The sequence below is a fragment of the Clostridium nigeriense genome, assembly GCF_900086595.1.
GTDB lineage: Bacteria > Bacillota > Clostridia > Clostridiales > Clostridiaceae > Clostridium > Clostridium nigeriense.
Genome location: NZ_LT575472.1, coordinates 117068 through 171827, shown reverse-complemented (window position 1 = coordinate 171827; position 54760 = coordinate 117068). Strand labels below are relative to the sequence as shown.

52 protein-coding genes and 64 tRNA genes (1 of these 116 only partly in view) are annotated in these 54760 nt (G+C 29.8%); 104 read left to right on the top strand and 12 right to left on the bottom strand.

The features are described 5' to 3' along the window. From BN6774_RS01125 to BN6774_RS01105, 5 genes are all read left to right on the top strand, one after another. Window positions 1-158 carry the final stretch of a MazG-like family protein gene (locus BN6774_RS01125; RefSeq protein ID WP_066889288.1) on the top strand. Its footprint begins 160 nt before the window's first position, so the window shows 158 of its 318 coding nt (coding positions 161-318); its start codon lies off the left edge, out of view; its stop codon occupies window positions 156-158. Between the two features lie 3 nt (window positions 159-161). Beyond that, entirely contained in the window at window positions 162-2129 is a 1968-nt protein-coding gene (locus tag BN6774_RS01120; RefSeq protein ID WP_066889286.1) for a DHH family phosphoesterase, read from the top strand. Window position 2130: 1 nt separating this feature from the next. Beyond that, window positions 2131-2574 (top strand): 50S ribosomal protein L9, encoded by a 444-nt coding sequence (gene rplI / locus BN6774_RS01115; RefSeq protein ID WP_066889284.1) that lies wholly within the window; start codon window positions 2131-2133, stop codon window positions 2572-2574. A gap of 36 nt (window positions 2575-2610) precedes the next feature. Beyond that, window positions 2611-4476, top strand: a complete 1866-nt coding sequence (lonC, locus tag BN6774_RS01110; protein WP_407922095.1) for a Lon family ATP-dependent protease — start codon at window positions 2611-2613, stop codon at window positions 4474-4476. Between the two features lie 167 nt (window positions 4477-4643). Then, window positions 4644-5981: a replicative DNA helicase gene (locus tag BN6774_RS01105; RefSeq protein ID WP_066889280.1), complete on the top strand. Its 1338-nt coding sequence runs from the start codon at window positions 4644-4646 to the stop codon at window positions 5979-5981. Between the two features lie 150 nt (window positions 5982-6131). On the opposite strand, the gene BN6774_RS01100 is transcribed toward BN6774_RS01105, so the two are convergent. After that, entirely contained in the window at window positions 6132-6434 is a 303-nt protein-coding gene (locus BN6774_RS01100; RefSeq protein WP_066889278.1) for an NUDIX hydrolase, read from the bottom strand. Between the two features lie 130 nt (window positions 6435-6564). Here BN6774_RS01100 and proC point away from each other — a divergent pair, with 130 nt between their 5' ends. Next, window positions 6565-7365: a pyrroline-5-carboxylate reductase gene (proC, locus tag BN6774_RS01095; RefSeq protein WP_066889276.1), complete on the top strand. Its 801-nt coding sequence runs from the start codon at window positions 6565-6567 to the stop codon at window positions 7363-7365. A gap of 162 nt (window positions 7366-7527) precedes the next feature. On the opposite strand, the gene BN6774_RS01090 is transcribed toward proC, so the two are convergent. Beyond that, window positions 7528-8709 carry an NAD(P)-dependent malic enzyme gene (locus BN6774_RS01090; RefSeq protein ID WP_066889274.1) on the bottom strand — a complete coding sequence of 394 codons (1182 nt, stop codon included), beginning with the start codon at window positions 8707-8709 and terminating at the stop codon, window positions 7528-7530. Window positions 8710-8885: 176 nt separating this feature from the next. On the opposite strand from BN6774_RS01090, the gene BN6774_RS01085 reads away from it, so the two are divergent. The 5 genes from BN6774_RS01085 to BN6774_RS01070 all read left to right on the top strand — a co-directional run bounded on the left by BN6774_RS01085 (window position 8886) and on the right by BN6774_RS01070 (window position 13037). Continuing rightward, window positions 8886-10175 (top strand): adenylosuccinate synthase, encoded by a 1290-nt coding sequence (locus BN6774_RS01085; protein WP_066889272.1) that lies wholly within the window; start codon window positions 8886-8888, stop codon window positions 10173-10175. 263 nt (window positions 10176-10438) lie between these two features. Further along, a complete protein-coding gene (locus tag BN6774_RS18255; RefSeq protein WP_066889270.1) occupies window positions 10439-10912 on the top strand; it encodes a hypothetical protein in 474 nt (157 codons plus the stop codon). Between the two features lie 12 nt (window positions 10913-10924). Further along, on the top strand, window positions 10925-11074 hold the full coding sequence (locus BN6774_RS18250; protein WP_106404253.1) for a lmo0937 family membrane protein: 150 nt from the start codon (window positions 10925-10927) through the stop codon (window positions 11072-11074). Window positions 11075-11307: 233 nt separating this feature from the next. Then, complete coding sequence (locus BN6774_RS01075) at window positions 11308-12204, top strand: hypothetical protein (RefSeq protein WP_066889269.1); 897 nt, start codon at window positions 11308-11310, stop codon at window positions 12202-12204. Between the two features lie 86 nt (window positions 12205-12290). Further along, window positions 12291-13037: an acyl-[acyl-carrier-protein] thioesterase gene (locus tag BN6774_RS01070; protein ID WP_066889267.1), complete on the top strand. Its 747-nt coding sequence runs from the start codon at window positions 12291-12293 to the stop codon at window positions 13035-13037. 76 nt (window positions 13038-13113) lie between these two features. Here the strand turns inward: BN6774_RS01070 and BN6774_RS01065 are convergent, their stop codons facing one another. Then, on the bottom strand, window positions 13114-14361 hold the full coding sequence (locus BN6774_RS01065; RefSeq protein WP_066889265.1) for a BaiN/RdsA family NAD(P)/FAD-dependent oxidoreductase: 1248 nt from the start codon (window positions 14359-14361) through the stop codon (window positions 13114-13116). A gap of 255 nt (window positions 14362-14616) precedes the next feature. On the opposite strand from BN6774_RS01065, the gene BN6774_RS01060 reads away from it, so the two are divergent. The 64 genes from BN6774_RS01060 (at window position 14617) to BN6774_RS00765 (ending at window position 20085) form a co-directional block, all read left to right on the top strand. Continuing rightward, window positions 14617-14691: transfer RNA gene (locus BN6774_RS01060), tRNA-Glu, on the top strand. Between the two features lie 5 nt (window positions 14692-14696). Further along, window positions 14697-14772, top strand: a tRNA-Val gene (locus BN6774_RS01055). A gap of 4 nt (window positions 14773-14776) precedes the next feature. Continuing rightward, a tRNA-Asp gene (locus BN6774_RS01050) sits at window positions 14777-14853 on the top strand. 18 nt (window positions 14854-14871) lie between these two features. Next, a tRNA-Thr gene (locus tag BN6774_RS01045) sits at window positions 14872-14946 on the top strand. Between the two features lie 9 nt (window positions 14947-14955). Then, a tRNA-Glu gene (locus BN6774_RS01040) sits at window positions 14956-15030 on the top strand. A 4-nt stretch (window positions 15031-15034) separates the two neighbouring features. Next, a tRNA-Val gene (locus BN6774_RS01035) sits at window positions 15035-15110 on the top strand. 5 nt (window positions 15111-15115) lie between these two features. Beyond that, window positions 15116-15192 (top strand) — tRNA-Asp (locus BN6774_RS01030). Window positions 15193-15216: 24 nt separating this feature from the next. Continuing rightward, window positions 15217-15291, top strand: a tRNA-Glu gene (locus BN6774_RS01025). Between the two features lie 5 nt (window positions 15292-15296). Then, window positions 15297-15372 (top strand) — tRNA-Val (locus tag BN6774_RS18375). 4 nt (window positions 15373-15376) lie between these two features. Then, window positions 15377-15453: transfer RNA gene (locus BN6774_RS01015), tRNA-Asp, on the top strand. 18 nt (window positions 15454-15471) lie between these two features. Beyond that, a tRNA-Thr gene (locus BN6774_RS01010) sits at window positions 15472-15546 on the top strand. A 9-nt stretch (window positions 15547-15555) separates the two neighbouring features. Next, window positions 15556-15630, top strand: a tRNA-Glu gene (locus tag BN6774_RS01005). Window positions 15631-15634: 4 nt separating this feature from the next. Continuing rightward, a tRNA-Val gene (locus BN6774_RS18370) sits at window positions 15635-15710 on the top strand. A 5-nt stretch (window positions 15711-15715) separates the two neighbouring features. Further along, window positions 15716-15792: transfer RNA gene (locus BN6774_RS00995), tRNA-Asp, on the top strand. 24 nt (window positions 15793-15816) lie between these two features. Continuing rightward, a tRNA-Glu gene (locus BN6774_RS00990) sits at window positions 15817-15891 on the top strand. Between the two features lie 5 nt (window positions 15892-15896). Beyond that, a tRNA-Val gene (locus BN6774_RS18035) sits at window positions 15897-15972 on the top strand. 4 nt (window positions 15973-15976) lie between these two features. After that, window positions 15977-16053, top strand: a tRNA-Asp gene (locus tag BN6774_RS00985). An 18-nt stretch (window positions 16054-16071) separates the two neighbouring features. Beyond that, window positions 16072-16146, top strand: a tRNA-Thr gene (locus BN6774_RS00980). Between the two features lie 9 nt (window positions 16147-16155). Next, window positions 16156-16230: transfer RNA gene (locus BN6774_RS00975), tRNA-Glu, on the top strand. A gap of 4 nt (window positions 16231-16234) precedes the next feature. Continuing rightward, window positions 16235-16310, top strand: a tRNA-Val gene (locus BN6774_RS00970). Between the two features lie 5 nt (window positions 16311-16315). Further along, window positions 16316-16392, top strand: a tRNA-Asp gene (locus BN6774_RS00965). A 24-nt stretch (window positions 16393-16416) separates the two neighbouring features. Next, window positions 16417-16491, top strand: a tRNA-Glu gene (locus tag BN6774_RS00960). Between the two features lie 5 nt (window positions 16492-16496). Further along, window positions 16497-16572: transfer RNA gene (locus BN6774_RS18365), tRNA-Val, on the top strand. A 4-nt stretch (window positions 16573-16576) separates the two neighbouring features. Next, window positions 16577-16653: transfer RNA gene (locus tag BN6774_RS00950), tRNA-Asp, on the top strand. Between the two features lie 18 nt (window positions 16654-16671). Beyond that, window positions 16672-16746: transfer RNA gene (locus BN6774_RS00945), tRNA-Thr, on the top strand. Window positions 16747-16755: 9 nt separating this feature from the next. Beyond that, window positions 16756-16830: transfer RNA gene (locus BN6774_RS00940), tRNA-Glu, on the top strand. 4 nt (window positions 16831-16834) lie between these two features. Next, window positions 16835-16910: transfer RNA gene (locus BN6774_RS00935), tRNA-Val, on the top strand. Window positions 16911-16915: 5 nt separating this feature from the next. Beyond that, window positions 16916-16992 (top strand) — tRNA-Asp (locus tag BN6774_RS00930). Window positions 16993-17016: 24 nt separating this feature from the next. Further along, window positions 17017-17091: transfer RNA gene (locus BN6774_RS00925), tRNA-Glu, on the top strand. A gap of 5 nt (window positions 17092-17096) precedes the next feature. Next, window positions 17097-17172 (top strand) — tRNA-Val (locus BN6774_RS18245). 4 nt (window positions 17173-17176) lie between these two features. After that, window positions 17177-17253 (top strand) — tRNA-Asp (locus tag BN6774_RS00915). An 18-nt stretch (window positions 17254-17271) separates the two neighbouring features. Then, window positions 17272-17346: transfer RNA gene (locus tag BN6774_RS00910), tRNA-Thr, on the top strand. Between the two features lie 9 nt (window positions 17347-17355). Next, window positions 17356-17430, top strand: a tRNA-Glu gene (locus BN6774_RS00905). 4 nt (window positions 17431-17434) lie between these two features. Beyond that, a tRNA-Val gene (locus BN6774_RS00900) sits at window positions 17435-17510 on the top strand. 5 nt (window positions 17511-17515) lie between these two features. Beyond that, window positions 17516-17592 (top strand) — tRNA-Asp (locus BN6774_RS00895). 24 nt (window positions 17593-17616) lie between these two features. Further along, window positions 17617-17691 (top strand) — tRNA-Glu (locus tag BN6774_RS00890). 5 nt (window positions 17692-17696) lie between these two features. After that, window positions 17697-17772, top strand: a tRNA-Val gene (locus BN6774_RS18360). A gap of 4 nt (window positions 17773-17776) precedes the next feature. Further along, a tRNA-Asp gene (locus tag BN6774_RS00880) sits at window positions 17777-17853 on the top strand. Between the two features lie 18 nt (window positions 17854-17871). Next, window positions 17872-17946: transfer RNA gene (locus tag BN6774_RS00875), tRNA-Thr, on the top strand. Between the two features lie 9 nt (window positions 17947-17955). Continuing rightward, a tRNA-Glu gene (locus tag BN6774_RS00870) sits at window positions 17956-18030 on the top strand. Window positions 18031-18034: 4 nt separating this feature from the next. Beyond that, a tRNA-Val gene (locus BN6774_RS18240) sits at window positions 18035-18110 on the top strand. Between the two features lie 5 nt (window positions 18111-18115). Continuing rightward, window positions 18116-18192, top strand: a tRNA-Asp gene (locus BN6774_RS00865). A 24-nt stretch (window positions 18193-18216) separates the two neighbouring features. After that, window positions 18217-18291: transfer RNA gene (locus tag BN6774_RS00860), tRNA-Glu, on the top strand. A 5-nt stretch (window positions 18292-18296) separates the two neighbouring features. Further along, window positions 18297-18372: transfer RNA gene (locus BN6774_RS18355), tRNA-Val, on the top strand. Window positions 18373-18376: 4 nt separating this feature from the next. Continuing rightward, window positions 18377-18453 (top strand) — tRNA-Asp (locus BN6774_RS00850). 18 nt (window positions 18454-18471) lie between these two features. Further along, window positions 18472-18546: transfer RNA gene (locus tag BN6774_RS00845), tRNA-Thr, on the top strand. Between the two features lie 9 nt (window positions 18547-18555). Next, a tRNA-Glu gene (locus BN6774_RS00840) sits at window positions 18556-18630 on the top strand. A gap of 4 nt (window positions 18631-18634) precedes the next feature. Next, window positions 18635-18710: transfer RNA gene (locus BN6774_RS00835), tRNA-Val, on the top strand. A gap of 5 nt (window positions 18711-18715) precedes the next feature. Next, a tRNA-Asp gene (locus BN6774_RS00830) sits at window positions 18716-18792 on the top strand. Window positions 18793-18816: 24 nt separating this feature from the next. Continuing rightward, window positions 18817-18891 (top strand) — tRNA-Glu (locus BN6774_RS00825). A 5-nt stretch (window positions 18892-18896) separates the two neighbouring features. Further along, window positions 18897-18972 (top strand) — tRNA-Val (locus BN6774_RS18410). Window positions 18973-18976: 4 nt separating this feature from the next. Further along, a tRNA-Asp gene (locus tag BN6774_RS00820) sits at window positions 18977-19053 on the top strand. 18 nt (window positions 19054-19071) lie between these two features. Next, window positions 19072-19146 (top strand) — tRNA-Thr (locus BN6774_RS00815). Between the two features lie 9 nt (window positions 19147-19155). After that, window positions 19156-19230: transfer RNA gene (locus tag BN6774_RS00810), tRNA-Glu, on the top strand. A gap of 4 nt (window positions 19231-19234) precedes the next feature. Beyond that, window positions 19235-19310: transfer RNA gene (locus tag BN6774_RS18405), tRNA-Val, on the top strand. Window positions 19311-19315: 5 nt separating this feature from the next. Beyond that, window positions 19316-19392 (top strand) — tRNA-Asp (locus BN6774_RS00800). Between the two features lie 24 nt (window positions 19393-19416). Further along, window positions 19417-19491, top strand: a tRNA-Glu gene (locus tag BN6774_RS00795). A gap of 5 nt (window positions 19492-19496) precedes the next feature. Continuing rightward, window positions 19497-19572, top strand: a tRNA-Val gene (locus BN6774_RS18400). 4 nt (window positions 19573-19576) lie between these two features. Then, window positions 19577-19653, top strand: a tRNA-Asp gene (locus BN6774_RS00790). An 18-nt stretch (window positions 19654-19671) separates the two neighbouring features. Next, window positions 19672-19746, top strand: a tRNA-Thr gene (locus BN6774_RS00785). A 9-nt stretch (window positions 19747-19755) separates the two neighbouring features. Next, window positions 19756-19830: transfer RNA gene (locus tag BN6774_RS00780), tRNA-Glu, on the top strand. 4 nt (window positions 19831-19834) lie between these two features. After that, a tRNA-Val gene (locus tag BN6774_RS00775) sits at window positions 19835-19910 on the top strand. Window positions 19911-19915: 5 nt separating this feature from the next. Beyond that, window positions 19916-19992 (top strand) — tRNA-Asp (locus BN6774_RS00770). Between the two features lie 18 nt (window positions 19993-20010). Continuing rightward, window positions 20011-20085: transfer RNA gene (locus BN6774_RS00765), tRNA-Thr, on the top strand. Window positions 20086-20291: 206 nt separating this feature from the next. Here the strand turns inward: BN6774_RS00765 and BN6774_RS00760 are convergent. After that, a complete protein-coding gene (locus tag BN6774_RS00760; RefSeq protein WP_066889263.1) occupies window positions 20292-21269 on the bottom strand; it encodes an ATP-binding protein in 978 nt (325 codons plus the stop codon). Continuing rightward, window positions 21262-22260, bottom strand: a complete 999-nt coding sequence (locus BN6774_RS00755; RefSeq protein ID WP_066889255.1) for a DnaD domain protein — start codon at window positions 22258-22260, stop codon at window positions 21262-21264. Before BN6774_RS00755 ends, BN6774_RS00760 begins: the two co-directional genes overlap by 8 nt. 161 nt (window positions 22261-22421) lie before the next feature. Between BN6774_RS00755 and BN6774_RS00750 the strand changes: the two genes are divergently transcribed. Next, window positions 22422-23528 carry a M23 family metallopeptidase gene (locus BN6774_RS00750; protein WP_066889253.1) on the top strand — a complete coding sequence of 369 codons (1107 nt, stop codon included), beginning with the start codon at window positions 22422-22424 and terminating at the stop codon, window positions 23526-23528. Between the two features lie 61 nt (window positions 23529-23589). Here BN6774_RS00750 and BN6774_RS00745 read toward each other — a convergent pair whose 3' ends face one another. The 4 genes from BN6774_RS00745 to BN6774_RS00730 form a co-directional block, all read right to left on the bottom strand. Further along, window positions 23590-24786 (bottom strand): S8 family serine peptidase, encoded by a 1197-nt coding sequence (locus BN6774_RS00745; RefSeq protein WP_066889251.1) that lies wholly within the window; start codon window positions 24784-24786, stop codon window positions 23590-23592. Window positions 24787-24954: 168 nt separating this feature from the next. Next, window positions 24955-25386, bottom strand: a complete 432-nt coding sequence (locus BN6774_RS00740; protein WP_066889249.1) for a DMT family transporter — start codon at window positions 25384-25386, stop codon at window positions 24955-24957. A gap of 83 nt (window positions 25387-25469) precedes the next feature. Then, entirely contained in the window at window positions 25470-25925 is a 456-nt protein-coding gene (locus BN6774_RS00735; RefSeq protein WP_066889247.1) for a dUTP diphosphatase, read from the bottom strand. Window positions 25926-26113: 188 nt separating this feature from the next. Next, window positions 26114-26656 carry a hypothetical protein gene (locus tag BN6774_RS00730; protein ID WP_066889245.1) on the bottom strand — a complete coding sequence of 181 codons (543 nt, stop codon included), beginning with the start codon at window positions 26654-26656 and terminating at the stop codon, window positions 26114-26116. A gap of 292 nt (window positions 26657-26948) precedes the next feature. On the opposite strand from BN6774_RS00730, the gene BN6774_RS00725 reads away from it, so the two are divergent. The 8 genes from BN6774_RS00725 (at window position 26949) to BN6774_RS00690 (ending at window position 33482) form a co-directional block, all read left to right on the top strand. After that, a complete protein-coding gene (locus tag BN6774_RS00725) occupies window positions 26949-28211 on the top strand; it encodes a UDP-N-acetylglucosamine 1-carboxyvinyltransferase (protein ID WP_066889243.1) in 1263 nt (420 codons plus the stop codon). Between the two features lie 21 nt (window positions 28212-28232). Further along, window positions 28233-29024, top strand: coding sequence for an MBL fold metallo-hydrolase (locus BN6774_RS00720; RefSeq protein ID WP_066889241.1), 792 nt, complete (start codon window positions 28233-28235; stop codon window positions 29022-29024). Window positions 29025-29075: 51 nt separating this feature from the next. Beyond that, window positions 29076-29573 (top strand): SEC-C metal-binding domain-containing protein, encoded by a 498-nt coding sequence (locus BN6774_RS00715; protein WP_066889239.1) that lies wholly within the window; start codon window positions 29076-29078, stop codon window positions 29571-29573. 121 nt (window positions 29574-29694) lie between these two features. Further along, window positions 29695-30336, top strand: a complete 642-nt coding sequence (locus BN6774_RS00710) for a lactate utilization protein (RefSeq protein ID WP_066889236.1) — start codon at window positions 29695-29697, stop codon at window positions 30334-30336. 151 nt (window positions 30337-30487) lie between these two features. Then, window positions 30488-31135, top strand: coding sequence for an Hsp20 family protein (locus tag BN6774_RS00705; protein WP_066889235.1), 648 nt, complete (start codon window positions 30488-30490; stop codon window positions 31133-31135). 36 nt (window positions 31136-31171) lie between these two features. Then, window positions 31172-31651 (top strand): 23S rRNA (pseudouridine(1915)-N(3))-methyltransferase RlmH, encoded by a 480-nt coding sequence (gene rlmH, locus BN6774_RS00700; RefSeq protein WP_066889234.1) that lies wholly within the window; start codon window positions 31172-31174, stop codon window positions 31649-31651. A gap of 206 nt (window positions 31652-31857) precedes the next feature. Beyond that, the gene (locus BN6774_RS00695; protein WP_066889232.1) at window positions 31858-32475 is read left to right on the top strand and encodes a DUF47 domain-containing protein; all 618 of its coding nucleotides are present in this window, start codon (window positions 31858-31860) and stop codon (window positions 32473-32475) included. An 11-nt stretch (window positions 32476-32486) separates the two neighbouring features. Then, a complete protein-coding gene (locus BN6774_RS00690) occupies window positions 32487-33482 on the top strand; it encodes an inorganic phosphate transporter (RefSeq protein ID WP_066889230.1) in 996 nt (331 codons plus the stop codon). A 131-nt stretch (window positions 33483-33613) separates the two neighbouring features. Here the strand turns inward: BN6774_RS00690 and nfsB are convergent, their stop codons facing one another. Next, complete coding sequence (gene nfsB, locus BN6774_RS00685) at window positions 33614-34267, bottom strand: oxygen-insensitive NAD(P)H nitroreductase (protein WP_066889228.1); 654 nt, start codon at window positions 34265-34267, stop codon at window positions 33614-33616. Between the two features lie 156 nt (window positions 34268-34423). Here nfsB and BN6774_RS00680 point away from each other — a divergent pair, with 156 nt between their 5' ends. The 8 genes from BN6774_RS00680 to hisS all read left to right on the top strand — a co-directional run bounded on the left by BN6774_RS00680 (window position 34424) and on the right by hisS (window position 42358). Continuing rightward, window positions 34424-34786 carry a winged helix-turn-helix transcriptional regulator gene (locus BN6774_RS00680; protein WP_066889226.1) on the top strand — a complete coding sequence of 121 codons (363 nt, stop codon included), beginning with the start codon at window positions 34424-34426 and terminating at the stop codon, window positions 34784-34786. A gap of 125 nt (window positions 34787-34911) precedes the next feature. Then, window positions 34912-35922, top strand: coding sequence for a sensor domain-containing diguanylate cyclase (locus tag BN6774_RS00675; protein ID WP_066889224.1), 1011 nt, complete (start codon window positions 34912-34914; stop codon window positions 35920-35922). A 94-nt stretch (window positions 35923-36016) separates the two neighbouring features. Beyond that, window positions 36017-36940, top strand: coding sequence for a MerR family transcriptional regulator (locus tag BN6774_RS00670; protein WP_066889223.1), 924 nt, complete (start codon window positions 36017-36019; stop codon window positions 36938-36940). Window positions 36941-37146: 206 nt separating this feature from the next. Further along, a complete protein-coding gene (locus BN6774_RS00665; RefSeq protein ID WP_066889221.1) occupies window positions 37147-37959 on the top strand; it encodes an ABC transporter permease in 813 nt (270 codons plus the stop codon). Between the two features lie 9 nt (window positions 37960-37968). After that, the gene (locus BN6774_RS00660; RefSeq protein WP_066889219.1) at window positions 37969-38952 is read left to right on the top strand and encodes an ABC transporter ATP-binding protein; all 984 of its coding nucleotides are present in this window, start codon (window positions 37969-37971) and stop codon (window positions 38950-38952) included. Between the two features lie 23 nt (window positions 38953-38975). After that, window positions 38976-39785 (top strand): ABC transporter permease, encoded by an 810-nt coding sequence (locus tag BN6774_RS00655; RefSeq protein WP_066889217.1) that lies wholly within the window; start codon window positions 38976-38978, stop codon window positions 39783-39785. 21 nt (window positions 39786-39806) lie between these two features. Then, window positions 39807-40763, top strand: a complete 957-nt coding sequence (locus BN6774_RS00650; protein ID WP_066889216.1) for an ArsR/SmtB family transcription factor — start codon at window positions 39807-39809, stop codon at window positions 40761-40763. Window positions 40764-41071: 308 nt separating this feature from the next. Further along, window positions 41072-42358: a histidine--tRNA ligase gene (hisS, locus tag BN6774_RS00645; RefSeq protein WP_066889214.1), complete on the top strand. Its 1287-nt coding sequence runs from the start codon at window positions 41072-41074 to the stop codon at window positions 42356-42358. A gap of 161 nt (window positions 42359-42519) precedes the next feature. On the opposite strand, the gene BN6774_RS00640 is transcribed toward hisS, so the two are convergent. Then, on the bottom strand, window positions 42520-43077 hold the full coding sequence (locus BN6774_RS00640; RefSeq protein WP_066889212.1) for a hypothetical protein: 558 nt from the start codon (window positions 43075-43077) through the stop codon (window positions 42520-42522). Window positions 43078-43473: 396 nt separating this feature from the next. On the opposite strand from BN6774_RS00640, the gene BN6774_RS00635 reads away from it, so the two are divergent. Both BN6774_RS00635 and BN6774_RS00630 read left to right on the top strand, forming a co-directional pair. Beyond that, window positions 43474-43998, top strand: coding sequence for a DUF308 domain-containing protein (locus tag BN6774_RS00635; RefSeq protein WP_159426798.1), 525 nt, complete (start codon window positions 43474-43476; stop codon window positions 43996-43998). A gap of 133 nt (window positions 43999-44131) precedes the next feature. Further along, window positions 44132-44467, top strand: coding sequence for a rubredoxin-like domain-containing protein (locus BN6774_RS00630; protein WP_066889208.1), 336 nt, complete (start codon window positions 44132-44134; stop codon window positions 44465-44467). 48 nt (window positions 44468-44515) lie between these two features. Here BN6774_RS00630 and BN6774_RS00625 read toward each other — a convergent pair whose 3' ends face one another. Further along, a complete protein-coding gene (locus tag BN6774_RS00625) occupies window positions 44516-46462 on the bottom strand; it encodes an FUSC family protein (protein WP_159426797.1) in 1947 nt (648 codons plus the stop codon). 232 nt (window positions 46463-46694) lie between these two features. Here BN6774_RS00625 and asrA point away from each other — a divergent pair, with 232 nt between their 5' ends. The 10 genes from asrA (at window position 46695) to BN6774_RS00570 (ending at window position 54731) form a co-directional block, all read left to right on the top strand. After that, window positions 46695-47747, top strand: coding sequence for an anaerobic sulfite reductase subunit AsrA (asrA, locus tag BN6774_RS00620; protein WP_066889204.1), 1053 nt, complete (start codon window positions 46695-46697; stop codon window positions 47745-47747). Next, entirely contained in the window at window positions 47737-48552 is an 816-nt protein-coding gene (gene asrB / locus BN6774_RS00615; protein WP_066889202.1) for an anaerobic sulfite reductase subunit AsrB, read from the top strand. The genes asrA and asrB overlap by 11 nt, the downstream gene beginning before the upstream one ends. A 13-nt stretch (window positions 48553-48565) precedes the next feature. After that, window positions 48566-49603, top strand: coding sequence for a sulfite reductase subunit C (gene asrC / locus BN6774_RS00610; RefSeq protein ID WP_066889197.1), 1038 nt, complete (start codon window positions 48566-48568; stop codon window positions 49601-49603). A gap of 847 nt (window positions 49604-50450) precedes the next feature. After that, entirely contained in the window at window positions 50451-50603 is a 153-nt protein-coding gene (locus tag BN6774_RS00600) for a zinc-ribbon domain-containing protein (protein ID WP_008677353.1), read from the top strand. 177 nt (window positions 50604-50780) lie between these two features. Then, complete coding sequence (locus tag BN6774_RS00595) at window positions 50781-51602, top strand: hypothetical protein (RefSeq protein ID WP_066889199.1); 822 nt, start codon at window positions 50781-50783, stop codon at window positions 51600-51602. 224 nt (window positions 51603-51826) lie between these two features. Further along, a complete protein-coding gene (locus BN6774_RS00590; protein WP_008677353.1) occupies window positions 51827-51979 on the top strand; it encodes a zinc-ribbon domain-containing protein in 153 nt (50 codons plus the stop codon). Between the two features lie 177 nt (window positions 51980-52156). After that, complete coding sequence (locus BN6774_RS00585) at window positions 52157-52978, top strand: hypothetical protein (RefSeq protein WP_066889199.1); 822 nt, start codon at window positions 52157-52159, stop codon at window positions 52976-52978. Window positions 52979-53202: 224 nt separating this feature from the next. Further along, window positions 53203-53355: a zinc-ribbon domain-containing protein gene (locus BN6774_RS00580; RefSeq protein ID WP_008677353.1), complete on the top strand. Its 153-nt coding sequence runs from the start codon at window positions 53203-53205 to the stop codon at window positions 53353-53355. 177 nt (window positions 53356-53532) lie between these two features. Next, window positions 53533-54354, top strand: coding sequence for a hypothetical protein (locus BN6774_RS00575; protein ID WP_066889199.1), 822 nt, complete (start codon window positions 53533-53535; stop codon window positions 54352-54354). 224 nt (window positions 54355-54578) lie between these two features. Further along, window positions 54579-54731 (top strand): zinc-ribbon domain-containing protein, encoded by a 153-nt coding sequence (locus BN6774_RS00570; RefSeq protein ID WP_008677353.1) that lies wholly within the window; start codon window positions 54579-54581, stop codon window positions 54729-54731. Window positions 54732-54760 lie beyond the last annotated feature (29 nt).

Sequence of the window (54760 nt, the reverse complement as noted above, 5' to 3'; positions counted from 1 at the left end):
TTTTATACGTATTAGCCCAAAAACTTGGATATTCGTGTGAAGATGTAGATGACGATATGAAAAAAAAGCTACAAGTAGGAATTTCTGAAGGACATGAATATGAAAATGATGGAAGGAGTTTAAGTAAACTTCAATTACATTTAAAGGAGCGCCATTAGCTTATGAAATGGAAAGAATTATTTGAAAAAAGGCATGAACTCATTAAACCTATAATTACACCAATTATTTTTGTATTAGCTTGTATAGGATTTTACTTTTTAAAAAGTGCTATTTTAGGAACCTTCTTATTAGTAATCTTTATAATATTCACTATTAGTGAATATAGAAGTAAAGAAAATGAAGAGGATAATATTGAAAGAGTTAGAGAAATAATTAATAATGATATTTCTAATAATATATTTAATTTAATATTTCCACTAGCAATAATAAAGGAATCAGGGGGAATTTTTTGGGCCAATAAAGAGTTTAAAAAGTTCATTCCAAATGAAGAACCCATAGGATTAAATGTAGTAAGTATTGCAAGAGGATTAAATTTATCTAGATTATTAACTTGTGATAGAGATTTACATCAAAAAATAAAAATAGCAGATCTATTTTATAAAATATATGCAAGTAAAATTGAAAATTCTAAATTAGATGAAGATTTGTATGTAGTTTATTTTAATGATATAAGTAGTAATAAAAATATGGAAAATACTAAGGAAAGTATTATGCTAATTGAAGTAGATAACTTATCTGAAGTATTAGAAACTACAATGGAAAGTGATAGACCAATGTTAGTTGCAGAAGTAGAAAAAACAATAAATGCATATGCACAAAGACTTAAGGCTATGATAACTAGATATGATTCTAATAAATATGTACTATCAGTACAAGATAGATATATAGATGATGAAATAAATAATAAATTTTCTATATTAGAAGAAATTTCTAATATAGATAGAGGAAATAAAGTAGAAGTTACATTAAGTATAGGTGTAGGTAGAGGAGGAACTTGTCCTTTAGAGAATAATGCCTTTGCAACTACAGCAAAGGAACTAGCCCTAGGAAGGGGTGGAGATCAGGTTGCTATTAAAAATAATGAAAAAATTAAGTTCTTTGGAGGAAATACTAGAGAAGTAGAAAAAAGAACTAGAGTTAGAGCTAGAGTTATTTCTCATACTTTAAAAGAATTAATATATGAAAGTAGTAACGTATTTATAATTGGTCATAAAAATCCAGATATGGATTGCTTTGGATCATCCATAGGTTTATCTTCTGTTGTAAGACAATTAGGGAAACCTTGTAACATAATATTAGGAAATGAAACTGTAGCAATAGATTATTTTTTACAAAAACTAAAAAAAGATTCAAGGTATGATAATCTTTTTGTGTCAATTGAAGAAGCTTATGAGCAAATTAATGAAAAAACTTTACTTATAATAGTAGATGTTCATAACTCAGGATATATTTTGGATCAAGCAATAATTGAAAAGGCTCAAAGAAAAATAATAATAGATCATCATAGAAGAAGTCCAGATATAGTTGAAGGAGCAATATTAAATTATATAGAAGTATATGCATCATCAACATCAGAGATGGTTACAGAGGTAATTCAATACATGGTACAAAAGCCAAACTTAACAACATTAGAAGCAGAGGGATTACTTGCTGGAATATTTATGGATACTAAAGGTTTTTCTTTCAAGGCAGGAGTAAGAACCTTTGATGCAGCATCTTTTTTAAGATCATTAGGAGCAGATACTATAGAAGTTAAAAAGATGTTTATGGATAATCTAGAAGACTTTTTAGTTATAGCTGAAACTATAAAAACAGCAGAAGTAAAAGATAATTTAGCTATAGCTGTAGCTCCAAAAGGATTAAAAAAATCCTTTATGGCAGCCAGAGCAGCAGATGAGTTACTTAATATAGCAGGAATTAATGTGTGTTTTGTATTAATACAAATAAAAGATGATATAGTAATTAGTGGTAGATCTATTGGAGAGGCTAATGTTCAAGTGATTCTTGAAGAATTAGGTGGTGGAGGTCATATGAATATGGCTGGAGCACAACTAAGTAATACTTCAATAGTAGAAGCTAAAAAAGCACTTAAAAAATCAATAGAAAAACATTTAAAGGTTGGTGAATAACATGAAGGTAATATTATTACAAGATGTTAAGAAATTAGGTAAAAAAGGTGATGTTATAGAAGCATCAGATGGATATGCAAGAAATTTTTTATTTCCTAGGAAATTAGCAGAAGAAGCAACAACTGCTAGTATGCATATATTAAATGCTAAAAAGGAAAATGAAAGAAAGAAGAAGTTAGCTGAAGTTGAAGCAGCTCAAAAATTAGCTTCAGAATTAAAAGGAAAAGAAGTTAAAATTGCAGCTAAAGGAAATAATGGAAGATTATTTGGTGCTATAACTAGTAAGGATGTAGCAGAATTAATAAATAAGGAATTTAAATTATCAATAGATAAGAAGAAAATTGTTATGGATACAATAAAGGTTGCAGGTAGCTATGATATAGAAATAAAACTATATCCAGAAGTATCTACTAAGATGAAAGTAACCATTGTAGAGCAATCATAAGGAGGACTAAGTTTGAAGACTTACGACGAAACAAATATAGAGAGTTTATTAGACAGTGAGTTATCTTTAGATGCACAAGCAAATGTAATAAATCAAATATTAAACAATGTATTAGATGAGGGCGCAGTAAGGGCTAGAATCGTAAGATTTAAACTACAAAAATATATAAACTCTCCTAATATATTAGAAAGAATATATGCTTTAAATGTAATAGCTTCAGATGGAAAGGGAGTTAAAACTGTTCCAAGTGAAGATGAATTACGTGGTGTACTAGAAGATACAATTTATTATATATCAGAAAATATAGCAAGAAAATATGTACAAAATAAAGTAGAAACCCAAGTTGAAAAAGCTCTTCAAGAAAGACAAGATAAATTTATGGATGATATTAAATTATCTATAATAAGAAAACAAAAGGGACCAGAAAGTTCAAAAACAACTAAGAAGCTAGAAAGACTTGAGGAACTAGATGCTAAAAAGATAAATAAAAATGTTATGAGTCTTTTAAGACCAGAAACTTTTGATGAAATTGTTGGTCAAGAAAGAGCAATTAAATCTTTAATTTCTAAAATGTCATCACCATATCCTCAGCATATAATTTTATATGGACCACCTGGAGTTGGTAAGACTTCAGCAGCAAGGCTTGCTTTAGAAGAAGCTAAAAATTTAAAATTTACACCTTTTGATGAAGATTCAAAATTTGTTGAAGTAGATGGAACTACACTAAGATGGGATCCAAGAGAAATTACAAATCCATTATTAGGATCAGTACATGATCCTATTTATCAAGGAAGCAAGAAAGATTTAGCAGAAGTTGGTGTTCCAGAGCCAAAGACTGGACTTGTAACAGAGGCTCATGGGGGAGTTTTATTTATAGATGAAATAGGAGAACTAGATGATATTCTTCAAAATAAATTATTAAAGGTTTTAGAAGATAAGAGAGTTGAGTATTCATCTTCATATTATGATCCAGATGATGAAAACACTCCAGAATATATAAAGTATCTTTTCGAAAAGGGTGCTCCAGCAGATTTTGTTTTAATAGGAGCTACAACTAGGGAGCCAGGAAAGATAAACCCAGCCTTAAGATCAAGATGTACTGAGGTTTACTTTGAACCTTTATCGGCAAATGATATTGTTGGAATAATAGAAAATGCTGCTAAGAAGTTAAATGTAACTTTAGAAGAAGGAGTTGCAGAATTAATTAGTAGATATACTATAGAAGGTAGAAAGGCTGTAAACATATTAGCTGATGCTTATGGGTATGCTTTATATAACTCAAAAGAAGAAAGTAAAGAAGTTACTTTAAAGGATGTAGAAGAGGTTATATCTATAGGTAGATATGTACCTTATGAAACTTTTGATGAAGTTGAAAAATATGAAGTAGGTCATACTTATGGATTAGGTGTAAGTGGATTTTTAGGTTCTACTTTAGAAATAGAAGCTGTTGCCTTTGAGTCAAAGAAACCTGGAATGGGAGTTATAAAATTCAATGACACAGCAGGTTCTATGGCAAAGGATTCAGTATTTAACGCAGCTTCAGTTATTAGAAAAATAACAGATAAAGATATAAAAGACTATGATATTCATGTAAATGTTGTTGGTGGTGGAAGAATTGATGGACCATCAGCAGGTGCAGCTATTACTATTGCTATAATAAGTGCTTTATTAGAAAAGCCTATAAGACAAGATGTAGCTATAACTGGTGAAATATCATTAAGAGGAAATATAAAGCCTGTAGGTGGAATATTTGAAAAGATATATGGAGCAAGAAGAAAGGGAATAAAACTTGTAGTTGTTCCTAAGGCAAATGAAAAAGAAGTTCCATTAGAGTTAAATGATATAGAAGTTAAATCTATTAATAGAATTGAAGAGTTAATGGATATAGTTTTTGAAAAGTAATTTAAATTAGGGCTGTCTTAGACAGCCCTTTAATTCCTTTAAACTACCTTTAGGAGTTTTTTACTTTAATTATAATATTTTTAATTGTATGGCAGTACCAATTTTATTCTATACAATAGAAATTTTTGATATAATATATTTATTATGAAAAGGAAGGAGGTTACAAATTGGATACACCAATAATGAGAAGTTTACCTCAAAGTTTAGAAGCAGAACAATCTGTTATTGGAGCTATGATAATAGATAAGAGTGCAATAGCAAAGGCTTTAGAAAAACTAAATGAGGAAGATTTTTATAGAGATGGTCATAAGGTTATATTTAAGGCTATTAGAGAAATGTTTTCTAAGGATATGGCTGTTGACCTTGTAACCTTGTTAGAATACTTAAAATCAACAGATATGCTAGAAAAATCAGGGGGAGTTACATATATATCAGAGGTAAGTTCAAATGTAATTACTACTGCAAATTTAGAGGCATATATTAAAATAGTAGAAGAAAAGTCAACTTTAAGGAAGTTAATTAAATCAGCTACTAGTATAATAGAAGAAAGTTATAATAAGCAAGATAAGGTAGAAGAAGTATTAGATTTAGCACAAAAGAAAATTTTTGATTTAGCAGAGAAGCAAGGATCTAATGATTATGAACCTTTAGCTAATGTTCTAGAAAGAGGATTCTTGGAAATAGAAAGATTATTTAATAATAAAGGATCTATAACTGGAGTTGGTTCTGGAATAAGGGATTTAGATGCAAAAACATCAGGATTCCAAAAGGGTGATATGGTACTTATTGCTGCAAGACCTTCCATGGGAAAAACAACTTTTTCATTAAATATTGCAGAACATGCAGCCTTAAGAGAAGGAAAGAGTGTAGTTATATTCTCTCTGGAAATGTCTAAAGAACAATTAGCATATAAGCTTCTATGTTCAGAGGCTAATGTAGATATGTTAAAGCTTAGAACAGGTAACTTAGATGATGATGATTGGGAAAGAATTGCAAGAGCTACGGGACCTTTATCTAAGGCTAGAATATACATAGATGATACTGCAGGTCTTAGTGTAATGGAAATGAGATCTAAGTGTAGAAAAATTAAGATGGAGCATGGCATAGATATGATTCTTATTGACTACCTTCAATTAATGAGTGGTAGTTCAGGTAGTGAGAGTAGACAACAAGAAGTTTCTGAAATATCTAGATCTATAAAGGCTTTAGCAAAAGAAATGGAGTGCCCTGTAATAGCTTTATCACAGTTATCACGTGCTCCAGAGCAAAGAGCAGACCATAGACCAATGCTATCAGACTTAAGAGAATCTGGGTCTATTGAGCAGGATGCAGACGTTGTTATGTTTTTATATAGAGATGAGTACTATAATAAAGAAACAGAAGATAAAAATATAGGTGAGTGTATAATAGCAAAACAAAGAAATGGTCCTGTTGGAACTGTTAAAATGGCTTGGATTGGAGCTCACAGTAAGTTTGCAAATTTAGAGCTTGTATATAAGGAATAAAGAGTAGGGCTGTTTTTAACAGCCCTTTAATGTAAAGTTTATATTTATAGTAGTATTTCTTACTGAAATACTTTATTTTTTATTTTTTTAAAACTACTTTAAGTAGGTGTAAAATTATTATAAATTCTTCATTTTCAAACTTTCGACAGTTTAACTATTTTTAATTTTAAAAATTTTTAAATAAATAAAATTAGCTTGTACCGAATTTTGGATAGTATCTATGTTTATTTTATTTAAGTAAAGAATTCTTTTAAATTTTAATAAATCATTTTTATTATTTTTTAAGGAGAGGTTTAAAATAAGAAAGTTATTTATGTATTTTAAAATTATTTCTTCTTTAGTAAGATCCTGAAGATATATGTATATATCATAAAAACTATCTTTATTTATAACTTTTACAATAGGGTTTATATTTTCTTTATTTTTATCAATTTCTATTATATTATTTTTCATAACTATCCCTCCTTATAAATAGTTTGCAACTTAAAAATAAAGATATTCTATGAGGATAATGGTCAAGTTCATAAATTATAAAAAAACAAGAAATTTATTTACAAAAAATATTATTTAGGAAGTGAAGATAATGAATAAAAAAATCGGATTTATAGGCTGTGGAAACATGGGAAAAGCAATTCTTGGAGGAATTTTAGCTTCAAATAAAATAAGTAAAGATGATATATTTGTGTCTACTAAAAGTGAAAATTCTAAAAGGCATATAGAAAAGGAATTTGAAGTTAAGACTACATTAAATAGTAAAGAAGTAGCAAAATTTTCAAATATATTATTTCTAGCAATTAAGCCTAATATTTTTAAAGAAGTATTACTAGGGATAAAAGAAGATATTAATAAAGATACTATAATTATTTCTATAGCAGCTGGAATAACAATGAATGATATGGAAGAGTGGCTTGGGGATGATTATAAGATAGTTAGAACTATGCCAAATACTCCAGCATTAGTAGGAGAAGCAATATCCGCTATTTGCCCAAATAAAAACATAAAAGAAAATGAATTAGAAGAAGTTTGTAATATATTTAATATGTTTGGTAAATTTGAAATATTAGAGGAAAAATATTTTCATGGATTTATAGCTCTATGTGGGTCTTCACCAGCATATGTATTTATGTTTATAGAAGCAATGGCTGATGCAGGAGTAAAGCTTGGAATTCCTAGAAATAAGGCATACAAAATGGCTGAGCAAGCTATCTTAGGTTCAGCAAAACTTGCACTAGAAACAGGAAAGCATCCAGGAGAATTAAAGGATATGGTTTGCTCACCTGCAGGTACAACGATAGAAGCTGTAACAGAACTTGAAAATGGTGGATTTAGAAGTACAATAATCAAAGCTCTAGAAAAATGTGCTGAAAAGTCTAAAAATATGTAATAGTAATAAATATCAGAGTGATTTCCACCTCGTTTCGCTCCAAGTGGATGCACTCTGATATTTATTAATTAAGAACTAATAGAAATAATACTTCATACTTCGGTATTATATAGATGATTAGTATATTACTTAGTTTAGATTTGTTATAAGTTATAACCTTAGCTATTTATTATAAATTTTAGATACACCTGTTTTGATGGCTGCTTCTTTAACTGCATTTGCAACGGATTTTTGAACATTTAAATCAAAAGCTTTTGGTAAGATATAATCGTAATCTAAGTCTTCTTTTTTTACAGAGTTTGCAATGGCATAAGCTGCAGAAATTTTCATTTCCTCATTAATCTCACTTGCTCTTACATCTAAAGCGCCTCTAAATATTCCAGGAAAGGCTAAAACGTTATTAACTTGGTTTGGAAAATCAGATCGTCCTGTACCAATAACTTTTATACCTGCTTCCTTTGCAGTTTCAGGGAAGATTTCAGGTGTTGGATTTGCCATAGCAAATACTATTGCATCCTTATTCATAGTTATAGCCATTTCTTTAGTTACTAAATTAGGCGCAGATACACCAATAAATACATCTGAATTAATAAGAGCATCTTTTAAACTTCCTTTTACATTATCTTTATTAGTTATTAAAGCTAATTCTTTCATAGAATCGTTTAAATAAGGCATATCTTTATTAATTATTCCTGTTTTATCACAAACAAGTATATTTTTGGCTCCAAAGGATATAAGTAATTTACAAATTGCAGTACCAGCAGACCCAGCACCATTTATAACTATTTTAATATTTTTGATTTCTTTTTTAACAAGTTTTAAAGCGTTTATTAAGCCAGCTAAGACAACTATAGCAGTGCCATGTTGGTCATCATGGAAAACTGGAATATCTAATTTTTCTTTTAATTTTTTTTCAATTTCAAAACAGCGAGGAGCAGATATATCTTCAAGATTAATTCCACCTAAAGATGGAGATACTCTAATTATAGTATCAACTATTTCATCAACATTTTTAGTATCTAACACTAAAGGGAATGCATCTACATCAGCAAATTCCTTAAATAGTATAGACTTACCCTCCATAACAGGAAGAGATGCTAATGGGCCAATATCTCCTAAACCTAAAACTGCTGTACCATCAGATATAACTGCTACAGTATTCCATTTTCTTGTATAGGTATAAGCTAAATCAGGGTTTTTATGTATTTTCCTACAAGGTTCAGCAACTCCTGGGGTATAGGCTAAGCTTAAATCTTTTGAGTTAGTTATTTTACAATTAGATTTAATTTGATACTTACCTTTTAACTCTTCGTGATATTTTAAAGACTCTTCGTAAATATTCATATATAAACTCCTCCTATAAATTATTTATATATTAATTATACGAACTATTTATATGTAATGCAAAATAATATTCGATAAATGCATTGAAAGTTTTTTTTCACTTTGCTAATATGTATTAGGATATTAATTTTTATTAAAAAAGGCTTGTAAAGTCTTGAAATAAGGAGGCAATTTTAATGTCAGCATTTGTTGTTTTAGGAGCTCAATGGGGCGATGAAGGAAAAGGAAAAATGACAGATTATCTTGCAGAAGAAGCTGAGGTAATAGTTAGATTCCAAGGAGGTAATAATGCAGGTCATACTGTTGAAGTAGGCGATAAGCAATATAAACTTCACTTAATCCCATCAGGAATACTACATGATAATAAATTAAATATCATTGGTAATGGAGTAGTTGTTGATCCAAAAGCTTTATTCACAGAAATAGATTACTTAGAAGAAGAAGGTGTTAAAGTTACGCCAAGCAAACTTATAGTAAGTGATAGAGCTCACGTTATAATGCCTTATCATAAAATTTTAGATAAGTTAAAGGAAAAAGCAAGAGGAAAGAATGACATAGGTACAACTGGAAAAGGAATAGGACCTTGTTATACTGATAAATTTGAAAGATGTGGAATTAGAGTTTGTGATCTTATAGATGAAGAAACTTTTAAAGATAAATTAAAGCAAAATATAGAAGCTAAAAATAAATATATAGTCAATGTTTTAGATGGAGAAAAATTAAACTATGATGAAATTCTTAATGAATATTTAGAGCTAGCTGAAAGATTAAGACCTTATGTTCAAGATACATCTGTAAGATTATATAATGAAATAAAGGAAGATAAAACTGTACTGTTTGAAGGAGCACAAGGAATGCTTCTTGATATAGATTATGGTACATATCCATATGTAACATCATCTAATACTACAGCTTGTGGAGTGGCAAGTGGTTCTGGAATTGGACCAAATATGATTACTAATGCTGTAGGTATAGCTAAAGCTTATACAACAAGAGTTGGAAAAGGACCATTCCCAACAGAATTAGATAATGAAATAGGAGAATGGATAAGAGAAAAAGGTCATGAGTATGGAGTAACTACAGGTAGATCAAGAAGATGTGGATGGCTTGATGCAGTTATATTAAAAACAACTGTTAGAGTCTCTGGATTAACATCTTTATGTGTTACTAAAATAGATACTTTAGCTGGACTTGATAAATTAAAAATTTGTATAGGATATAAATTTGATGGAAAAGTTATAGACTATTTTCCAGCAAGTTTAAAAGACTTAGAAAAATGTGAGCCTATATATGAAGAATTTGAAGGTTGGGGAGAAGAAGTAGCAGAAGCTAGAAGCTATGATGAACTACCTGAAAATGCAAAAAAATATTTAAAGAGAATAGAAGAAATTACTGGAACTAAGATTTCTATTGTTGGTGTTGGCCCAAGAAGAGATCAAACTATAAGAGTAACAAAGGATTTATAAAAATAAAATATAAAACTGTATTAAGTATACAAAAAAAGTATATTTAATACAGTTTTTTTATTATATATTAAATTATCCAATAAAAATATTTATAAATTTTTTATTGGATATATATAATATTAATAATCAATTAATAATTATTATTGACAAATAACTATAATATGGTAAAATTAGGTCAATATAAATTTTACAATATTAAAAATATTCTTTAAATTACATGGTGTAAAATAAATTTTAAATTTATTAAAGGAGGGATTAGGTTTATGACTACATTAAAGAAAGTATTAAATAATAAATTAGCGGAGCAAAAGAGACAAAGAAATAAGGAATTGAGATTATCAATGGCTTTGGGTGCTGCAGTTGGTGTTTTAACTGGGGTAGCCATAAGCTCTAAATCAGATAAGATCAATCATATTTTTAAGAAAGTAAAAGAAAGGAATTTAGAAGTTATGAGAATGGGTAAAGATAAATTAGAAAATTTTATAGATGAAAAGAAGATTGAAGCAAAGGATTTACAAAATGAAATAAAAAGAGATTTCAATGAAAAAAAGGACAAGGCAGAAGATTTTATAAATGAAAAAAAAGTTGAAACAAAGGCTTTTATAAATGAAAAAAAGGAAGATGCTGAAGAACTTAAGAATACTGTTAAAGAAAAATTCCATGAAGGAAAAGATGAAGTAAAAGAAAAAACAGAAGAAGCCAAAAATGAAATAAAAGAAAAACTAAATCATAAGTAGGAGGTAAGTATTATGGGATTTTTAAGATGGTTAGGTGGTATAGTTGTATTATTTTGGCTACTAGGATTACTACTAAGAATAGGTGGAGGTTTTATACATATATTATTAGTAGTTGCAGCTATTGTATTTATAGTTGACTTTATAACAGGTAGAGCTAATTAAGTATAATCAATATAAATATTAAGATTAAGGCTATGAAGAGGTATTTTATAACTTCATAGCCTTTTTTATTTAGGAAATTATAAATTAAATAATACTTGGAAAACATATTATTATAAACTTTAAGTAGGTTATTTATATAAAAATAGTAAAGTTTTTCATGAATAATTATAAAATAGTAAAATATTGTGATAAAATGAGTATATATAGAAAGAGAAGATTTGAGGGGTGATATTTTGGAAGAAAGAAGAAAACAATTATTTATAACAGAAATTTTATCTAGAGCCTTTAATTTATGTAAGGATAATGCTTTAGAAATTTTAAAGGTTATAGGAATATTTATTGCGCCAGCAATGATATTCCCAGTAATAATATTTACTACATTAATTACTACTGCTTTTTTAGGCGCTTCTATGTATTCTTATTCATATCCATATTACTATTTAGATGGAATATCAGCTGCATTAGGGGCAGGAACTATATTATTAGTTATAATAATAGCTATTTTATCAGCAATTCTTTCCTTATTTGGAATGTCAGTTATTACTAAGATTTTAGATGATTCAAATAAGGGAAATGAAGTTAGTTGGAGAAGTGCTACCAAATATGTTTGGGAAAGAAAATGGAGAATATTAGGGTTAAATATTTTAGTTGGTATTATGATTGTTGCAGCAATGATAGTACTATTTTTCCTAGGGCTATTATTATCATTAATAACTTTAGGTATAGGAGCAATTATAGTTATTCCTGTTATTCTAGCATTAATATTTATTTGTATTCCAATTACTAATTTATTTAATTCAGTTCTTATAGTAATGGATCTTGGAGTAATTGATGCAATGAGAGAGACATTCCTTTTATTTAAAAAAGGATATTTTTGGTCAACTATAGGAAGGCTAGCAGTTATTTCTGCAATTTATATAGTGTTAGCAATATTGTTAGGACTATTTGAAGTTTTACCTATTATAGGATTTATAATTACACTTTTAGGTCAATTTGTATTAACTTCATATATTTCTGCATATTTAAACGTATTTGTTTTAGATAGGGTTAATCCAAAGAGTGATGACATTTTTGGAAACAGTGGAAATGATAATAATTCAGGAGATAGCTTTATAGATCCAATTATCTAAAATATGGGAGTTGTTTAATTTATATTTTATATATTAAAGCTCTGTAGTGATACAGAGTTTTAATATTTATTGTTAGGAGGTATTTTATGGGGAAGGCTTATGAAAAAGAATATGAGTTACATTATTACGATGTAGATAAAAATTTAAAAGCTAATATGTCCATGATAATAAACATATTATCAGACATTGGAACCAAACAATCAGAGGAATTAGGATCTGGTATGGAAGACCTTGTTGAAAGTAATATGACTTGGGTATTTTATAATTATCATGTTAAGATATTTAGAAATCCAACATATAAGGAAAAACTTACTGTTAAAACTGAGCCAGTAGGATTTAAAAAGTTTTATGCCTTAAGAAATTATGAAATTAAAGATAGCAATGGTAATGTTATAGTTACAGCTAATGCCATATTTTTATTAATTAATTTAGAAAAAAGAAGAATGATGAGAATACCTAAGGAACAGTATGAAGTATATGGAGTGGAAAGTGATATTAAAGAAGAGTTTAAAATTCCAAGACTTGAAGCTATTACTAAATATAAGTACGAAGATACATTTAAGGTTAGATATTCTGATATAGACTCAAATCAACACGTAAATAATACTAAGTATGTAGATTGGGCTATAGAAACTTTACCAGAAGAAATAGTTAATAATTATACTTTAGATGAGATAAAAGTAACATTTGAAAAAGAATGTAAATATGGTGAAACTGTTAGAGTTCTTACAGATGTAAGGGAAGAAGAAGAGGCAATAGTAACTATACATAAAATTGAAACATTAGATAATAAAGAACTAACAAGATTAATAGCGTGCTGGAAGAAAATATAGAGTAAATGTATTGTTACAAAATAAAAAACGAAGAATGCAAAAAGTAAGGGGGATATTGTAAATAGCCCCCTTACTTTTATTTTCTTTCAGCTATATTTTTTGCAACAAAGTGACCAGAACTCCAAGCCCATTGAAGATTAAAACCACCACAGTCTCCATCTACATCTAAGATTTCTCCACAAAAATATAAATCTTTAACTACCTTTGATTCTAGAGTAGAAGGATTAACCTCCTTAGTATTAATACCACCAATAGTAACTTGAGCTTGATTAAATCCATTTGTATCTATGCAGTTAAATCTCCAAGATTTTAATGTATTTATTATGGATTTTTTGTGCTGCCACTCTAAATCATAACAAGGCATATGTAAATCTGGAATATTTGAAATTTTTAATACAGTAGGAATTAGTTTTTTATTAATAACACCAATTAATGAATCTATAACTGGTCTATGAGAAAACATAGCGAAATGTCCTTCAAGGAAGTTTTCTATTTCATTAATATCTTCATTAGGTAACATATCTACAAGTATTTCAACTTTTTTATTATTAAGTAAAGCCTTTGAGGCATACCCTGAAATTTGAAGGATAGGTGGTCCTGATATTCCGTAATCAGTAAATAATATTTCTCCAAGTTCTTTTCTTATGGCCTCACCATTTACTAATAAAGTTGCATATCCATCAAATTTTACACCTGATATTGATTTTAAATAAGGACTATCTAGCTTTAGTTGAACTATTCCAGGAATAGTTTTTATTATTGTGTGCCCTAAAGATTTTGCTAAATTATATCCCGAACCATCAGAACCAGTTTTAACAGCAGATTTTCCTCCACAGGCTAAAATTAATTTATTACATGTGAATAACTTTTTATCATCATTACTTGTGGATAACTTAAAAACTTTTCCCTTGTGGATATCTTTTACTTTACATTCTGTGTATAAAGGAATTTCTCTATCCTCAATAGCAAATCTTAATATATCTACAACTGAAGAAGCTTGAAGGGATTTGGGATACATTTTTCCGTTTTTTAGTTCTACAATAGGAAGGCCCAAAGATAGAAAAAAGTTTTCTGTATCTTCAACACTAAAAGTTGATAATACTTTTGAAAAAAATCCTGTATTTTCACTATGATAAGAAAAGAAAGGAAATGAAATAGTTCTATTAGAAATATTACATCTACCATTTCCAGTAGTTAAAATTTTTTTCCCTATTCGGTCAGTACCTTCAATTAGGGCAACATCTAAACCAAAATCCTTAGCAGTTATTGCAGCCATAAGTCCAGATGCTCCACCGCCAACTATAATTAAATCATGATGAATCATAATAAAACTCCTTAAAAAATAATATAATATTTGAAAGTATTTTTTGATATAATAAGATTATAATATAAATCTTATAAATAATTAAGAAGTTTAATTTAGCTAAAAGCCAATATTTTTCTAGGTTTTAATAGGTTTTATTAATATAAAAAGAAAAATAAAAAAAAAGTTGTGAAAAAGTGTTGACACTATATTAAAATTTATGTATTATAGTTAATGTGCTCGCCGGGAGAAAGGCAAGCATGAGAAATGAAATATGGCTCCTTGGTCAAGCGGTTAAGACACCACCCTTTCACGGTGGTAACAGGGGTTCGATTCCCCTAGGAGTCACCAAGTATGGAAGCATAGCTCAGCTGGGAGAGCATCTGCCTTACAAGCAGAGGGTCACAGGTTCGATCCCTGTTGTTTCCACCATATTGGCTCAGTAGCTCAGTTGGTTAGAGTGCCGGCCTGTCACGCCGGAGGTCGAGGGTTCGAGCCCCTTCTGAGTCGCCAATTAAACTTTAAAAATATGCTGGCATGGCTCAACGGTAGAGCAGCTGACTTGTAATCAGCAGGTTGTAGGTTCGATTCCTATTGCCAGCTCCAAAATTTCATGGCTCCTTGGTCAAGCGGTTAAGACACCACCCTTTCACGGTGGTAACAGGGGTTCGATTCCCCTAGGAGTCACCATTATGGAAGCATAGCTCAGCTGGGAGAGCATCTGCCTTACAAGCAGAGGGTCACAGGTTCGATCCCTGTTGTTTCCACCAATATTGGCTCAGTAGCTCAGTTGGTTAGAGTGCCGGCCTGTCACGCCGGAGGTCGAGGGTTCGAGCCCCTTCTGAGTCGCCACTTTTAAAGGTTAAAAATGCATATGGCTCCTTGGTCAAGCGGTTAAGACACCACCCTTTCACGGTGGTAACAGGGGTTCGATTCCCCTAGGAGTCACCAAGTATGGAAGCATAGCTCAGCTGGGAGAGCATCTGCCTTACAAGCAGAGGGTCACAGGTTCGATCCCTGTTGTTTCCACCATATTGGCTCAGTAGCTCAGTTGGTTAGAGTGCCGGCCTGTCACGCCGGAGGTCGAGGGTTCGAGCCCCTTCTGAGTCGCCAATTAAACTTTAAAAATATGCTGGCATGGCTCAACGGTAGAGCAGCTGACTTGTAATCAGCAGGTTGTAGGTTCGATTCCTATTGCCAGCTCCAAAATTTCATGGCTCCTTGGTCAAGCGGTTAAGACACCACCCTTTCACGGTGGTAACAGGGGTTCGATTCCCCTAGGAGTCACCATTATGGAAGCATAGCTCAGCTGGGAGAGCATCTGCCTTACAAGCAGAGGGTCACAGGTTCGATCCCTGTTGTTTCCACCAATATTGGCTCAGTAGCTCAGTTGGTTAGAGTGCCGGCCTGTCACGCCGGAGGTCGAGGGTTCGAGCCCCTTCTGAGTCGCCACTTTTAAAGGTTAAAAATGCATATGGCTCCTTGGTCAAGCGGTTAAGACACCACCCTTTCACGGTGGTAACAGGGGTTCGATTCCCCTAGGAGTCACCAAGTATGGAAGCATAGCTCAGCTGGGAGAGCATCTGCCTTACAAGCAGAGGGTCACAGGTTCGATCCCTGTTGTTTCCACCATATTGGCTCAGTAGCTCAGTTGGTTAGAGTGCCGGCCTGTCACGCCGGAGGTCGAGGGTTCGAGCCCCTTCTGAGTCGCCAATTAAACTTTAAAAATATGCTGGCATGGCTCAACGGTAGAGCAGCTGACTTGTAATCAGCAGGTTGTAGGTTCGATTCCTATTGCCAGCTCCAAAATTTCATGGCTCCTTGGTCAAGCGGTTAAGACACCACCCTTTCACGGTGGTAACAGGGGTTCGATTCCCCTAGGAGTCACCATTATGGAAGCATAGCTCAGCTGGGAGAGCATCTGCCTTACAAGCAGAGGGTCACAGGTTCGATCCCTGTTGTTTCCACCAATATTGGCTCAGTAGCTCAGTTGGTTAGAGTGCCGGCCTGTCACGCCGGAGGTCGAGGGTTCGAGCCCCTTCTGAGTCGCCACTTTTAAAGGTTAAAAATGCATATGGCTCCTTGGTCAAGCGGTTAAGACACCACCCTTTCACGGTGGTAACAGGGGTTCGATTCCCCTAGGAGTCACCAAGTATGGAAGCATAGCTCAGCTGGGAGAGCATCTGCCTTACAAGCAGAGGGTCACAGGTTCGATCCCTGTTGTTTCCACCATATTGGCTCAGTAGCTCAGTTGGTTAGAGTGCCGGCCTGTCACGCCGGAGGTCGAGGGTTCGAGCCCCTTCTGAGTCGCCAATTAAACTTTAAAAATATGCTGGCATGGCTCAACGGTAGAGCAGCTGACTTGTAATCAGCAGGTTGTAGGTTCGATTCCTATTGCCAGCTCCAAAATTTCATGGCTCCTTGGTCAAGCGGTTAAGACACCACCCTTTCACGGTGGTAACAGGGGTTCGATTCCCCTAGGAGTCACCATTATGGAAGCATAGCTCAGCTGGGAGAGCATCTGCCTTACAAGCAGAGGGTCACAGGTTCGATCCCTGTTGTTTCCACCAATATTGGCTCAGTAGCTCAGTTGGTTAGAGTGCCGGCCTGTCACGCCGGAGGTCGAGGGTTCGAGCCCCTTCTGAGTCGCCACTTTTAAAGGTTAAAAATGCATATGGCTCCTTGGTCAAGCGGTTAAGACACCACCCTTTCACGGTGGTAACAGGGGTTCGATTCCCCTAGGAGTCACCAAGTATGGAAGCATAGCTCAGCTGGGAGAGCATCTGCCTTACAAGCAGAGGGTCACAGGTTCGATCCCTGTTGTTTCCACCATATTGGCTCAGTAGCTCAGTTGGTTAGAGTGCCGGCCTGTCACGCCGGAGGTCGAGGGTTCGAGCCCCTTCTGAGTCGCCAATTAAACTTTAAAAATATGCTGGCATGGCTCAACGGTAGAGCAGCTGACTTGTAATCAGCAGGTTGTAGGTTCGATTCCTATTGCCAGCTCCAAAATTTCATGGCTCCTTGGTCAAGCGGTTAAGACACCACCCTTTCACGGTGGTAACAGGGGTTCGATTCCCCTAGGAGTCACCATTATGGAAGCATAGCTCAGCTGGGAGAGCATCTGCCTTACAAGCAGAGGGTCACAGGTTCGATCCCTGTTGTTTCCACCAATATTGGCTCAGTAGCTCAGTTGGTTAGAGTGCCGGCCTGTCACGCCGGAGGTCGAGGGTTCGAGCCCCTTCTGAGTCGCCACTTTTAAAGGTTAAAAATGCATATGGCTCCTTGGTCAAGCGGTTAAGACACCACCCTTTCACGGTGGTAACAGGGGTTCGATTCCCCTAGGAGTCACCAAGTATGGAAGCATAGCTCAGCTGGGAGAGCATCTGCCTTACAAGCAGAGGGTCACAGGTTCGATCCCTGTTGTTTCCACCATATTGGCTCAGTAGCTCAGTTGGTTAGAGTGCCGGCCTGTCACGCCGGAGGTCGAGGGTTCGAGCCCCTTCTGAGTCGCCAATTAAACTTTAAAAATATGCTGGCATGGCTCAACGGTAGAGCAGCTGACTTGTAATCAGCAGGTTGTAGGTTCGATTCCTATTGCCAGCTCCAAAATTTCATGGCTCCTTGGTCAAGCGGTTAAGACACCACCCTTTCACGGTGGTAACAGGGGTTCGATTCCCCTAGGAGTCACCATTATGGAAGCATAGCTCAGCTGGGAGAGCATCTGCCTTACAAGCAGAGGGTCACAGGTTCGATCCCTGTTGTTTCCACCAATATTGGCTCAGTAGCTCAGTTGGTTAGAGTGCCGGCCTGTCACGCCGGAGGTCGAGGGTTCGAGCCCCTTCTGAGTCGCCACTTTTAAAGGTTAAAAATGCATATGGCTCCTTGGTCAAGCGGTTAAGACACCACCCTTTCACGGTGGTAACAGGGGTTCGATTCCCCTAGGAGTCACCAAGTATGGAAGCATAGCTCAGCTGGGAGAGCATCTGCCTTACAAGCAGAGGGTCACAGGTTCGATCCCTGTTGTTTCCACCATATTGGCTCAGTAGCTCAGTTGGTTAGAGTGCCGGCCTGTCACGCCGGAGGTCGAGGGTTCGAGCCCCTTCTGAGTCGCCAATTAAACTTTAAAAATATGCTGGCATGGCTCAACGGTAGAGCAGCTGACTTGTAATCAGCAGGTTGTAGGTTCGATTCCTATTGCCAGCTCCAAAATTTCATGGCTCCTTGGTCAAGCGGTTAAGACACCACCCTTTCACGGTGGTAACAGGGGTTCGATTCCCCTAGGAGTCACCATTATGGAAGCATAGCTCAGCTGGGAGAGCATCTGCCTTACAAGCAGAGGGTCACAGGTTCGATCCCTGTTGTTTCCACCAATATTGGCTCAGTAGCTCAGTTGGTTAGAGTGCCGGCCTGTCACGCCGGAGGTCGAGGGTTCGAGCCCCTTCTGAGTCGCCACTTTTAAAGGTTAAAAATGCATATGGCTCCTTGGTCAAGCGGTTAAGACACCACCCTTTCACGGTGGTAACAGGGGTTCGATTCCCCTAGGAGTCACCAAGTATGGAAGCATAGCTCAGCTGGGAGAGCATCTGCCTTACAAGCAGAGGGTCACAGGTTCGATCCCTGTTGTTTCCACCATATTGGCTCAGTAGCTCAGTTGGTTAGAGTGCCGGCCTGTCACGCCGGAGGTCGAGGGTTCGAGCCCCTTCTGAGTCGCCAATTAAACTTTAAAAATATGCTGGCATGGCTCAACGGTAGAGCAGCTGACTTGTAATCAGCAGGTTGTAGGTTCGATTCCTATTGCCAGCTCCAAAATTTCATGGCTCCTTGGTCAAGCGGTTAAGACACCACCCTTTCACGGTGGTAACAGGGGTTCGATTCCCCTAGGAGTCACCATTATGGAAGCATAGCTCAGCTGGGAGAGCATCTGCCTTACAAGCAGAGGGTCACAGGTTCGATCCCTGTTGTTTCCACCAATATTGGCTCAGTAGCTCAGTTGGTTAGAGTGCCGGCCTGTCACGCCGGAGGTCGAGGGTTCGAGCCCCTTCTGAGTCGCCACTTTTAAAGGTTAAAAATGCATATGGCTCCTTGGTCAAGCGGTTAAGACACCACCCTTTCACGGTGGTAACAGGGGTTCGATTCCCCTAGGAGTCACCAAGTATGGAAGCATAGCTCAGCTGGGAGAGCATCTGCCTTACAAGCAGAGGGTCACAGGTTCGATCCCTGTTGTTTCCACCATATTGGCTCAGTAGCTCAGTTGGTTAGAGTGCCGGCCTGTCACGCCGGAGGTCGAGGGTTCGAGCCCCTTCTGAGTCGCCAATTAAACTTTAAAAATATGCTGGCATGGCTCAACGGTAGAGCAGCTGACTTGTAATCAGCAGGTTGTAGGTTCGATTCCTATTGCCAGCTCCAAAATTTCATGGCTCCTTGGTCAAGCGGTTAAGACACCACCCTTTCACGGTGGTAACAGGGGTTCGATTCCCCTAGGAGTCACCATTATGGAAGCATAGCTCAGCTGGGAGAGCATCTGCCTTACAAGCAGAGGGTCACAGGTTCGATCCCTGTTGTTTCCACCAATATTGGCTCAGTAGCTCAGTTGGTTAGAGTGCCGGCCTGTCACGCCGGAGGTCGAGGGTTCGAGCCCCTTCTGAGTCGCCATTTAAATTTGAGAACCATGCTGGCATGGCTCAACGGTAGAGCAGCTGACTTGTAATCAGCAGGTTGTAGGTTCGATTCCTATTGCCAGCTCCAAAAGCTTTAGATTATTCTAGAGCTTTTTTTGTTTTTAATAAATTATAAAAAATAAAATTATTTTAAATAAAAAGATATTAGCTGAAAATATAAGACTAAATAAAAAAACTCCTAATGGAGTTTTTTTATTTATATTAATTTATTAATTCTAAAAAAATTACATCAATAATTATTAAGATTATACTATTAATCTTTAACTAAGAATATTATCGTCTTTTTAAATTTAACTGAATTCTTATGTCTTCTGTATAGAACTTATATAATTTAAAGTTTCCTAGTAGTCTAGATGCTATTCTTTCAGTGTATGTTTCTCTTATGTCAAATAAACTTAAGTTAGTTGATATTAACATCTTTTTCTTTTTAAGAAGTTTTTTATTTAAGAGATTAAAGAATTCACTAGTAGTAAAGTCTGTTATTTGTTCAGCGCCTAAATCATCTATAATTAATAAATCACAATTTACTAATAAATCTTCTAAATCAAAATTGTTATCAAATCTAATTTCTCTTAAATTACTCATAAGCTCATCAACAGTTCTATAAACCACTAAGTATCCATCATCTAAAAGCTCTTTTGCTATACAGCAACTTAAAAAAGTCTTACCAGTTCCTGAGTCGCCGTAGAATAGTAGGTTTTCTTCTGTATTTATAAAGTTTGGAATATATTCTCCGCGTAAATATTTAAGTATATTTTCAATATTTTTTCTAGGAGAAAATCTATCATCTTCCTTTAACTTATGAGAAGAAAACAATGATAAATTAAAGTTATTAAAATTATTAGTGAAAAGAGAGTCTTTTAATTCTGAGTTCTTATAATAAAGCTGAACTAATTTTTTCTTATAGCAAGAACATCTTTTATTACCTATATATCCTTCATCTTTACATTTTAAACAATTATAATGAATATTTAAATAATCAGATGAATATCCTTTTTCAACTAAAGATTCACTTTTCTTAACTCTTAAATCAGTTATATCATTTTTATATTTTTTTAAGGTATCTTCATCCATTCCTTTTAATATAGCTAATGAAAGTCCTAGAGATTTTTTTTGAATTAAATTATCTAATTCCAATATTTCTGGATACTTTTCTTCTATTTCTTTACGTCTTTTTATTAAATTTTTTTCCTCTTCAGATCTAATATTTTCATATATTGATGTTAATTCTTTTTCATATCCTTTAATCATCAGTATCCCATCCTAACAATTTCTTTTCTAAGGCATCATAATCATAATCTCTGCCTTTAAAATTATCAAATCTTAATTTTGGCTTACTATTATTTTTAGAGTTATTATAAACTTTCTTGGCAGATGAATTTTTGAAATTAGCCTCTTTTTTTTCTATATCTTGTAGAGTCCTTAAGTTATCTTTATTCCAACTAGATAATATTCCATCAATATATTTAAAATCAGCTCTATTTAATCTTTGGAAGCAAATATCACAGGCTTTCTTTATTATGTCTAATGAATAGCCATAACTTGAAGTCCATTTCTCAAGAAGATCTTCTTGAGGTTTCATAATATCTGTATTTCGTATACCTAAAAATTTTAAGATTTCCCTATAGGTTCCCCATTTATCCTCTGTTTTCCTTATATAGTTTTGAGCATCATCAACTGTTTTAATATTCATTTCATTCCAAGCAATTGCTACTTTTTCTATATATCTAAAATTATTTTTTCCTTTAGAAGCACAATATTCTATTAAGATTAGTATTAGCTCAGAAGAAAAGTTAAAATCCTTTTTCCAACCAATATAAGTTTCAACTTCACTAGGGGATAGAGGCCTTCCTAATAATTTTCCTATATCTTTTAACATATAACCATTTGATGTATTTGTTAATTCTTCAACTAAATTAAATTTCTCTACATTGGCATTTCCCTCATCAGATAAATCAACAAATTCTATGTTAAAGTTCCCCATATTATCAATTGGTAATAGTTTTATAACTCCTTCTTCATTCCAATAATTTAGGGCATTTACAATATCTGATTCTAAAAGGTTTAATGATGTAGCTAAAACTGTAGAGTTAACTCCAGGCTCACCTGTAAAATTGTATTTAAGCATTAAAAGATAGACCTTAATAAATTCACCTCTTGCTTTTGGCATATATCTTTCAATAAATATATTGCTTACAGGTGTAAATTTTAAAGGCTTTGACTTAAACATAAAAGTGCTCATATTTACATTTACCTTTCTAAAAGTAATGATGCGATAATTCAATTATAACAAAGTGGAGAATTTGCCTCAACCTAAGTAAGAAATATAAATAAGAATATTATTTTAAAAGATGGAAAAACTAATAAATGTGTTTGTTACCTAAATAAGCGAAAGGAGTACTTATGGATATAAAAGGAGAAACGGTAAAGCAATATAGAATAATTAATAAATTTGCTTTACTAGTGAGCATTATAATAATTACTTTAAACATTAATACTTTCAAAGTTAATGCAAAAGCTAATACAAATTTAAATATAGACTTAAATAATAAAATTTATTCATTATCTAATAAAGGCTCAGATAATCTTTTAGATAATTTAATGGTTGCGTTAACTGGTAAAATTAACGGTTATGAAGTAGTATTAAATGAAAATGTTGTAGGATATACTGTTTTAGAAAATAATTTAGAAAATATAAAGAGTGAAGTTTTAAAAAAATATATAAGTGAAAACAGTATAAGAGAGGATATGGTTAAGTCCTTTGATATTAAATGGGATATAAATCTAAGAGAAGAAAGATTTGATGTTGAAATGCTTCAAACAAATAAAGAGGTAGTTGATAATATATATAATATAGCAGAGAAAGATCCAGAAAAAATAAGAATAAGTGTTAATTATATAAAGGAAGAAGTTAATAATATTAAGCCATCAACTATTATTATTCCAACAGAGGATTTATATTTAGGAGAAAGTAAAGTAGAAGAAGGACAATATGGATTGAAAAAAGAAATTAAAGAAGTTATCTCTGAATCAGGTAAAGTTGTAAATACAAAAACTATAAAGGAAGAAATAATAAAGGATCAAGTTAGTAAAAAGATTTATAGAGGAACAAAAAATCCTTATGAATATGGAGTAGCTTTTTTAAATCATCCTACTAGGGGGGGAGTCATGACCTCTGGTTATGGAGAGCGATGGCATTCATTTCATAAGGGAATAGACATTGCAGGAAATATTGGAGACGATGTATTTGTAGCTATGGATGGAGAAGTAATATATGCAGAATATAATGATGGAGGATATGGAAATCTAATTATAGTGAAGCACGAAGATAATATGAGTACATATTATGGACATTTAAGTGATTTTAATGTTAAGGTTGGAGATAAAGTTAAAAAAGGTAATGTTATAGGTAAAGTAGGTAACACTGGCTTTAGTACAGGTCCCCATTTACATTTTGAGTTAAGGGTAAATGATGAACCAGTAGATCCAACTAATTATATAGTACAGTAAAAGCTGAGTTATCTCAGCTTTTTTTATAAACAAAATGAAAGGTAAGTTTTTATTATACCTTTCATTTTAATATAGATTTAATATTAATTTTTCCATCACCTTGATAATTTTTAGGTATATCAGTTAATGATTCACAACCTACTTTTAATATTGATGATATATCTTTGGGAGTTAAGCCTTCATTTTCTTCATATATTAAAGCACATACTCCAGCTATATAAGCAGCAGCTAGTGAAGTACCGCTGAAGGTTTTGTAGGATAAATCTAATTTAGATGGATATAGCTTCTTTCCATCTTTTTCGGAAAGAAAGCTTGTATCAGAATTTAAGGAAATTATATCAACGCAAGCTGCACACATATTAGGTTTAGAATCCTTTCTTATAGAACCAGCTGAAGAATAAGTATAAGGTTTTATATTTGCAGTGGAGTCGTATCCTGCAACTGTTATACAATTATTACAAAGGGCAATACCTGTAATAGAGCCATCTGCATTTTTATTACTTCCACTTGGAATTATACAAGTTATATTTTTACTAACTACTAAAGAAATCATTAAGTCAAATAAACTTTGAAAAAATATATTATAAGTTAACATTTCAAAAGGAAGACAAAGAACCTTTATATTATTCTTTTCATCTTCTTTTGATAGAAGTTCCATAGCATATAGAATATCTGAAAAGTATCCTTTACCTGTTTTATCAAAGGCTTTATAAGAATATATTTTACATTCAGGAGCTATTCCACTATACATACCATTAGATTTTTTCCCATTGCCAGCAATAACTCCAGCTGTACATGTTCCATGTCCGTTATCATCATAGGGATATTTTAAATTATTAACTAAGTCTGTAAAGGATGCTATTCTATTATAAGGAGTAGTTAAATCCTGATGAGGATAAACTCCAGAATCAATAATGGCAACTCCTATACCCTTCCCCTTACTTCTACTTTTATTAGAGAGTCTAACCTTATTTGCAGTATTTACACTAATACCACATAAAAATAAGTACTCATCAAAACAAATATATTCAACTTCAGGATATTCTAAGAGCCTTTGAATGCCCTTAGAGTTTAAATTAGCTGATATTATTTTACAATGTTCAATATGATTTATTACATTACCCTTATAGAAAGAAATTTTTTTTAATAAACTTTCTTGAAATCTTTTATATTTAATTAAAATCCTATAATTATTATAGGGTTTCGATTTTATACAAGACTTTAAGTTTGGCTCTAATTTTCTACTTAAAGAAAACATATTATACTCCTAAAATTGATTACAATATATATTATATTAAAAGGTTGATTTTTGTTAATACAATAAATTATTATATGAAGAAAGTGGCTTATATAAGTTCATTTATAACATTGATTATCTATAAATCAACGAAAACTTACATATACCACTTTGAACTAAAAGGGCAATTTACCCTCTCCATTTAAATATAATTATTCCAAGTATCATAATTCCAATTCCAAGAAACTCTCTAAAGCCAAAGGAAATTCTTTCTGTTCCAAATAGTCCAAATGCATCTACTATTCCGGCAGAAGCTAATTGAGCTACTAGTATTGTTCCTATTCCTATAGTTGCACCCATAGAAGAAATACTTCTTATAACAGTGAAAATTATAACAACACCTAGAACCCCACCTAATAAATAAAGCTTATTTACTTCTTTTACTGCTTTAAAACTTCCCTTACCAAAAAATATTACAATTATTAAAGTAATAATTAAAGCAGTACCTTGCACTATAACATTTGTTTCCCAAGTTCCTACCTTTTCCTCAAGTCGTGTATTAAACACCCCTTGTAATGTCATAGAAATTCCAGATACTATTGCATAAATTATTGCTAACATCATATCACCTCTAAGGTATTATGCCCCTTAGAAAAAATAAATATTAAAAAAACCTTCTATATTAATATAGAAGGTTTTTTTTCTTAGATTGTTAAAAATGATTCTTTAATTTGAGTTTCTGAATAGCCTAAAGTTATTCCTAAGCTTATGAAATCTTCAACAAGTGTTATATAATGATCTTCAGAAGGGGATATAATTAAATCATTTAAATCTATAAATAAATTTAAAAATTGATCGCTTAAGCAATAATCATTTGGCTTAATTGGAATTTCTTCAACGCTATCGTATTTTCTGTCTATGCCAATAGTGATTATATTAGAAAAGCAATCTAAGTATTTTTCGAATAAAACTGATTTGTTTAATTCTTCATCTTCTCCAATCCAATACTTATAACATTTAGTTTCATCAGCTAGATGACTAATCTTTGTATGTAACTCTAAGTGCTTTCTAGCCCAAATTTTATATTCGCTTAATGTGTTATCAATATTAAGTTGTGTATTTCTTTCTCTTTGTTTTTCAAAAAAAGAATTAATTTCCATAAAGCTCCTCCTGTTTTTAAGGATTAACATATACTATTTTACAGAATTAAATTCAAATTGAAAAGTGTGGAAAACGAATACAAAAAAATAAATTTTAAATATTTTAATATTTAGAAAATAAAAAAAGGGGATTATAAATTACCCCTAATTATATGATCTTTATTTTTAGTGCTTTATAGCAACTTTTATTATAAATATAGATTCTTTTTTAAAGGATAACTCTTAACTAAGGTTTCTCTTTTGTTATTAGAGAATTTCCATAGCTCAATTCTATCAACCTTTAAAGTTTCACAATTTGATTTAAAGTTTACTTCTCCATCGAATTTTTTCATATCCTTTGGAATAAAGTTAAGATTAGCCAGGGAAATATGCATTTCTGGTTCCCCATTACCTTCTTGAACATTAAATCCGTGTAGTCTTAATGTATCGTTTACTAATCTGTTTATTCTCCTAATATATCCAACATCTTGAATTTTCATATTTAAGGTTTTATTAGTTTCTGAAACAGAAACTTCTTGAGATAATTGAACCTTAAAATTCTTATATGGTTTAATTATTTTATCTACTACAACATCTAACTTATCTATATTTGGATTTTCAATTACTTCTAAAGGTATATAAGGGGCTGGGGAATTTCTATTGGCCCTAAACTTTTTAGAAAGATTCTTTTGTATAGGATTTAAATTTTTATAAGATTCATCATCAAATAATGCAACTAAGTAATATTTCATAGCTTCAGCCTCTCATAATGTATTAATTTATATACATTTTAAATGCGTATAAACTTTGTTATAAATTATAACATATTACAGAAAATTTAAAAAGATTATATGATTTAAAAATTTAATGATAAATTTAACCTAAAGTAAGGAAAAAAGCCTTTTGGAAGAAAAAACTCTATTTAATTAAATTATTTTTATGTTATAATGTTAAATGTAAGTTTTAAGAAAGTTACATAGAATGGATAAATGTTGAAATAATAGGAAAGATTAATATATATAAATTATGATAAGGGTGAAACGGATGGAAAAATTAGTAATAAATGGAGGAAAAGTTTTAAAGGGCTCAGTTGAAATAAATGGCGCTAAAAACTCAGCAGTTGCAATATTGCCAGCAGCTATAATGGCTAGTGAGGGAAAATGCGTTATTGATAATGTGCCTGATATAGAGGATGTACATTGCCTTGAAAGAATACTATCTAGTCTTGGGTGTACAGTAAATAAGTTAGATAATAATACTTTAGAAATAGATGCTACAGATGTTAGAAGATTTGAAGCATGCACTAATGATGTAAGAAGAATGAGAGCTTCATATTATTTTATTGGAGCTTTGTTATCAAGATTTAAAAAGGCTAGGGTAGAATTACCAGGGGGATGCCCTATTGGTGTTAGACCAATAGACCAACATATAAAAGGCTTTGAGGCTTTAGGTGCTAAAGTTACTATTGAGCATGGAGCTGTTACTGTTGAAGCTGAACATTTACGTGGAGCAAATATATTCTTTGACGTTGTTACAGTTGGAGCAACTATAAATGTAATGATTGCGGCTGCATTAGCAGAAGGAACAACTGTACTTGAAAATGTTGCAAAGGAACCTCATGTTGTTGATGTTGCAAACTTCTTAAATTCTATGGGAGCTGATATTAAAGGTGCTGGAACGGATGTAATTAGAATAAGAGGAGTAGAAAAACTATCAGGATGTAATTATAGTGTTATTCCAGATCAAATAGAAGCAGGAACGTTTATGATTGCTGCAGTTGCAACAAAAGGTGATGTAACTATTAAGAATGTTATTCCTAAACACTTAGAACCTATTGCAGCTAAATTGATAGAAATGGGAGCTATAGTTGAAGAAGGAGACGATAGTGTTAGAGTTTATGTTGATGGAGAATTAAAAGGAGTTAATGTAAAGACTGCTCCATATCCAGGATTCCCAACAGATGTTCAACAACCAATGTCAGCATTACTAAGTATTGTACCGGGAAAGAGCTTAATTGCTGAAAGTATTTGGGAAAGTAGACATAAACATATAGATGAACTTAAGAAAATGGGAGCGACTATTAAAGTTGAAGGTAGAACAGCTATAATAGAAGGTCAAGAAAAGTTAGTTGGAGCTAGAGTTATAGCAACAGACTTAAGAGCTGGTGCAGCTATGGTTATAGCTGGCTTAGTGGCAAATGGTATTACTGAAATATTAGAAATTGAGCATATAGATAGAGGATATCCTCATATTGAAAACAAATTTTCAGCCTTAGGAGCAGATATTACTAGAGCTGTAGAAGAGTAATATCTGACGGGGGATGGTGAGATGAAGTTTTGTTCATTATATAGTGGAAGTAGTGGAAATAGTATTTTCATTGCTTCTGAAAATGCAAAGATTTTAATAGATGCAGGTTTACCAGGAAAGAAAATAGATGAGGCTTTAAAAAGCATTGGAGAAGATCCTAAGGATTTAGATGGAATTTTCGTAACCCATGAGCATTCAGATCATATTAAAGGTATAGGGGTTTTATCCCGTAAGTATGATATTCCTATATATAGTAATGCAGATACATGGACTGTTATGGAAGGATTAATAGGTAAGATAAAAGAACACAACATAAGAATAATGGATAGAAGATCTACTATGTCTATAAAGGATTTAGATGTAATTTCATTTAATATACCTCATGATGCAGTAGCACCAGTTGGATATACAGTTCATTGCAATGGTAAGAAAGCTAGTGTTACAACTGATTTTGGAATATATACTGAAGAAATAAGGGATAATATAAAGGATTCAGAAGTTATATTACTAGAAAGTAATCATGACATAAACATGTTAAAGTTTGGACCATATCCATATGCTCTAAAAAGAAGAATATTAAGTGAAGTTGGCCATTTATCAAATGATGATTGTGGCAAAGCAATAGTAGACTTAATAAATTATAAGTCAAATAAAAAAATAATTTTAGGACACTTAAGTGGAACCAACAATCACCCTGATTTAGCATTAGAAACTGTTATTGGCGTTTTACGCGAAAACAATATTAAGCAAAGAGAAGATATTGATTTGACTATGGCTAATAGGCATTGTCCTAGTGAAGTAATAGTAGTATAATCAATTGAAATAAAATACTTATAAAAAACCATATAAAAAGGAGAATGGAATATGAGTTTATATAAACAATGGACTGATATGGTAGTTGAATATGTAAAAGTAAGAGGAGAACAAGCATTTTGGGATGAGTATATGGAAATTGAAAAGTCTATATACAAAGAAATATTATCAAAACATACTGAAAGTTTCACTTTTACAATAAAAGATTTAGCTGAAAAACAAGATACAACAGTTGAATTTGTTATGGGATTTATTGATGGAGTTAATGATAGCTTAAAGAATCCTTTAGATTTAGAAAACTTAACAGATGATGAAGAAATAACATTAGAAGTAGATTTAGAAAAATTATATTTCAATATGTTAGATGCTAAAGCTGAATATTTATATAACTTACCACAATGGGATGGAATATTCTCACCTGAAAAGAGAAAAGAAATTCAAAAGCAATACAGAGAGTCTGTAATAGTAAGAAATGAAAATAAAATAGGAAGAAACGATCCTTGTCCATGTGGAAGTGGAAAGAAATATAAAAAGTGTTGTGGAAAATAGTTTTTATATAAAGGCCTACTTAATGTAGGTCTTTTTTTGCTTCTAAATATACATTTGTAAAGAATATTTTTTGTATATGTATTATAATAAAATTATCTTATATTAATGGGGGGGATTATATATGGATAAAAATTTAAAATGGGTTAAGGAACAAAAAATACTAAGAACCATAGAGTCTCTTAATAAAAATAATATGAATGGCTACTTAGTTAATACAAAAGAAGAGTTAATTGAAAAAATTAAGGACTTAGTAAAGGAAAATTCTACAGTTAGCTGTGGAGGTTCTATGTCTCTATTTGAAACAGGAGTTATAGATCATTTAAGGAGTGGGAGATATAAATTCTTAGATAGATATGAGGAAGGTTTAAGTAGAGAGCAAATAACAAAATTATTTAAAGAAAGTTTCTTTGCTGATGCATATTTTGCAAGTAGCAATGCTGTAACAGAAGACGGTAAGTTATATAACGTTGATGGAAATGGAAATAGGGTTGCAGCTATGCTTTTTGGACCTGAAAAGGTAATACTTGTAGTAGGAGTTAATAAAATAGTAAGAGATATAGATGAAGCAATTAAGAGGAATAAGGAAATATCAGCTCCAGCTAATGCAAAGAGATTAGATAAAATTACACCTTGTTCTAAGGTAGGATATTGTATGGAATGTAAGGGTAAGGATAAGATTTGTAGGGAATTTACTATCATAGCAAGTCAAGGAAATAAAAATAGAATACATGTAATTTTTATGAATGAAGATATAGGATATTAATATTAATTAAGATTAAAAAAATAATACAGAGAATTGAGAAGGAATTCTGCTTAAAAGCTGAATTTCTTTTTTTATATAAATTAATATTGTGGCAAAAATTATAATCTAAAATAATTATATTATATAGGAATTAATAGGGTAGGAGATTATAATGTTTGAAATGTTTCCTTTTTTATTTAATAATTTAATGGGAATTGGATCTAATGCAAATAATGTTAATAATAATTTTAATGGAAATATGTATAGTGGAAATACTGATAATGGAAACTATAAATATGGTACATTCACTAACGGAAATGATATAATTAATATATTTAGTGGTAGCTTTGTAGGCACTTTTAGCAGTATATTTAATGAGGTTTTTACTACATTAGTTTCTAATGAAGGACTAATAGATAGTATAGTAGATTCTGTATTAAATAGTGATATTGTAAGTTCTATTATAGAGGAAGAAGAAGAGGAAGAACTAGAGTTAGACTTTAGGGATTATGGTGATAGATATCTTATTGAAGGAAAACTAGAAGTAGATAATAAAAATGATATAGACATAGATTATGAAAATGATCATATAAGTATAAAGGTAAAAAGAGAAGCTTTAAAATCAAAGGGATTAGATATACTACAAGTTAAAGGTAATGAGTATATTGAAAGAAGCTTTTATGTACCAAGAGTAGATCCCAAAAGAGTTCAAGCCGTATATAATGCAGATGTTTTAAGGGTATATTTAAAGAAGCTACCAGAAGTAGATGAAGGAACTACTATAATAGATATAGAGGATTATACTAATGCATCAAATTAATTAATAAATAACTAAAACTTATGAGGAGAAAATGGGATGAATATAACAATAATTTCAGTTGGAAAATTAAAAGAAAAATATTTAAAACAAGCAATAGATGAGTATTCAAAAAGGTTAAGTAGGTATTGTAAATTAGAAATAATAGAGTTACCAGATGAAAAGACACCTGATAATGCATCAGAAAAAGAAGAACAACAAATAAAAGATAAAGAGGGAGATTTAATCCTTTCAAAAATAAAAGAAAATATGCATGTTGTTGCTATGGACTTAAAAGGGGACAATTTAACATCAGAACAATTTGCATCCTACATAGAAAACTGTGGAGTTATGGGAAACTCTAATATAGCCTTTATAATAGGAGGAAGCTTAGGTCTTTCACAAAAGGTAATAAAAAGGGCTAATTATAAGCTTTGCTTTTCAAAAATGACCTTCCCACATCAATTATTTAGGGTAATGCTTTTAGAACAAATATATAGAGGTTTTAGAATAATGAAAAATGAACCGTATCATAAGTAAATTAGGTTTATAGTCTTAGGTGTTGAAATAACTTACTTAAGGCTATTTTTTTTTGCGAAAATATCTATAGTACTAAATATTTTTATGTACTTAAAACAATTTGAAATTAACATAGATTTAACATAAAAAAATACGAAATATTACGACAAATTATGATAAAATATTTAATGGACAAAATAAGCACCTATTCGAAGGGAGACATAGGAATGATTAATAAGAAAATGCATAAATTATTTTCAATGCTTTTAAATATTTCTAATAACTTAAAAGATGGAGGAAAATATTTTTATGATTATAAAATTAATGAAGAGAAAGATCTTGATGTGTTTAGATTAAAAATGAAAGAATTTGAGGATAAAGGTGATGAATTAGTTGATGAATTAACTAAGGAATTAATTAACCTTTTTATTACTCCAATTGAACGCGAGGATGTTTTAGAACTTGCATCTCACATAGATAATATTCTTAATGGATTTGAAGAATGTGCCTCTCGTTTTTACATATATAAAATATATAAGATAGACAGTTATATGTTAGAATTTAGTGATTTATTAAATAAATGTGTAATTGAAATATATGATGCTGTAGAATTACTTTCACAAAAAAGGCTTACAGAAATAAGACAACACACAATTAAAATTAAGGAATATGAGAAAAAATGTGATGTTATTGAAAGAAATGCAATTAAGGAGCTTTTTGAAATAGAAAAAAATCTTTTTACGCTTATTCAATATAAAGAGATTTATGAAATTCTTGAGAATATTGCTGATGAGTGTCAAAAGGTTGCAAAAGTTCTTGAAGCAGTAATAATGAAAAACGCATAAGGAGATATAAAATGACATCATATTTATTAGTTGGCTTAACTGTTATTCTTGCATTATTTTTTGACTTTATTAATGGATTTCACGATACTGCAAATGCAATTGCAACTGCAGTTTCAACTAAAGCATTAAGTCCAAAACGTGCAATAATCACTGCTTCGTGTATGAATTTTCTTGGAGCAATACTTTTTACAGGTGTTGCAAAAACAATTGCTAAAGATATAGTAGATGTTGCAAATATACCTGATTTAACAGTAGTTATAATTGCTGCACTTATTTCAGCAATAGCTTGGAATCTTATTACTTGGTACTTTGGAATACCTAGTAGTTCGTCTCATGCACTTATTGGCTCAATTGCAGGAGCAGCAATAGTAGCAGCAGGATTTGGATGCATAAATTTAAACGGATTTTTAAACATAATTAAATCATTAATTATATCACCTATACTTGCTCTTGTTGTAGGATATATAGTGTTTACTATTTTTAAATACTTATTTAAAAATTTAAATCTTTCAAAGGCAAATAGAGGATTTAGAAGAATTCAAGTTGTTACAGCGGCAATTCAATCTTTTGCTCATGGAACTAATGATGCACAAAAATCAATGGGGATAATATCAATGGCTTTAGTAAGTTGTGGACTAGCTAAATCAGGAAGTATTCCATTTTGGGTTCAAGTTTGCTGCGCTGCAGCTATGGCACTTGGAACTTCAGTTGGAGGATGGAAAATAATAAAAACTGTAGGAACACAAATTATGAAAATAAAGCCTGTTAGTGGTGTTGCTGCGGATTTATCTTCAGCAATAATTATATTTGGGGCATCAAAAATTGGACTACCTGTAAGTACAACTCATGTTATTTCATCCTCAATAATGGGTGTTGGTTCTGCTCAAAGTGTTAAAGCAGTGAAATGGGAGACAGGTAAAAGAATGGTAGTAACTTGGTTTATTACACTTCCAATATCAGCTGCAATTTCAGCAATAATATTTAGTATAATAAAAATATTTTTATAATTATTTAAGATAAATGAGAAGTATATTATATAATGCTATATCTTTTTAGGATATAGCATTATATTTATTTTATATTAGTATCTTGGTTATAAAAAACTAAACTTTTAATACTACTATTAGTTAATAAATCGCTAAATTATAGTGAATATTTCATCTTCATTAAGTCTTGATTTTGGTAGTATAGCATTAAAATCATCTTCAGCTCTATAACCAATAGGTACTATTGCAATTGGTTTTAATCCCTTTTTGTCTAATTCTAGTTCTTCTGATAATATTTTAGAATCAAATCCTTCCATTGGAACAGCATCAATACCAAGCGCTGCAACACCAAGTAAAAGATTACCTAGGTTTAAGTAAACTTGTTTATCAACCCATTCTTGTAAGTCTTTAGCATCATCTTTATGGATATTAACAAAATTACTACGACCACTATGCATACCATTTTTAAATTCTTCATTAGCAAAACGTCCATCTTGATTTTCTTTTTCTAAAATATTTTGTAAAAATTCATCATCTATGGAAGTCTTTGAGCAAAGTACAATAACATGAGATGCATCAACTACCTTTTCTTTATTAAAAGCAAAGAATCCTTCAGTGCTTTTACTTATATTGTTTTTTCCTTCTTCAGTAGATGCAATTACAAAATGCCATGGTTGTAAATTTACACTTGATGAGCTAAGTCTTAAAAGCTCCTTAATTTGTTTTATATTTTCTTCAGAAATCTTCTTTGTTTTATCAAATTTTTTTGTAGAGTAACGATTATTCATTATTTCTATTAAGTTCATATATAGTCTCCTTATTGCTTCAATATATTAATTAGCAGAATATTTTTTGCTTCTGCTACTGTATGCTATAATAATAACAACCTACTATCAATTGAACAAGTATGTACTTTAAAGTAAGTACTATCAAAAAGGATATTAACTGTTAAGGAGAAGAGTATGAAGGATAAAGAATGTTTAAATACAAAAGAATGTAGAATTACTTGCCCTATGGAGTTTGCTATGACTCAAATATCAGGGAAATGGAAACTGATTATTCTATGGCATATTTATCAAAAAGAAGTCATTAGATATGGTGAATTAAAGAGAGCTGTAAATAAAATTACTGATAAGATGTTGAGCAATCAATTAAAGGAATTAGTTAGAGATAAAATAGTTCATAAAGAAGTTTATCAAGAGATTCCATTAAGAGTAGAGTATTCTTTAACAGAGTATGGAGAGTCTTTAATTCCTATAATGAAAATGTTGTTTAAGTGGGGAGAAGAATATATAAGTAAAATGTATTATTCAAAGGATAATTAAATTTTTAATACTAGATATATATAAATTTATATCTAGTTTAGATTGTGAATATTGTGCATTTAAGTTATATTATTTTTATGGAGATGAATTATAATATAGATTATTAAAAAGGATAGGTGGAAGTTTTGAATCAAAACAGTGTTAGTACAGATAAGCTACTTGAAATAATTAAATTACAAACTGAAGTAGCTCAACAGGGAATTGATATGGGTAACATTATGGATATAGTAGTAGAAAAAACTCAGGTTATTACTAATTCAGATGGTGCTTCAGTGGAATTAATTGAGAAAAGTGAATTAGTGTATAGCGCTGCTTCTGGAATAGCTGAGAAATTTTTAGGATTACGATTAGATATGGAAAATAGTCTTTCAGGAGAATGCATTAAGATGAGGGTTCCTTTAATTAGTAATGATATAGAAAGTGATAATAGAGTTAATAAAAATGCTTGTAGGCAAATTGGCATTAATTCTATGATTGTGATGCCATTAATTTGTAATAATATAGTAGTTGGAGTATTAAAGGTTCTTTCTGCTAAGGCAGAGCACTTTAATGAGGAAGATATTAAGATATTAGAGCTTATGTCAGGACTAATTGCAGCAGAGATGTTTAAGGCAATGAAAAATGATGATAGTGAGTTATTTTATAAAGCTACCCATGACAGTCTTACAGGAATATCAAATAGATCCTTATTCTATGACCGTTTAAGACAGAAGTTATCACGAGCTTTAAGAAAAAATGAGGAATTTGGAATTATTTCTCTTGATATGGACGGGCTAAAAGAGATTAATGATAATTATGGGCATAGGGCTGGGGATGCAGCAATTAAGGAACTTGCTTTTAGAATTAAGAGTTCAGTAGGGGAGCTAGATACAGTTTCTAGACTTGGGGGAGATGAGTTTGGAATTATTGTTGGTAATGTAGTTGATAGAAATAATATAACAGCATTAATTAATAATATAGACAATGAAATTACAAAACCCTTTGAATTTGAAAATTTTAAAATAAACCTTAGAGCTAGCATAGGCTATGCACATTTTAAGGAGGATGGCATTGATCTTGAAGTCTTAATTGAGAAAGCGGATAAATCAATGTATGAGGTTAAAAGAAAGCGTAAGGGAATAGGTAATATACGTTGATTTAGTGAATACATAAGAATTAAATTTAAATAATACAGTTTATATTGACTAGACCCTAGGGGCTTAGATTAGCATATAAGAGAGAGGTGATTATATGTTAATAAATGAAGTTTGTAATATAACAGGATTAACGAAGAAAGCAATTTCTTACTATGAAAAACAAGGTCTAATACGGCCGATAAAGGCTAGTAATGGATACAGAGATTACTCCAAAGAGGATATAAACTTATTAAATGAAATATCTTTATATAGAAAATTAGACATATCTATAAATGATATTAAGATAATAGTAAGTAGTACTGATAAAAAACATGTTCTTAATAAAATTATTGACGATAAAAAGAAAAGAGAAGCTAAATTAAAGATAGAAAAAATATATCTAGAAAAGCTTATAAATAATAATTTTGATAAAGAATCAATAAGAGAATTAAATGAAGAAATAATGAATATTGAAAAAAGTAATGGAGAGTTTATTAAAAGGGAAATGGTTAGGGCTTTTCCAAGCGGTTTAGGAAAGTATTTATCACATCATTTTTCACCTTATTTAAATGAGCCTCTGGATACATTAGAAAAGTATAACGCTTGGATTAGAATAGTTGAATTTTTAGATAGTATTCCAGAAATAAAGGTACCTAAATTTATTGAAATGAGTTATGAAAATATAACAGATGAAATGCAAAAACAAATAAATGATAATGTTAAAGATGAAATGAATAGATTGTTTAGTGCAACAAAAGATGAGTTAGAGGATTATAAGAAAACTTTAGTAGATAGAATAGAAAAGCAAAATAGTAAATCATTATTAAAGATAATGACACCATTTTATAAATTTAAAAAGCAAATAAATGAATTTTTTAGTAGTAGTGGATATTATGATATATTAATACCGAATATGAAAATATTAAGTAGTGAGTATAGAGAATATCATAATAATCTTATGGAACTAAATAATAAGTTATCTAAAGAGTTAGGTATTAAGTATGATGAAAATATGCGTATAGTAATAGATAACAAATAGAAATACAAATTATCAGTATCTGAGAAAACACAGCTCTTACCTATAGTAAATAGGTAAGAGTTTTTTTATATAAGTTTAAAATATAACTATTCATTAACAATTATTGACAAGAAAGATTTGGTGGGATATAATTCCATAGCCTTAAGAAAAAGAGAGTTTTGATTAACTAAATAGTTAATTAAAATTACAATAAAGGGAGGGGTATTATGGAATGGAGAATATTAAAAGCCACATTTAAAAGAAATCTAATTATTAATTTAAGAGCATATCCAAAGGATTTCTTTATAGGGAACTTGCTAACAGGTGTATATACTGTAATTTCTGCTTTGTTTATGTACAAGATGCTTTTTGATGGTAATATAACGGAAGAATTTATACAGTACACAAGCACTGGGGATTATATGGGATATATAATTTTAGGAAGTTTAACATATCTATTTGCTGTTAGGACATGTCTAAATGTAAGTAGGAGCCTTATTACAGAATTAAGAGAAGGAACATTAGAAAGCTTAATGATAGCACCCTTCAAAAGAATAGAGTATTTCTTAGGAAATATGCTACATCAAACTTTAGCTACATCTTTTGAAATAATGGTATCTGTTATTATTGCGATTCCTTTTGGATTAACCTTTAAAAATATGAATTTTATATCATTTCTATTAGTTTTTATCATTGCTTTATTTGGATTTTTTAGCTTATCTTTAGTTCTTGCAGCATTAATGCTTTATACGAGAGATACCTATATATCTCAAAATACCTTATTTGTAGGGATGTTGCTTTTATGTGGTATTACTTTTCCAATAGATTATCTGCCATATCCTTTAAGGATATTGGGTGAGTTAATTCCTGTAACGGAAATTTCTAATTTGATTAGGGGAGCAACCTTACTAGGACAGGGAATAGAAGAACAAATACCAAGAATTATTTATGTAGTTTTATTAAGTTTATTTTATTTATTAATTGGGTTTAAATCATTTAAGTATGTAGAGAAAATTGCATTAGAAAAAATACAAGGATAGGTGAGAAGTATGATAGAGGCAAAAAATTTAAAGAAGGTTTACGAAACTAAAGTATCTAAAGGATTATTTAATAAGAAAAAGACCTTGATTACTGCAGTAAATGATGTATCTATAAGAATAAACAAAGGTGAAATTATAGGATTTTTGGGTATTAATGGAGCGGGAAAAACAACAACTATAAAAATGCTAACCACATTAATATCACCAACGGAAGGAAGTTATTATGTAGATGGTATAGATGCTATTAAAAATCCTATGGTCATTAAAAAGAAAATAAATATGGTAGCTGGTGGAGAAAGAATGATTTATTGGAGGCTTACAGCTTATGAAAATCTTTGGTATTATGGGAGCCTTTATGGATTAGATTCTAAATTATTAGAGAAAAGAATAGATGAGCTACTAAAGTTAGTGGGACTATATGATAATAAAGATAAAAAGGTTGAAGAGTTTTCAAAGGGAATGAAGCAAAGATTACAAATAGCCAGAGGATTAATAAATGATCCAGAATATCTTTTTATGGATGAGCCAACTTTAGGATTAGATGCAATAGTTTCAAAGGAACTTAGGAAGCATATAAAATCTTTAGCTAAAGAAAAAAATAAGGGAATATTATTAACCTCTCATTATATGGAGGAGGTAGAAGAGCTTTGTGATTATATCTATATATTAGATAAGGGAAATATAATAAATCAGGGAACAGCAAAGGAATTAGCTAAAGATACCTTTTCACATATAAACTTAAAATTATCTTTATATAATGAGGATTATAACTTTACGGAATATCTATTAAAAAAATTACAAGAGGAAGATGATAAGGTTAAAATAACTGTAAAAGAAGGCTATTACAATATAGAATCAAGAAAGGATCTAAGAGCAGAAATATCAGAATTTTGTAATGAAAATAAGATATTAATTAAAGAAATCTTTCAGATAGAACCAAGGCTAGAAGATATAATAATTAAATTATCCAATACTAGAAAGGTACTTAATTAATTTAAGAAAGAGTGGTTTATATTATGAAGGAGTTTTTTAAAGTAGTAAAGGCAGAATGTAAGAAACAACATTTAAATTATTTTCATAGTAAAATAATTTATGTATCATTATTTATATGGCCTGTTTTAAATTTTATAACTAGTTATTATAGTTTTAAACCTTTTAAGATAATAAATAGTAAAATACCTTATTTAAATGAAGAAAATATTATTATATATCTTTTATTAGGATATATGACTATGAGTTTATTTAGAAGTTTAGTTCAATCAGCTTGGAACTTTTCTTTCGAGAGAATAAGTGGTACATTAGAGTTAATATATTTATCCCCAGCTTCTAGACAAGCTGTTATACTAGGTAATGCAATGTCATCACTTTTTGAAAGTGTAGTAGTTATGGTATGTTTTTCTATTGGAGTTATTATATTTAAAAAGGAAGTTTTAAATATAAATTATTTAGGATTAATAATAGTTTTATTAATTACTTTGATAATGGCTGTACTATGGGGAATGCTTTTAAATTCATTGTTTTTATTTTCAAGAGATTCAGGATTTTTATTTACCATACTAGAAGAGCCCATGGAGATTTTTTCAGGGGTAAAAGTTCCAGTAGTGGTATTTCCTATTTGGGCAAAGGCTATTAGTGTTGTTTTTCCATTAACATATGCTATAGAAGGAGTTAGAAAGGTAATATTGAGTGGTGGTAGCAGTATATATTTAGGTAATTTTATCATAATAGGAGTTGCTATAATAATTATTGAATATACAGCTTCAGTAACCATTATTAAAATCGTTGAAAAGCATAGTAGAAAAACAGGAAACTTTACTTATTTTTAAATAAAAGGATGTTGATTAATTATGAGGGTAGATGCAATTTATGAAAAGGGAATAGTTGTTGAATTTGTATATTCACCATTATTTGAAATGTTTTGTGCATTACATGTGCTTTCAAATAGTCAGCATCATATACATAGAGAGAAATGGGTAGAAAAAATAAAGACTTTAATGACGGAAAATATGAAAAAGGATATTAATAAATTTTCTTTAATTACAGATGAATATTTAATAATAATGGATTTTTGCAATGATTTTAAAGAGTGCTCAGATTTAAATATAATAAGTGCATTAGATTTTCTTGAAGATGTGCCTTTGTATAAGATAAATGGAGTATTTAAAAACTACAATAAAAGAATAACAAACATATATTATAAAGAACTCTTAAGATTTCTAAGAAATTTTTATATTGAGATTTTTCAAAGTGAGTTAAAGTATATAGAACCAATTATTATTAGGGAATTAAAGAGAAAATTAACTTTAGGAAAAGATAAGGGAATTTTTTATCTTACAGATAGTATTCATAGTAGAATAGAGGTTCTGGAAGATGAAATAGTATTTTATAAGTTTAAGGAGTTTAGAGTAAAGTTAGTAGATTTAAAGTATATAAATATTAATGTTTCTACTTTTATAAGCCCACATTTACTTTTAGGAAAAGATAAACATAGCATTAATTTAACTGCCTTAATAGAGTTAGATAATAATGAAGATAAGTGCCCTAAAGATTTAGAAAGGAAGCTTAAGGCTTTAGGGGATGCCACACGGCTTAGGATATTAAGTGAAATAAATCCTATAGGGAAAAGTACTCAAGAATTAAGTGTTATATTAAATATATCGGAAGCAGCAGTATCTAAAGCTTTAAAGTTATTGTTAGAAGCAAAATTAGTAAGTAAGGTAAGAAGGGGTAACTATATAATATACTCATTAAACTCTATAGAAATTGATTATTTACCGTACAATATTTATGAATATATAAATTAGAGTTATTATTTAGGAAAAATAATAGTATATAATTGAAAAGTATATAAGAGTAATATATAATACTAAGAAATATAGTTTTTTGGAGGATGTTTATGTTTATACTTAATATTGTTAAAGAAAATTTAATTCATCATCATTACTAGAGACTTGGTCTGTTTAAAATCAGATACAAGTCTATTGGAGTTAGGCTTGTATCTCTGGTAATGATAAATTAAGTGTAACCATAATTTATTTAAGCCATGTGGGATATATGCCTACATGGCTTTTTGTTATATAAAAAAATAATATTATTATAGGAGTGATTTAATATGAAGAAAAATATAATAAAACCAAGCATACTACCAGGTTTTATGGAGTTATTACCAAGAGAGCAGCAAATATTTAATGATATAGTATCAAAGATATCAAAGGTATATGAAGATAATGGGTGTTTAGCAATAGATACGCCAATAATAGAAAAGGCTGAAGTGTTATTGGCGAAGACTGGTGGTGAAACGGAAAAGCAAGTATATAGTTTTGAAAAGGGAAAGAATAAGCTAGCTTTAAGATTTGATTTAACGGTACCTTTCGCTAGATATGTGGCACAATATTATAATGATATGGTTTTTCCATTTAGAAGGTATCAAATAGGTAAAGTTTATAGAGGAGAAAGAAATCAAAGGGGAAGGTATAGAGAATTTTATCAATGTGATGTAGATGTTATTGGCAAAGAAAAATTAAGTATAGAGAATGATGCTTGGGTTATAAGTTTGGCTTCTAAAGCTTTTAAAGCAATAGGTCTAGAAAAATACAGATTTCAAATAAGCAATAGAAAGATATTAAAGGGATTATTAGAAGAATTAGAAGTAGAGAATGTTAATGAAGTTATGATATTAATAGATAAATATGAAAAGATAGGAAAAGATATATTTTCAAGAGAGTTAGAAGCTATTATAGGCTTTGAAAAATGTAAATATATTAATGAAATATTAGATATAAGTGGAAGTAGTAAAAATATAAAAGAGCAACTATTAAGTCTTAGAATTAAAAACAAATACTTTATTGAAGGGGTAGATGAGTTAAGTAAAGTATGTAGTATATTATCAATACTAGGTGTAGAAGAGAATGAATTTAAAATAAACTTAAAAATTATAAGAGGATTAGATTATTATACTGGAACAGTATTTGAAACAATATTAGAGGGAAATGAAAGTTTGGGTTCTATATGTTCAGGGGGGCGATATGATAATTTAGCTGAAAACTATACTAACAATATATTACCTGGAGTTGGTATATCAATAGGATTAACTAGGTTATTTTTTGTATTAAAGGAGATAGGATTTATAGATAATTATAAATTTAAAAAGAGCATAGATTATTTGATATTACCTATAGGTGATACAATAGAGTATTGCTGTAAGGTGATGAAAGATTTACAAGGAAAAGGCTATGCAGCATCTATATATTTTGAAGATGAGTCATTAAAGAAAAAAATGAATTATGCTAATAAAATAGGTGTAGAGAATATTGTGATAATTGGAGAAGAAGAAGTTGCTTTAAATAAGGTAAAAATAAAAAGTATGACTTTAGGGAGTGAAAGTATTATGAGTATTTAGAGGCAAATTAAGAGTTTTATAATAAAAAATAGTATAAATAGAATCAATCTATTTATACTATTTTTTATAATTTAATATTGATATTTTTATAGTATATAAAAATATAGTACCTCTTTCTTTCAATTAACTATAAGTTTTGTGACTTTTTATTTTGGATTCAATTATAACGTGTCTAATATATTTGATCTATGTTTACTATAAGATGTTAAGGCATAAGCTTTTAATCTTTTAATAGATTTTGTTTGATTATTTTTATTTCCTTTTAAAAAATTTCTATCAATCCATTTTTTTGTAGATAATGAATTAAGTATTGATGGAGCTGAAGATAAATTCATATTATAAATAAATTTATCAAGAGAAATACTGTGAGGAGAATAGGAAATATTATTGGAGCTATTTTTTTTATATTTTAAATTTTCATTTAAAAGCATTTTAAAATTATTTTTAGGAAAATTATTTGGTGAATAATTTTCTAAAAATATAATACCATCGGAATAAGTAGATAAATTGTTATTTATAGATAAATTAAAGCTTTTATTTGATTTGATGATAGGTAATCTATTTATATTATATTGGTTCAATAGATTAAAATTGGGGCTTGAATGTAACTCATCTACATCAATATTACTAAAAGTATCATTTTTTAATTGAGTATTCTTATGTGATTTAAAGGAATTGTATAATTTTAATTTACCAAAATGGCAAAGTAAATAGTTCATTGTACCATCTCCTATGCTTTACAGATTTCAAATATTGATTATATTTAGATATATTTTAATTATAAATCCGTTTTATTTTCGTATAAAAATTATACAAATATTATAACACAAGAAATTTAAGTAATAAAAATATTTTTTATATTTTTATCTAATGAACCAAATATGTGTATGAGTAAAATAGATGGAAATACTTTTTTATTTGAATGATAAGCTTATATACGTTGAAGCTAATTGGAGAGTAAGAGAGTATAAAAACACATAAGATTATGTCTGAGTTAACTTTAAAATTAAAAAGTAAGTTGATATAATTATAACAAGGTAATTTTAATAGAATTATTAGTAAAGTTTTGTAGCAATGATTTTAAGAGGACAATGGGATTTTTAAGGAGTGATAAATTGAAGTATAAAAAGTTAAACTATATAGAATCTATATTAATTGTAGTGAACGGATCAATTTGCTTAATATATGGAGATAAATTACTACCATTATTGCCAATAGTTTGTGGTGGAATATTATTAATAAAGGGGATTATTCAATTTATTGAAGGGGTTAAGGATAAGGATTATGCTAGTCTTGAAAAAAATAACTTGGAGAAATCTTTTATTTTAATTGCTATAGGATTAGGTGTTTTAATAAAAAGAAATGATGCATTATTTATAGTAGGAATGTTTTGGGGATTACATGGATTAGTAAAGGCTGCAAATTATTTAAATGTTGCATTATATAATTTTTTTAATAAGGATAAATGGATATCAATAATATTTAAAGCTCTCATAGAGTTTTGTTTATCCTTTGTTTTAGTGTTTGATCCCTTTGGAAAAATTGGACATCATATAATCATTTTAGGATTAGAGCTAATATTTGATGGAACTATGGAAATTATAAGTAAGGCTAAAAGTAAGAGTATAGAAATTATTTAAAAGCTAGATTTAAAACATAATAAATAATAATTATTATTAGTTGACAATATATATTAGAAGTTGTATTATATAAATATAGAAATTTCAGAAAAAAGAAAATAATAAAAATGTATAGATATAGGGAGAGTTAATTATGAAGAAGTTATTTAAATGTGTAGTTTGTGGATATGTACATGAAGGATTAGAAGCACCAGAGGTTTGTCCAAAGTGTAATTTAGGAAAAGAAAAATTTGTTGAGCTTAGCAGTGAAGAAGCTGAAAAAATTTATGCTTCAGATAGAACTAATAGCATACATGCAGAAATGATTGTATTAGCAGATAAAATCGCAAAACTTGCAAAAGAAGGTATAGAAATTAATCTTGATCCAAAATGTGTAAATGGTTTTGAAAAAGCTAAAAATGAAGCATGGGTTATCAAGCAAAGATGCAAGGCAGAACTTGCAGGACATATGGCTAACGGAAAGTGGTAAGATAAAAATAGCTATATATTGTATTAATACAATATATAGCTATTTTTATTATGAACTTAACTTTTTCTTTGAAATATAATATAACTCATTCATTTTATCTATACATCTATTTAAATGATCAGTTATATAAATACTATCAGATATAACTCCACGCTTTTGAATATCATCCAATGAAATACTGTTCAAAGGTTTATTATTATTTATAGTGCTTTCTATTATATCTAGTATTCTATTCATATTACCAGTTAAAATATAAAGCTCATCTTTATTGATTCTATTCTTATCCATAACTTCAATAATACTAATTATATGTTCAATTTCAATTATAAACTGACTGTTTACTTGTAAATATTTTTTTATATCAATATTCATATCTAGAGAATTAGAATGTAATTGGATTTTATTATTAACAAGATTAACTTTAAGTAATATTTCTCTTATTATATTGCTATCATTGGAACCATTTAAAAGATTATTCAATTCCCTTATAAGAGCTCTATCCAATCGAATGAGTTTATTAAACCAGTTTACTACCTCTTTAGAGTTGTTTGATTGAAGCATAAATCTATTAGCTAATAATGCTACTCCTGCCGAAATAAATACATACAAAAGCCTTAATATAATTGTTTCTTCAGTTCCCATAGTTAAACTTGCTATAGATAATGAAGAGCAAGTAATATATATGGAAATTGATACGTAATTATTCATAGAATAAATAAGTAGGTTGGATAAAGCCATTATTATCATATGCGCTGTTCTTGTTTTAAATATTGTAAATAATAAAAAAGATAAAATTATTCCTATTAATGTTCCTTTTAATCTGCTAACAACCTTTTTTAAACTATCTTCATAGAAAGGTATTATTAAAACAAATATATTTAGAGGAAGCCAATACCCCTTAGGTAAATTTAAAAATTTTTCTAATGCAAATCCTAAAGAGACTACTATTGATAACCTTAATGCAAATCTAAGCTTAAATGAATTTAACGTAAAGTGGTCTATAAGTCTTCCTAGAGGTCTAGATTTACTTGGAATTATCCATTCTTTATGAATTAAGTTACTTTTATTTACAAAGTCTTCTGAAAAATAATCTAAGATTGATGCAAGTAAATTAATTATATAGATAAGATAATTTTCTAAATAATTATCAGTTATTCTATAATTACTAGTAAATTTAATTAATCCTTCAACATATTCATCATTATTTCCTAAATAAAAGTCTTTTGGAATATTTTCAATTATATTAATTAGTTCCTTTAAACAAGATATATTTTCTTCTATTTCTAAAATGTTTTTATTCTTAACAAATTCATCTATAAAAATATTGAAGTGTTGAAATAAGGTAGAGAAGGGGAAATATCCTTGCCCACTAATTACTGTAAAATAGTTTCTACGCCTATTTTCATAAATTAAATTACTTATTTCTTTATTTATAATGAATATTTGTTCTTGATTCTTTGAAATATCATCAAATTTCCCATCTAGTAATAACTTTAGTTCATTTTTTATAATACTTAATCCAGAGAAGGTTAACTTGTTAAATCCTTCATATATTTTCTTCGGCGAAAAAAAACTAAACCCAATATAAACTACTGTGTTGGAATAAATAATTGCAATTAGTCTATAGGGTAATCTTTCTAAGGTTATAGGAAGAGATTGTAACAAAATAAATCCCATTACATAATGGAAGTAATCTGTATGATTGTACTCATCTGTTAATGTGTAAACTAATATAAAGCAAACTATAAGATTAACTAATATAGTTAAAGGTAAGTTTATTGTAGCTATAAAAGCTGTTAGAACAATAAAGAAGTGGATTAATAAATCCTTAAAGTACTCATTAATAGTATGAAATTTATTCACTTTCTTCTTAAAAGCCAGTGTCATATAAATTCCCATTATTGAGTTTTCTATTCCGAAAAATACTTGATTTGAAAAGAATATTATTAAAGATACCATTGTTTCAGGAAGTGCTTTAATACATCTAGAAATCATATTTTTAGAATACAATAGCATCACCACCCTTAATAAATTACTTTATTATTATACATTATTTCACCCTATTATCAAAATTTAGATAAATTAGAGTTAATTGGTCCATTCTATAATAGTCATAAATTTTTAACTTAAGTACTTACTAATTCCTAAATTATGATGGATTTTAGTAGAATAAAAAGGCACCAAGTTGTGAAAAATAAAACAACTACAAAATATAGGAGTTGATAACATGGGATATAAGTTAGAGGTAAAACAGTTTAATGATTTACTGAAGGCTTTAGAAAGTAAGTATGAAATATGGGGACCTAAAAGATTTGCTGGAAAAGGCAATTTTGCGGATACAGATTATATAAGATATGATACAGTTCATAATTTTGCTGATATTGAATTTAGAGAAAAGTCCAACTCATCAGCTAAGGAAGTTGTTTTTCCAATAACGCAGACAATACTTTATTTTAATGAAGATGAGTTTAAAGTACCTAAGGATAAATTTAAGGAAAAGTTAGTTATAGCAAGAGCTTGTGATATTACAGGAATACATAGGTTAGATACTCTATATTATAGAAATGGTGAACCAGATTTTTACTACAATAGATTAAGAAGCAAGGTTAATTTTATTATATTAGAATGTCCACATTCCTACAGAAATTGTTTTTGCGTTTCAATGGGAGGCAATAAAACTGATGATCATGTAATGGGAATGAAGGTAGATGAAAAAGATATATTTATAGAAGTTGATGAACAAAGTTTTCATAAGTTTTTTGATAGTTTAGGAATAGAAGAGGTGGATTACAATTTTCATTATGTAGATCAAAATGAAATTAAAGTTAATGTTCCACATGTAAAAGAAATACCTAGTGAAGTAGCAAATGATGAAAGAATTTGGGGAGATTATGAAAGGTGTATTAAGTGTGGTAGATGTAATTTAAATTGTCCAACATGTACTTGCTTTACAACTTCGGATTTATTTTATTCAGAAAATAAGAATGCAGGGGAGAAGAGAAGGATATGGACTAGTTGTCATTTTGATAGTTTTTCACTTATGGCTGGTGGTCATATGTTTAGAGAAACTAATATGGCAAAGGGAAGGTATCATGTTTTACATAAAGTATATGACTTTAAAAAACTTTTTGGAGAGGGAAATATGTGTGTAGGTTGTGGTAGATGTGAAGATACATGTCCTAAATACATTTCCTATATAGAAACAGTTAATAAATTAACTAAGGTTTTAGAAGAAGAGTATCCAGAAGTAGTAAGGGAGGTTCGAGTTAATGAAGAATAATGTGTTACCACAATATTATGAGTTAATTGAAATAATAGAACAAACTCCAATAGAGTATTTGTTTAAAGTAAAATATGATAAAGCTAGTGAAATAAATTATGGACAGTTTTTACAAGTGTCTATTCCGAAAGTTGGTGAAGCTCCTATTTCTGTAAGTGATTTTAATGTTGAAGACGGATATATAGAACTTTTAATACGAAAAGTTGGTAAGGTTACAGATGCTATATTTAATTTAAAATCAGGTGATAGAATAGGGTTAAGAGGTCCTTATGGAAATGGATTCCCTTTTGAAGAGTATGAAGGTAAAGAATTAATAATCATTGCAGGTGGATCTGGAGTAGCACCTGTTAGATCTATGATACAAAAAATTTGTAAAAATAGAAGTTTAGTTAAAGATATAGAGCTATTATTAGGATTTAAAGATAAAGAAGCAATATTATTTAAAGAGGATATTAACAAATGGAAAGAAGAAATGAATGTAGTTGTTACTTTAGATAAGGGTGAAGAAACAGAAGGAAACTATGTTGGATTAGTTACTCAACATTTAGATAAATTAAAGATATTACATAATAGGTCGCAAATTAATAATTTGAATATTGTAATAGTAGGGCCACCAGCAATGATGAAATTTACAGCTTTGGAAGTTAAAAAATATGATATTAAAGATGAAAATATATGGTTAAGTTTTGAGAGAAATATGAGTTGTGCAGTTGGTAAATGTGGTCACTGTAGAATAAATGAAACCTATGTATGTCTTAATGGCCCAATATTTAATTATAAAGAAGCAAAAAGTCTAGTTGACTAGGAGGTGAATTATTATGATAGGCAATTTAGATTTAGCAAAATTAAGAAATAATGAATATAGAGAATCCAAGGTTAGAGGAAATTTTATGGTAAGCATAAGAGTTCCAGGAAGTATTTTTCCTGCAAACCTATTACCAATAGTTCAAGAAATTGCGGAAAAATATGGTAGTGGGAAAATTCATATGCAGACAAGACAAAAGCTATCTATACCAGATATATTATATAAAGATATTAATAATGTGAATAAGTTATTAGCTCCTATAATACAAGAATTAGAAGTTAACATCTGTGGAATAGAGTTAGATACTGTGGATCAAGGATATGCAACTATTGGAGCTAGAAATATCATGAATTGTATAGGATCATATCATTGTACATATGCAAATATAGATACTATATCTCTTGCTAGGAAATTAGAAAAAGATATATATCCAAATGATTATCATATAAAGATTGCTGTGGCTGGATGTCCTAATGATTGTGCGAAGGCTAATTTTTGTGACTTTGGAATAATGGGAATATCTAAAATAGATTATGATTACGAAAGATGTATAGGGTGTGGTGCTTGTGTTAGAGAGTGTAAGCAACATGTTACAAACGCTTTGTATGGGGAAAATGGAAAAGCAGCAAAGCAAGTTGATAAATGTATAGGATGTGGTGCTTGTGTAAAGGTATGTCCAACTATGGCGTGGTCAAGAAATAATAAAAAATTTTATTGGGTAAAAGTAGGAGGAAGAACTGGAAAGCAGACACCAAGAGCAGGAAAGACTATGTTTATGTGGATTACAGAAGAACCACTACGACAAATAGTTAGAAATATTTTTAAGTTTCAAGAGTATATTCTTGATGGAAAACCAGTATATCGTCATTTTGGGCATCTTATTGATGAGTCATCCTATAGAGTTTTTAGAGATTTTATTTTAGGAACTAGCCCTAAGGCAAAAGAATTAAATGTTCCTAGAGTTATTTTAAATGATGAAGCTTTAGTAGCTGATAGAATATATTGGGATGAGGATGAAACGGTGGCTAGAATTCATTTGAAAAAATATTAGCAGAAGTCGATTTACGCGATTTATAATAGAAATACTGATTAGAAATTTAATTATTTTTAAAATTTTTTAAAAATTCATTGCAATATAATAAAATTCNATTTAACTTATCTATAGAAGGGTTGTTTGTTAGAGGGGGAATAAGTGTTGGTGATTTCTATATAAATGAAGATATAGTTTTTGGACCAGCTCTTTTAGATGCCCATATAACTGAAAGTAAGTTAGCTTGTTATCCAAGAATAATACTAGACAATAAAACTGTAGATAGATTACAAAAGTATATAAAAAATTATGAGTGTTATCCTCAACGTAATAAAATATTAATTGATAATGATGGACAATGGTTTTTAAATTATCTAACAACTATTTTTAAATATTATACTGAATGCGAAAATGAATACGAATTTGAAAAATTACAAATAGAGTTATTGTTAAGACATAAAATGAAGATTGAAGAAATGTTATCTATACATAAAGAAAATACAAATGTGTGGGACAAGTATGTGTGGACAGCTAATTATCATAATTATTTCTGTGATTTGAATTTTCCAAGAGAAAAGCAGTTAAAAATATCCCGTAAATCATTACTTTCATGGCCAAGGGAAATTTCTAATAATGATTTTTAAAGGCATATTACGAGTCGATATATGCGATTATCAAAAATAATATTGGTTAGAAATTTAATTATTTTTAAAATTTTTTAAAAATTCATTGCAATATAATAATACATGTGTTATTATAAATAAGTAGCCAAGAGCTAACAAAAAAAGTTTCAAATTCAGGTAAATAGTTTCTCAAAAGTTAGAGATTATATATCAATTTAGAATCTTTAATTTTAGGAGGAATATTTATGACAGATAAGACAATAACATGCAGAGATTGCGGAAGTGAATTCATATTTTCAGTAGGAGAGCAAGAATTCTACAAGGAAAAAGGATTCGATAATGAGCCAACAAGATGTATATCTTGTAGAAGAGCTAAAAAAGAACAAAATAGAAGATAATTTTAGATTGTTATAAGACTATAGTTTAAACTATAGTCTTTTTTGATTTTAGGAGAGTTCGTAGACATTTAAAAATTAAATTTATATACTCACTAGACCATTTAAAAATTTTAGTATGTAGAAATTTAATTTTTAAGGTGCTAAAATATTTAATAGTCAAAGTAAGGATGTGATAATATGAATAAGCAAAAGTATAATCAAGATAATCCAATGCTTGTTAACTCTGTAGTATGTGCTATAGATATATTAGGATTTTCAGAAATGATAGTTAATTCTTGTAAAAATGGCTATGGGGATAAACTGCTAAGAGAAGTTAGCCATCTTATAAATAAAAATAAGCAATGTATAATTCCTAATAAGTACAGCCAAGGAAAAATAAAAATATATACCGATAATATGATCGTTGGATATCCTATAAAGGGAGATGGTCAAGAAGAGTTATATGAGATACTAGAGAATGTATCTGAATATCAATTTAACTTATCTATAGAAGGGTTGTTTGTTAGAGGGGGAATAAGTGTTGGTGATTTCTATATAAATGAAGATATAGTTTTTGGACCAGCTCTTTTAGATGCCCATATAACTGAAAGTAAGTTAGCTTGTTATCCAAGAATAATACTAGACAATAAAACTGTAGATAGATTACAAAAGTATATAAAAAATTATGAGTGTTATCCTCAACGTAATAAAATATTAATTGATAATGATGGACAATGGTTTTTAAATTATCTAACAACTATTTTTAAATATTATACTGAATGCGAAAATGAATACGAATTTGAAAAATTACAAATAGAGTTATTGTTAAGACATAAAATGAAGATTGAAGAAATGTTATCTATACATAAAGAAAATACAAATGTGTGGGACAAGTATGTGTGGACAGCTAATTATCATAATTATTTCTGTGATTTGAATTTTCCAAGAGAAAAGCAGTTAAAAATATCCCGTAAATCATTACTTTCATGGCCAAGGGAAATTTCTAATAATGATTTTTAAAGGCATATTACGAGTCGATATATGCGATTATCAAAAATAATATTGGTTAGAAATTTAATTATTTTTAAAATTTTTTAAAAATTCATTGCAATATAATAATACATGTGTTATTATAAATAAGTAGCCAAGAGCTAACAAAAAAAGTTTCAAATTCAGGTAAATAGTTTCTCAAAAGTTAGAGATTATATATCAATTTAGAATCTTTAATTTTAGGAGGAATATTTATGACAGATAAGACAATAACATGCAGAGATTGCGGAAGTGAATTCATATTTTCAGTAGGAGAGCAAGAATTCTACAAGGAAAAAGGATTCGATAATGAGCCAACAAGATGTATATCTTGTAGAAGAGCTAAAAAAGAACAAAATAGAAGATAATTTTAGATTGTTATAAGACTATAGTTTAAACTATAGTCTTTTTTGATTTTAGGAGAGTTCGTAGACATTTAAAAATTAAATTTATATACTCACTAGACCATTTAAAAATTTTAGTATGTAGAAATTTAATTTTTAAGGTGCTAAAATATTTAATAGTCAAAGTAAGGATGTGATAATATGAATAAGCAAAAGTATAATCAAGATAATCCAATGCTTGTTAACTCTGTAGTATGTGCTATAGATATATTAGGATTTTCAGAAATGATAGTTAATTCTTGTAAAAATGGCTATGGGGATAAACTGCTAAGAGAAGTTAGCCATCTTATAAATAAAAATAAGCAATGTATAATTCCTAATAAGTACAGCCAAGGAAAAATAAAAATATATACCGATAATATGATCGTTGGATATCCTATAAAGGGAGATGGTCAAGAAGAGTTATATGAGATACTAGAGAATGTATCTGAATATCAATTTAACTTATCTATAGAAGGGTTGTTTGTTAGAGGGGGAATAAGTGTTGGTGATTTCTATATAAATGAAGATATAGTTTTTGGACCAGCTCTTTTAGATGCCCATATAACTGAAAGTAAGTTAGCTTGTTATCCAAGAATAATACTAGACAATAAAACTGTAGATAGATTACAAAAGTATATAAAAAATTATGAGTGTTATCCTCAACGTAATAAAATATTAATTGATAATGATGGACAATGGTTTTTAAATTATCTAACAACTATTTTTAAATATTATACTGAATGCGAAAATGAATACGAATTTGAAAAATTACAAATAGAGTTATTGTTAAGACATAAAATGAAGATTGAAGAAATGTTATCTATACATAAAGAAAATACAAATGTGTGGGACAAGTATGTGTGGACAGCTAATTATCATAATTATTTCTGTGATTTGAATTTTCCAAGAGAAAAGCAGTTAAAAATATCCCGTAAATCATTACTTTCATGGCCAAGGGAAATTTCTAATAATGATTTTTAAAGGCATATTACGAGTCGATATATGCGATTATCAAAAATAATATTGGTTAGAAATTTAATTATTTTTAAAATTTTTTAAAAATTCATTGCAATATAATAATACATGTGTTATTATAAATAAGTAGCCAAGAGCTAACAAAAAAAGTTTCAAATTCAGGTAAATAGTTTCTCAAAAGTTAGAGATTATATATCAATTTAGAATCTTTAATTTTAGGAGGAATATTTATGACAGATAAGACAATAACATGCAGAGATTGCGGAAGTGAATTCATATTTTCAGTAGGAGAGCAAGAATTCTACAAGGAAAAAGGATTCGATAATGAGCCAACAAGATGTATATCTTGTAGAAGAGCTAAAAAAGAACAAAATAGAAGATAATTTTAGATTGTTATAAGACTATAGTTTAAACTATAGTCTTTTTTGATTTTAGGAGAGTTCGTAGACATTTAAAAATTAAATTTATATACTCACTAGACCATTTAAAAATTTTAGTATGTAGAAATTTAATTTTTAAGGTGCTAAAATATTTAATAGTCAAAGTAAGGATGTGATAATATGAATAAGCAAAAGTATAATCAAGATAATCCAATGCTTGTTAACTCTGTAGTATGTGCTATAGATATATTAGGATTTTCAGAAATGATAGTTAATTCTTGTAAAAATGGCTATGGGGATAAACTGCTAAGAGAAGTTAGCCATCTTATAAATAAAAATAAGCAATGTATAATTCCTAATAAGTACAGCCAAGGAAAAATAAAAATATATACCGATAATATGATCGTTGGATATCCTATAAAGGGAGATGGTCAAGAAGAGTTATATGAGATACTAGAGAATGTATCTGAATATCAATTTAACTTATCTATAGAAGGGTTGTTTGTTAGAGGGGGAATAAGTGTTGGTGATTTCTATATAAATGAAGATATAGTTTTTGGACCAGCTCTTTTAGATGCCCATATAACTGAAAGTAAGTTAGCTTGTTATCCAAGAATAATACTAGACAATAAAACTGTAGATAGATTACAAAAGTATATAAAAAATTATGAGTGTTATCCTCAACGTAATAAAATATTAATTGATAATGATGGACAATGGTTTTTAAATTATCTAACAACTATTTTTAAATATTATACTGAATGCGAAAATGAATACGAATTTGAAAAATTACAAATAGAGTTATTGTTAAGACATAAAATGAAGATTGAAGAAATGTTATCTATACATAAAGAAAATACAAATGTGTGGGACAAGTATGTGTGGACAGCTAATTATCATAATTATTTCTGTGATTTGAATTTTCCAAGAGAAAAGCAGTTAAAAATATCCCGTAAATCATTACTTTCATGGCCAAGGGAAATTTCTAATAATGATTTTTAAAGGCATATTACGAGTCGATATATGCGATTATCAAAAATAATATTGGTTAGAAATTTAATTATTTTTAAAATTTTTTAAAAATTCATTGCAATATAATAATACATGTGTTATTATAAATAAGTAGCCAAGAGCTAACAAAAAAAGTTTCAAATTCAGGTAAATAGTTTCTCAAAAGTTAGAGATTATATATCAATTTAGAATCTTTAATTTTAGGAGGAATATTTATGACAGATAAGACAATAACATGCAGAGATTGCGGAAGTGAATTCATATTTTCAGTAGGAGAGCAAGAATTCTACAAGGAAAAAGGATTCGATAATGAGCCAACAAGATGTATATCTTGTAGAAGAGCTAAAAAAGAACAAAATAGAAGATAATTTTAGATTGTTATAAGACTATAGTTTAA

What these genes read in the sequence shown, in the direction of transcription:
- BN6774_RS01120 (WP_066889286.1), top strand. Translation starts at nt 162, where the DNA reads ATGAAATGGAAAGAATTATTTGAAAAAAGGCATGAACTCATTAAACCT.
- rplI (WP_066889284.1), top strand. Translation starts at nt 2,131, where the DNA reads ATGAAGGTAATATTATTACAAGATGTTAAGAAATTAGGTAAAAAAGGT.
- BN6774_RS01100 (WP_066889278.1), bottom strand. Translation starts at nt 6,434, where the DNA reads ATGAAAAATAATATAATAGAAATTGATAAAAATAAAGAAAATATAAAC.
- proC (WP_066889276.1), top strand. Translation starts at nt 6,565, where the DNA reads ATGAATAAAAAAATCGGATTTATAGGCTGTGGAAACATGGGAAAAGCA.
- BN6774_RS01090 (WP_066889274.1), bottom strand. Translation starts at nt 8,709, where the DNA reads ATGAATATTTACGAAGAGTCTTTAAAATATCACGAAGAGTTAAAAGGT.
- BN6774_RS01085 (WP_066889272.1), top strand. Translation starts at nt 8,886, where the DNA reads ATGTCAGCATTTGTTGTTTTAGGAGCTCAATGGGGCGATGAAGGAAAA.
- BN6774_RS18255 (WP_066889270.1), top strand. Translation starts at nt 10,439, where the DNA reads ATGACTACATTAAAGAAAGTATTAAATAATAAATTAGCGGAGCAAAAG.
- BN6774_RS18250 (WP_106404253.1), top strand. Translation starts at nt 10,925, where the DNA reads ATGGGATTTTTAAGATGGTTAGGTGGTATAGTTGTATTATTTTGGCTA.
- BN6774_RS01070 (WP_066889267.1), top strand. Translation starts at nt 12,291, where the DNA reads ATGGGGAAGGCTTATGAAAAAGAATATGAGTTACATTATTACGATGTA.
- BN6774_RS01065 (WP_066889265.1), bottom strand. Translation starts at nt 14,361, where the DNA reads ATGATTCATCATGATTTAATTATAGTTGGCGGTGGAGCATCTGGACTT.
- BN6774_RS00760 (WP_066889263.1), bottom strand. Translation starts at nt 21,269, where the DNA reads ATGATTAAAGGATATGAAAAAGAATTAACATCAATATATGAAAATATT.
- BN6774_RS00755 (WP_066889255.1), bottom strand. Translation starts at nt 22,260, where the DNA reads ATGAGCACTTTTATGTTTAAGTCAAAGCCTTTAAAATTTACACCTGTA.
- BN6774_RS00750 (WP_066889253.1), top strand. Translation starts at nt 22,422, where the DNA reads ATGGATATAAAAGGAGAAACGGTAAAGCAATATAGAATAATTAATAAA.
- BN6774_RS00745 (WP_066889251.1), bottom strand. Translation starts at nt 24,786, where the DNA reads ATGTTTTCTTTAAGTAGAAAATTAGAGCCAAACTTAAAGTCTTGTATA.
- BN6774_RS00740 (WP_066889249.1), bottom strand. Translation starts at nt 25,386, where the DNA reads ATGTTAGCAATAATTTATGCAATAGTATCTGGAATTTCTATGACATTA.
- BN6774_RS00735 (WP_066889247.1), bottom strand. Translation starts at nt 25,925, where the DNA reads ATGGAAATTAATTCTTTTTTTGAAAAACAAAGAGAAAGAAATACACAA.
- BN6774_RS00730 (WP_066889245.1), bottom strand. Translation starts at nt 26,656, where the DNA reads ATGAAATATTACTTAGTTGCATTATTTGATGATGAATCTTATAAAAAT.
- BN6774_RS00725 (WP_066889243.1), top strand. Translation starts at nt 26,949, where the DNA reads ATGGAAAAATTAGTAATAAATGGAGGAAAAGTTTTAAAGGGCTCAGTT.
- BN6774_RS00720 (WP_066889241.1), top strand. Translation starts at nt 28,233, where the DNA reads ATGAAGTTTTGTTCATTATATAGTGGAAGTAGTGGAAATAGTATTTTC.
- BN6774_RS00715 (WP_066889239.1), top strand. Translation starts at nt 29,076, where the DNA reads ATGAGTTTATATAAACAATGGACTGATATGGTAGTTGAATATGTAAAA.
- BN6774_RS00710 (WP_066889236.1), top strand. Translation starts at nt 29,695, where the DNA reads ATGGATAAAAATTTAAAATGGGTTAAGGAACAAAAAATACTAAGAACC.
- BN6774_RS00705 (WP_066889235.1), top strand. Translation starts at nt 30,488, where the DNA reads ATGTTTGAAATGTTTCCTTTTTTATTTAATAATTTAATGGGAATTGGA.
- rlmH (WP_066889234.1), top strand. Translation starts at nt 31,172, where the DNA reads ATGAATATAACAATAATTTCAGTTGGAAAATTAAAAGAAAAATATTTA.
- BN6774_RS00695 (WP_066889232.1), top strand. Translation starts at nt 31,858, where the DNA reads ATGATTAATAAGAAAATGCATAAATTATTTTCAATGCTTTTAAATATT.
- BN6774_RS00690 (WP_066889230.1), top strand. Translation starts at nt 32,487, where the DNA reads ATGACATCATATTTATTAGTTGGCTTAACTGTTATTCTTGCATTATTT.
- nfsB (WP_066889228.1), bottom strand. Translation starts at nt 34,267, where the DNA reads ATGAACTTAATAGAAATAATGAATAATCGTTACTCTACAAAAAAATTT.
- BN6774_RS00680 (WP_066889226.1), top strand. Translation starts at nt 34,424, where the DNA reads ATGAAGGATAAAGAATGTTTAAATACAAAAGAATGTAGAATTACTTGC.
- BN6774_RS00670 (WP_066889223.1), top strand. Translation starts at nt 36,017, where the DNA reads ATGTTAATAAATGAAGTTTGTAATATAACAGGATTAACGAAGAAAGCA.
- BN6774_RS00665 (WP_066889221.1), top strand. Translation starts at nt 37,147, where the DNA reads ATGGAATGGAGAATATTAAAAGCCACATTTAAAAGAAATCTAATTATT.
- BN6774_RS00660 (WP_066889219.1), top strand. Translation starts at nt 37,969, where the DNA reads ATGATAGAGGCAAAAAATTTAAAGAAGGTTTACGAAACTAAAGTATCT.
- BN6774_RS00655 (WP_066889217.1), top strand. Translation starts at nt 38,976, where the DNA reads ATGAAGGAGTTTTTTAAAGTAGTAAAGGCAGAATGTAAGAAACAACAT.
- BN6774_RS00650 (WP_066889216.1), top strand. Translation starts at nt 39,807, where the DNA reads ATGAGGGTAGATGCAATTTATGAAAAGGGAATAGTTGTTGAATTTGTA.
- hisS (WP_066889214.1), top strand. Translation starts at nt 41,072, where the DNA reads ATGAAGAAAAATATAATAAAACCAAGCATACTACCAGGTTTTATGGAG.
- BN6774_RS00640 (WP_066889212.1), bottom strand. Translation starts at nt 43,077, where the DNA reads ATGAACTATTTACTTTGCCATTTTGGTAAATTAAAATTATACAATTCC.
- BN6774_RS00630 (WP_066889208.1), top strand. Translation starts at nt 44,132, where the DNA reads ATGAAGAAGTTATTTAAATGTGTAGTTTGTGGATATGTACATGAAGGA.
- BN6774_RS00625 (WP_159426797.1), bottom strand. Translation starts at nt 46,462, where the DNA reads ATGATTTCTAGATGTATTAAAGCACTTCCTGAAACAATGGTATCTTTA.
- asrA (WP_066889204.1), top strand. Translation starts at nt 46,695, where the DNA reads ATGGGATATAAGTTAGAGGTAAAACAGTTTAATGATTTACTGAAGGCT.
- asrB (WP_066889202.1), top strand. Translation starts at nt 47,737, where the DNA reads ATGAAGAATAATGTGTTACCACAATATTATGAGTTAATTGAAATAATA.
- asrC (WP_066889197.1), top strand. Translation starts at nt 48,566, where the DNA reads ATGATAGGCAATTTAGATTTAGCAAAATTAAGAAATAATGAATATAGA.
- BN6774_RS00600 (WP_008677353.1), top strand. Translation starts at nt 50,451, where the DNA reads ATGACAGATAAGACAATAACATGCAGAGATTGCGGAAGTGAATTCATA.
- BN6774_RS00595 (WP_066889199.1), top strand. Translation starts at nt 50,781, where the DNA reads ATGAATAAGCAAAAGTATAATCAAGATAATCCAATGCTTGTTAACTCT.
- BN6774_RS00590 (WP_008677353.1), top strand. Translation starts at nt 51,827, where the DNA reads ATGACAGATAAGACAATAACATGCAGAGATTGCGGAAGTGAATTCATA.
- BN6774_RS00585 (WP_066889199.1), top strand. Translation starts at nt 52,157, where the DNA reads ATGAATAAGCAAAAGTATAATCAAGATAATCCAATGCTTGTTAACTCT.
- BN6774_RS00580 (WP_008677353.1), top strand. Translation starts at nt 53,203, where the DNA reads ATGACAGATAAGACAATAACATGCAGAGATTGCGGAAGTGAATTCATA.
- BN6774_RS00575 (WP_066889199.1), top strand. Translation starts at nt 53,533, where the DNA reads ATGAATAAGCAAAAGTATAATCAAGATAATCCAATGCTTGTTAACTCT.
- BN6774_RS00570 (WP_008677353.1), top strand. Translation starts at nt 54,579, where the DNA reads ATGACAGATAAGACAATAACATGCAGAGATTGCGGAAGTGAATTCATA.